This is a genomic window from Thalassospira lucentensis (assembly GCF_001613805.1).
Classification (GTDB): Bacteria; Pseudomonadota; Alphaproteobacteria; order Rhodospirillales; family Thalassospiraceae; genus Thalassospira; species Thalassospira lucentensis_A.
In genome coordinates this window covers 57,672-115,342 of the sequence record NZ_LPVY01000003.1, presented here as the reverse complement: position 1 = coordinate 115,342, position 57,671 = coordinate 57,672, and the positions used below count along the sequence as shown (strand labels likewise).

At 54.9% G+C, this 57,671-nt stretch carries 56 protein-coding genes (2 of these 56 cut by a window edge); 16 read left to right on the top strand and 40 right to left on the bottom strand.

Features of this window, described 5'->3' with window-relative positions; all coding sequences use genetic code 11:
• The 5 genes from AUP42_RS02805 to folK all read right to left on the bottom strand — a co-directional run.
• Positions 1-103, bottom strand: the beginning of a protein-coding gene (locus tag AUP42_RS02805; protein ID WP_062948702.1) for a pyridoxine 5'-phosphate synthase. The gene continues 647 nt to the left of window position 1, outside the view; the window shows 103 of its 750 coding nt (coding positions 1-103); its start codon is at positions 101-103; its stop codon lies off the left edge, out of view.
• On the bottom strand, positions 100-810 hold the full coding sequence (locus tag AUP42_RS02800) for a DUF2062 domain-containing protein (RefSeq protein ID WP_062948700.1): 711 nt from the start codon (positions 808-810) through the stop codon (positions 100-102). The genes AUP42_RS02805 and AUP42_RS02800 overlap by 4 nt, the downstream gene beginning before the upstream one ends.
• A 131-nt stretch (positions 811-941) precedes the next feature.
• The gene (locus AUP42_RS02795; protein ID WP_062948698.1) at positions 942-3,083 is read right to left on the bottom strand and encodes a RelA/SpoT family protein; all 2,142 of its coding nucleotides are present in this window, start codon (positions 3,081-3,083) and stop codon (positions 942-944) included.
• A gap of 142 nt (positions 3,084-3,225) precedes the next feature.
• Positions 3,226-3,564, bottom strand: coding sequence for a DNA-directed RNA polymerase subunit omega (gene rpoZ / locus AUP42_RS02790; protein WP_062948696.1), 339 nt, complete (start codon positions 3,562-3,564; stop codon positions 3,226-3,228).
• A gap of 117 nt (positions 3,565-3,681) precedes the next feature.
• Positions 3,682-4,209, bottom strand: coding sequence for a 2-amino-4-hydroxy-6-hydroxymethyldihydropteridine diphosphokinase (gene folK / locus AUP42_RS02785; protein ID WP_062948694.1), 528 nt, complete (start codon positions 4,207-4,209; stop codon positions 3,682-3,684).
• A 191-nt stretch (positions 4,210-4,400) separates the two neighbouring features.
• Between folK and AUP42_RS02780 the strand changes: the two genes are divergently transcribed.
• From AUP42_RS02780 to recQ, 3 genes are all read left to right on the top strand, one after another.
• On the top strand, positions 4,401-5,009 hold the full coding sequence (locus AUP42_RS02780; protein WP_062948692.1) for an NYN domain-containing protein: 609 nt from the start codon (positions 4,401-4,403) through the stop codon (positions 5,007-5,009).
• 68 nt (positions 5,010-5,077) lie between these two features.
• Positions 5,078-5,719, top strand: coding sequence for a uracil-DNA glycosylase (locus tag AUP42_RS02775; RefSeq protein ID WP_097050202.1), 642 nt, complete (start codon positions 5,078-5,080; stop codon positions 5,717-5,719).
• A gap of 43 nt (positions 5,720-5,762) precedes the next feature.
• The gene (gene recQ, locus AUP42_RS02770; protein ID WP_062948688.1) at positions 5,763-7,571 is read left to right on the top strand and encodes a DNA helicase RecQ; all 1,809 of its coding nucleotides are present in this window, start codon (positions 5,763-5,765) and stop codon (positions 7,569-7,571) included.
• Between the two features lie 12 nt (positions 7,572-7,583).
• On the opposite strand, the gene AUP42_RS02765 is transcribed toward recQ, so the two are convergent.
• The 4 genes from AUP42_RS02765 to dapA all read right to left on the bottom strand — a co-directional run bounded on the left by AUP42_RS02765 (position 7,584) and on the right by dapA (position 10,337).
• Positions 7,584-8,084, bottom strand: coding sequence for a glutathione peroxidase (locus tag AUP42_RS02765; RefSeq protein WP_231858134.1), 501 nt, complete (start codon positions 8,082-8,084; stop codon positions 7,584-7,586).
• An 88-nt stretch (positions 8,085-8,172) separates the two neighbouring features.
• The gene (locus AUP42_RS02760; RefSeq protein ID WP_062948686.1) at positions 8,173-8,832 is read right to left on the bottom strand and encodes a sulfite oxidase-like oxidoreductase; all 660 of its coding nucleotides are present in this window, start codon (positions 8,830-8,832) and stop codon (positions 8,173-8,175) included.
• A 119-nt stretch (positions 8,833-8,951) separates the two neighbouring features.
• Positions 8,952-9,428, bottom strand: a complete 477-nt coding sequence (smpB, locus tag AUP42_RS02755; protein WP_062948684.1) for an SsrA-binding protein SmpB — start codon at positions 9,426-9,428, stop codon at positions 8,952-8,954.
• Positions 9,429-9,458: 30 nt separating this feature from the next.
• Positions 9,459-10,337: a 4-hydroxy-tetrahydrodipicolinate synthase gene (dapA, locus tag AUP42_RS02750; protein ID WP_062948682.1), complete on the bottom strand. Its 879-nt coding sequence runs from the start codon at positions 10,335-10,337 to the stop codon at positions 9,459-9,461.
• A 209-nt stretch (positions 10,338-10,546) separates the two neighbouring features.
• On the opposite strand from dapA, the gene AUP42_RS02745 reads away from it, so the two are divergent.
• Together AUP42_RS02745 and AUP42_RS02740 are read left to right on the top strand one after the other, a co-directional pair.
• On the top strand, positions 10,547-12,589 hold the full coding sequence (locus AUP42_RS02745) for a lytic transglycosylase domain-containing protein (protein WP_062948680.1): 2,043 nt from the start codon (positions 10,547-10,549) through the stop codon (positions 12,587-12,589).
• Between the two features lie 106 nt (positions 12,590-12,695).
• Positions 12,696-13,394, top strand: a complete 699-nt coding sequence (locus tag AUP42_RS02740; RefSeq protein WP_062948678.1) for a haloacid dehalogenase type II — start codon at positions 12,696-12,698, stop codon at positions 13,392-13,394.
• A gap of 108 nt (positions 13,395-13,502) precedes the next feature.
• Here the strand turns inward: AUP42_RS02740 and AUP42_RS02735 are convergent, their stop codons facing one another.
• Positions 13,503-13,961 (bottom strand): bactofilin family protein, encoded by a 459-nt coding sequence (locus AUP42_RS02735; protein ID WP_062948676.1) that lies wholly within the window; start codon positions 13,959-13,961, stop codon positions 13,503-13,505.
• Entirely contained in the window at positions 13,921-15,267 is a 1,347-nt protein-coding gene (locus AUP42_RS02730) for a M23 family metallopeptidase (protein WP_062948674.1), read from the bottom strand. The genes AUP42_RS02735 and AUP42_RS02730 overlap by 41 nt, the downstream gene beginning before the upstream one ends.
• A 226-nt stretch (positions 15,268-15,493) precedes the next feature.
• Between AUP42_RS02730 and AUP42_RS02725 the strand changes: the two genes are divergently transcribed.
• Both AUP42_RS02725 and AUP42_RS02720 read left to right on the top strand, forming a co-directional pair.
• Positions 15,494-15,976: a phosphatidylglycerophosphatase A gene (locus tag AUP42_RS02725; protein ID WP_062948672.1), complete on the top strand. Its 483-nt coding sequence runs from the start codon at positions 15,494-15,496 to the stop codon at positions 15,974-15,976.
• A 5-nt stretch (positions 15,977-15,981) separates the two neighbouring features.
• Positions 15,982-16,485 carry a CinA family protein gene (locus tag AUP42_RS02720; RefSeq protein WP_062948670.1) on the top strand — a complete coding sequence of 168 codons (504 nt, stop codon included), beginning with the start codon at positions 15,982-15,984 and terminating at the stop codon, positions 16,483-16,485.
• A 41-nt stretch (positions 16,486-16,526) separates the two neighbouring features.
• Here the strand turns inward: AUP42_RS02720 and AUP42_RS02715 are convergent, their stop codons facing one another.
• From AUP42_RS02715 to tpiA, 12 genes are all read right to left on the bottom strand, one after another.
• A complete protein-coding gene (locus AUP42_RS02715; protein ID WP_062948668.1) occupies positions 16,527-16,988 on the bottom strand; it encodes a type II toxin-antitoxin system RatA family toxin in 462 nt (153 codons plus the stop codon).
• A 46-nt stretch (positions 16,989-17,034) separates the two neighbouring features.
• Positions 17,035-18,030, bottom strand: a complete 996-nt coding sequence (gene lipA, locus AUP42_RS02710) for a lipoyl synthase (protein WP_062948666.1) — start codon at positions 18,028-18,030, stop codon at positions 17,035-17,037.
• Between the two features lie 118 nt (positions 18,031-18,148).
• Positions 18,149-19,546: a dihydrolipoyl dehydrogenase gene (lpdA, locus tag AUP42_RS02705; protein ID WP_062948664.1), complete on the bottom strand. Its 1,398-nt coding sequence runs from the start codon at positions 19,544-19,546 to the stop codon at positions 18,149-18,151.
• 95 nt (positions 19,547-19,641) lie between these two features.
• Positions 19,642-20,958: a pyruvate dehydrogenase complex dihydrolipoamide acetyltransferase gene (locus tag AUP42_RS02700; RefSeq protein WP_062948662.1), complete on the bottom strand. Its 1,317-nt coding sequence runs from the start codon at positions 20,956-20,958 to the stop codon at positions 19,642-19,644.
• A gap of 63 nt (positions 20,959-21,021) precedes the next feature.
• Positions 21,022-22,455, bottom strand: coding sequence for a pyruvate dehydrogenase complex E1 component subunit beta (locus AUP42_RS02695; protein WP_062948660.1), 1,434 nt, complete (start codon positions 22,453-22,455; stop codon positions 21,022-21,024).
• A gap of 53 nt (positions 22,456-22,508) precedes the next feature.
• Positions 22,509-23,522: a pyruvate dehydrogenase (acetyl-transferring) E1 component subunit alpha gene (gene pdhA / locus AUP42_RS02690; protein ID WP_062948658.1), complete on the bottom strand. Its 1,014-nt coding sequence runs from the start codon at positions 23,520-23,522 to the stop codon at positions 22,509-22,511.
• A 543-nt stretch (positions 23,523-24,065) separates the two neighbouring features.
• Positions 24,066-24,416 (bottom strand): FtsB family cell division protein, encoded by a 351-nt coding sequence (locus AUP42_RS02680; RefSeq protein ID WP_231858133.1) that lies wholly within the window; start codon positions 24,414-24,416, stop codon positions 24,066-24,068.
• 287 nt (positions 24,417-24,703) lie between these two features.
• Positions 24,704-25,975 (bottom strand): phosphopyruvate hydratase, encoded by a 1,272-nt coding sequence (eno, locus tag AUP42_RS02675; protein WP_062948655.1) that lies wholly within the window; start codon positions 25,973-25,975, stop codon positions 24,704-24,706.
• A gap of 104 nt (positions 25,976-26,079) precedes the next feature.
• Complete coding sequence (gene kdsA / locus AUP42_RS02670) at positions 26,080-26,937, bottom strand: 3-deoxy-8-phosphooctulonate synthase (RefSeq protein ID WP_062949341.1); 858 nt, start codon at positions 26,935-26,937, stop codon at positions 26,080-26,082.
• Positions 26,938-26,965: 28 nt separating this feature from the next.
• Positions 26,966-28,594 carry a CTP synthase gene (locus AUP42_RS02665; protein WP_062948653.1) on the bottom strand — a complete coding sequence of 543 codons (1,629 nt, stop codon included), beginning with the start codon at positions 28,592-28,594 and terminating at the stop codon, positions 26,966-26,968.
• Between the two features lie 124 nt (positions 28,595-28,718).
• Entirely contained in the window at positions 28,719-29,051 is a 333-nt protein-coding gene (secG, locus tag AUP42_RS02660; RefSeq protein WP_062948651.1) for a preprotein translocase subunit SecG, read from the bottom strand.
• A 97-nt stretch (positions 29,052-29,148) separates the two neighbouring features.
• Complete coding sequence (gene tpiA, locus AUP42_RS02655; RefSeq protein WP_062948649.1) at positions 29,149-29,904, bottom strand: triose-phosphate isomerase; 756 nt, start codon at positions 29,902-29,904, stop codon at positions 29,149-29,151.
• 325 nt (positions 29,905-30,229) lie between these two features.
• On the opposite strand from tpiA, the gene AUP42_RS02650 reads away from it, so the two are divergent.
• The gene (locus tag AUP42_RS02650) at positions 30,230-32,122 is read left to right on the top strand and encodes a SurA N-terminal domain-containing protein (RefSeq protein WP_062948647.1); all 1,893 of its coding nucleotides are present in this window, start codon (positions 30,230-30,232) and stop codon (positions 32,120-32,122) included.
• Between the two features lie 102 nt (positions 32,123-32,224).
• Positions 32,225-33,721 (top strand): anthranilate synthase component I, encoded by a 1,497-nt coding sequence (trpE, locus tag AUP42_RS02645; protein WP_062948645.1) that lies wholly within the window; start codon positions 32,225-32,227, stop codon positions 33,719-33,721.
• A 73-nt stretch (positions 33,722-33,794) separates the two neighbouring features.
• Here the strand turns inward: trpE and AUP42_RS02640 are convergent, their stop codons facing one another.
• Complete coding sequence (locus AUP42_RS02640) at positions 33,795-34,970, bottom strand: divergent polysaccharide deacetylase family protein (protein ID WP_062948643.1); 1,176 nt, start codon at positions 34,968-34,970, stop codon at positions 33,795-33,797.
• Positions 34,971-35,199: 229 nt separating this feature from the next.
• On the opposite strand from AUP42_RS02640, the gene AUP42_RS02635 reads away from it, so the two are divergent.
• The 5 genes from AUP42_RS02635 to lexA all read left to right on the top strand — a co-directional run bounded on the left by AUP42_RS02635 (position 35,200) and on the right by lexA (position 38,989).
• A complete protein-coding gene (locus tag AUP42_RS02635) occupies positions 35,200-35,772 on the top strand; it encodes an anthranilate synthase component II (protein WP_062948641.1) in 573 nt (190 codons plus the stop codon).
• Between the two features lie 33 nt (positions 35,773-35,805).
• Entirely contained in the window at positions 35,806-36,840 is a 1,035-nt protein-coding gene (gene trpD / locus AUP42_RS02630) for an anthranilate phosphoribosyltransferase (protein WP_062948639.1), read from the top strand.
• Positions 36,837-37,634 (top strand): indole-3-glycerol phosphate synthase TrpC, encoded by a 798-nt coding sequence (gene trpC, locus AUP42_RS02625; RefSeq protein WP_062948637.1) that lies wholly within the window; start codon positions 36,837-36,839, stop codon positions 37,632-37,634. The genes trpD and trpC overlap by 4 nt, the downstream gene beginning before the upstream one ends.
• On the top strand, positions 37,634-38,134 hold the full coding sequence (gene moaC / locus AUP42_RS02620; protein WP_419865692.1) for a cyclic pyranopterin monophosphate synthase MoaC: 501 nt from the start codon (positions 37,634-37,636) through the stop codon (positions 38,132-38,134). Before trpC ends, moaC begins: the two co-directional genes overlap by 1 nt.
• Before the next feature lie 147 nt (positions 38,135-38,281).
• On the top strand, positions 38,282-38,989 hold the full coding sequence (gene lexA, locus AUP42_RS02615) for a transcriptional repressor LexA (protein ID WP_062948630.1): 708 nt from the start codon (positions 38,282-38,284) through the stop codon (positions 38,987-38,989).
• A 56-nt stretch (positions 38,990-39,045) separates the two neighbouring features.
• Here the strand turns inward: lexA and AUP42_RS02610 are convergent, their stop codons facing one another.
• Positions 39,046-41,046, bottom strand: a complete 2,001-nt coding sequence (locus AUP42_RS02610) for a ComEC/Rec2 family competence protein (protein ID WP_231858162.1) — start codon at positions 41,044-41,046, stop codon at positions 39,046-39,048.
• Positions 41,047-41,304: 258 nt separating this feature from the next.
• Between AUP42_RS02610 and gltX the strand changes: the two genes are divergently transcribed.
• Positions 41,305-42,714 carry a glutamate--tRNA ligase gene (gltX, locus tag AUP42_RS02605; RefSeq protein WP_062948626.1) on the top strand — a complete coding sequence of 470 codons (1,410 nt, stop codon included), beginning with the start codon at positions 41,305-41,307 and terminating at the stop codon, positions 42,712-42,714.
• 110 nt (positions 42,715-42,824) lie between these two features.
• A complete protein-coding gene (locus AUP42_RS02600; protein WP_062948625.1) occupies positions 42,825-44,132 on the top strand; it encodes a citrate synthase in 1,308 nt (435 codons plus the stop codon).
• 75 nt (positions 44,133-44,207) lie between these two features.
• Here the strand turns inward: AUP42_RS02600 and AUP42_RS02595 are convergent, their stop codons facing one another.
• From AUP42_RS02595 to tsf, 15 genes are all read right to left on the bottom strand, one after another.
• Positions 44,208-44,648, bottom strand: a complete 441-nt coding sequence (locus tag AUP42_RS02595) for a VOC family protein (protein WP_062948623.1) — start codon at positions 44,646-44,648, stop codon at positions 44,208-44,210.
• A gap of 47 nt (positions 44,649-44,695) precedes the next feature.
• Positions 44,696-45,892 carry a lipid-A-disaccharide synthase gene (gene lpxB, locus AUP42_RS02590; protein ID WP_062948621.1) on the bottom strand — a complete coding sequence of 399 codons (1,197 nt, stop codon included), beginning with the start codon at positions 45,890-45,892 and terminating at the stop codon, positions 44,696-44,698.
• Positions 45,885-46,742 (bottom strand): LpxI family protein, encoded by an 858-nt coding sequence (locus AUP42_RS02585; protein WP_062948619.1) that lies wholly within the window; start codon positions 46,740-46,742, stop codon positions 45,885-45,887. Before AUP42_RS02585 ends, lpxB begins: the two co-directional genes overlap by 8 nt.
• The gene (gene lpxA / locus AUP42_RS02580) at positions 46,723-47,526 is read right to left on the bottom strand and encodes an acyl-ACP--UDP-N-acetylglucosamine O-acyltransferase (protein WP_062948617.1); all 804 of its coding nucleotides are present in this window, start codon (positions 47,524-47,526) and stop codon (positions 46,723-46,725) included. The genes AUP42_RS02585 and lpxA overlap by 20 nt, the downstream gene beginning before the upstream one ends.
• A gap of 2 nt (positions 47,527-47,528) precedes the next feature.
• The gene (gene fabZ / locus AUP42_RS02575; protein WP_007089442.1) at positions 47,529-47,978 is read right to left on the bottom strand and encodes a 3-hydroxyacyl-ACP dehydratase FabZ; all 450 of its coding nucleotides are present in this window, start codon (positions 47,976-47,978) and stop codon (positions 47,529-47,531) included.
• Between the two features lie 11 nt (positions 47,979-47,989).
• On the bottom strand, positions 47,990-49,009 hold the full coding sequence (lpxD, locus tag AUP42_RS02570) for a UDP-3-O-(3-hydroxymyristoyl)glucosamine N-acyltransferase (protein WP_062948615.1): 1,020 nt from the start codon (positions 49,007-49,009) through the stop codon (positions 47,990-47,992).
• On the bottom strand, positions 49,009-49,593 hold the full coding sequence (locus AUP42_RS02565) for an OmpH family outer membrane protein (protein ID WP_062948613.1): 585 nt from the start codon (positions 49,591-49,593) through the stop codon (positions 49,009-49,011). Before AUP42_RS02565 ends, lpxD begins: the two co-directional genes overlap by 1 nt.
• On the bottom strand, positions 49,593-51,887 hold the full coding sequence (bamA, locus tag AUP42_RS02560; protein WP_231858132.1) for an outer membrane protein assembly factor BamA: 2,295 nt from the start codon (positions 51,885-51,887) through the stop codon (positions 49,593-49,595). The genes AUP42_RS02565 and bamA overlap by 1 nt, the downstream gene beginning before the upstream one ends.
• A 26-nt stretch (positions 51,888-51,913) precedes the next feature.
• Positions 51,914-53,017, bottom strand: coding sequence for an RIP metalloprotease RseP (gene rseP, locus AUP42_RS02555; protein WP_062948609.1), 1,104 nt, complete (start codon positions 53,015-53,017; stop codon positions 51,914-51,916).
• 43 nt (positions 53,018-53,060) lie between these two features.
• Positions 53,061-54,224 carry a 1-deoxy-D-xylulose-5-phosphate reductoisomerase gene (locus AUP42_RS02550; RefSeq protein ID WP_062948607.1) on the bottom strand — a complete coding sequence of 388 codons (1,164 nt, stop codon included), beginning with the start codon at positions 54,222-54,224 and terminating at the stop codon, positions 53,061-53,063.
• Positions 54,225-54,266: 42 nt separating this feature from the next.
• Positions 54,267-55,085 (bottom strand): phosphatidate cytidylyltransferase, encoded by an 819-nt coding sequence (locus tag AUP42_RS02545; RefSeq protein ID WP_269451386.1) that lies wholly within the window; start codon positions 55,083-55,085, stop codon positions 54,267-54,269.
• Positions 55,072-55,812, bottom strand: coding sequence for an isoprenyl transferase (locus AUP42_RS02540; RefSeq protein ID WP_062948603.1), 741 nt, complete (start codon positions 55,810-55,812; stop codon positions 55,072-55,074). The genes AUP42_RS02545 and AUP42_RS02540 overlap by 14 nt, the downstream gene beginning before the upstream one ends.
• A 2-nt stretch (positions 55,813-55,814) precedes the next feature.
• On the bottom strand, positions 55,815-56,378 hold the full coding sequence (gene frr / locus AUP42_RS02535) for a ribosome recycling factor (RefSeq protein ID WP_062948601.1): 564 nt from the start codon (positions 56,376-56,378) through the stop codon (positions 55,815-55,817).
• Between the two features lie 2 nt (positions 56,379-56,380).
• Positions 56,381-57,112 (bottom strand): UMP kinase, encoded by a 732-nt coding sequence (gene pyrH / locus AUP42_RS02530; RefSeq protein ID WP_062948600.1) that lies wholly within the window; start codon positions 57,110-57,112, stop codon positions 56,381-56,383.
• Between the two features lie 166 nt (positions 57,113-57,278).
• Positions 57,279-57,671 carry the final stretch of a translation elongation factor Ts gene (gene tsf, locus AUP42_RS02525; RefSeq protein WP_062948598.1) on the bottom strand. The gene runs 531 nt beyond the window's last position, so only the last 393 of its 924 coding nucleotides appear in the window; its start codon lies off the right edge, out of view; its stop codon occupies positions 57,279-57,281.

The following is a 57,671-nucleotide window of genomic DNA, read 5'->3' as shown; positions in this document are numbered from 1 at the left end:
CCAGGATTGCCGCCCTTACCGGGTCGGGATGCACACCGCCGCGCGCATTGCGGATCGTGGCAACATGGTCGATATTCACACCCAGCCTTAATTTCGCGCTCATTGCTTTTCGTCCTGCTTTTTGGTGGCGTGGGCCGCAGCCGTCCCGATTTTCTTTTTCGCACTTTCAAGCATCGGGCCAAGCCCATGACGTTCGGATGTTTTCATCCGGCGCAGGATGCGGTTGTGACGATAGATGACGACGGCCCGGCGTACAGGGAAGTAAAACAGCATCCAGACGACAAGTGAAGTGGGAACGCAACCAACCATCATCGGCCAGATGATGTCGACGATACTTTCCCAAAGCCGCGCCAGGGCAGCCTGATCGGCCGTATCCCAGTGACCGAAAATCAGTCCCCCACCGATATAGTTTAGCCCCATGACCACAAAGTCCCAGAGCACCGCCATATTGAAATGGACAGTATCGGTCGCAAGGTTCGTTCCAAGAATCCAGTTGCCGCACGTATAAAGCCACAACCAGATGAACGGAAATGTCCAGGGATTGCCGACGATGGTTCCGAGTAAAGACGCAACCAGATTGCTTCGTGTCAGTATGCTGAACAGCGCCGACAGAACAAAATGAAAGCCGATGAAAGGGGTAAAGGATACCGCGGCCCCGATGGCAAACCCCGAAGCGATGCTGTAGGGCGTTCCCGGCAGTCGTGCCACACGATGGGCGAAATATCGCGACGATCTGCGCCAGCCTCCGCGCGGCCAAAGCACATTTCTTATGCGTTCAAAGGATGTCGGTTTGATGCGGCGCCGGAACATGCAGGATCAATTCATAGGCCAAACGGGACAGGCGTAAAACAGGTGTGGCATATGCGTAAGTGTTAGGCGCCCGCTTGGCAAGGATTTTGCGCCCGATTTGCCCAAAAGGCGAACTCCTTCACAATCCTGTTTCATCCGCGTGCACGCTCAACGGTGTTGACCACAGGTGTCGCGCGCAATGCCGCGATGATGTTGGTCAGATGTTTGACGTCAACCACATCAATATCGATCAGCATTTCAAAGAAATCCTGCGTGCGGTTGGTGAAGCGAAGGTTGGTAATATTGCCGTGGTTCTTGGCAATCACGCTGGTAATTGAACTCAGCGCCCCCTGCTCATGCCCGACAGTCAGGCCAAGGCGCCCGATGAAATGTTCCGGCTCGCCATCATTGTCCCAGCCAACGTCAAGCCAGCGTTCAGGCTGCTCGGTAAAGGTTTCAAGCGTATCGCAATCAATTGTATGAATCGTGACACCCTTGCCGGTCGTAACGATGCCGACAATCCGGTCCCCCGGAAGCGGATGGCAGCACCCGGCATAGTGAACAGCCATGCCCGGGATCAGCCCCTTAAGCGGTATGGCGTGGTCATGTTTGCGATTGCGCGCACGTTCCAGCGGCACGACCTTGCGCGCGGTTTCGACATCTTTCGTGCCCGGGAAAACCGCATGAACAATCTCGCGGCCGGTATGGTGCCCTGCCCCGACTGACGCCAGAAGCGTATCTACACTTGGCAGTTTGAATATCTTCAGGACACCATCGATTGCCTTGTCGGAATAATCGTAACCTTCCTGCCGGAAGGCCTTTTGCAGAATGGCCTTTCCCAGATCCTTGTACTGGTCTTCCTGCTGCTGGCGGATGAAACGGCGGATACGCGCGCGCGCCTTGCCGGTCGCGACAAACCGTTCCCACGTGGGATTCGGTGTCTGCGCCTTCGAGGTTACGATTTCGACCTGATCACCATTATTCAGGGTCGTGCGCAACGGTACCATCGCGCCGTTCACTTTCGCCCCGACACAGGTGTCGCCGATATGGGTATGGATCATATAGGCAAAGTCGACAGGCGTGGCACCAGCCGGCAATGCAATCACATCGCCTTTCGGGCTGAAACAGAACACCTGATCCTGGAACATCGCAAGCTTGGTATGTTCAAGGAATTCTTCGGGTTCTGAGGCATGTTCAAGGATATCAAGCAGATCGCGCAGCCAGCGATACTGAACGCCTTCCTTGTTTTCATCCCCGCTGCCCTGTTTATAGGCCCAGTGTGCAGCCACACCGTTTTCGTTGACCTCGTGCATCTGCCGGGTGCGTATCTGCACCTCGATGCGATGATTTTCCGGGCCAAGTACGGTGGTATGAATGGATCGGTAGCCGTTCGGCTTGGGGGTCGATATGTAATCCTTGAACCGGCCCGGCACGACCTTGTAGTTGGCATGCAGATAGCCAAGAACCTCGTAGCATTGCGGCATGTCCTCGACCAGAACACGGAACGCCATGATATCGGACAGTTCACCAAAGGTGATGTTCTTGCGCTGCATCTTCTGCCAGATCGAATAAGGACGCTTTTCACGCCCGTAAATATCGACCGACAGCCCCTGACGGCTGATGACTTCTTTCAGCTCGCTGACAATGCGGTTGACGACATTGTCGTCCTTCTCGCGCAGGAACTCCAGTCGGGCACGGATCGAATCACGTGCTTCCTGATTGATATGCTGGAAGGCAAGGTCTTCAAGTTCTTCCTTGATGTCATGCATACCGATGCGTTCGGCAAGCGGCGCATAAATCTCGAGCGTTTCGGCGGCAATCCGCACCCGCTTTTCCGGTTTCGGGATGTAATGCAGCGTGCGCATGTTATGCAAACGGTCGGCAAGCTTCACCAGCAGAACCCGGATGTCCTCGGACATCGCCAGCAACAGTTTGCGGAAATTCTCTGCCTGTTTTGAGTCGGCAGATTTAAGCTCGATCTGGGTCAGCTTGGTCACACCATCGACCAGCTTCATGATGTTGCTGCCAAACAGCTTGGTAATTTCCTGCGGTGTTGCATCGGTGTCTTCGATGGTGTCGTGCAACAGTGCCGTGATGATCGTGTCGCAATCAAGTTTGTAGTTCGTCAGAATACCGGCGACTTCGATCGGATGGGAAAAATACGGGTCCCCATTGGCGCGCTTCTGTGAACCGTGTTTTTGGGTAGCATAGACATATGCCCGGTTCAGCGACGTTTCGCATGCATCCGGATCATAGGCCTTAACCCGTTCCACAAGTTCGTATTGGCGCATCATTCAGTGGCTTCTCCGTATTCGTCTGACGGGGCTAAATCCATACCCCTTCATAAGATAGTACGATTTGGATAAAAAAAAGCCACGGAAGATAATCACCGTGGCTTTTCTTTTGAAAGTTGTCTCAGAACAAGGTTACTTGACCTTATTCGTCTTCGTCAGCGGACGGGATGGTCACGCCAACCGAAGCATCTTCAATTGCTTCTGCCATCAGCTTCGGACCAAAATCGTCTTCGGCTTCTTCAGGCTCATCGGATTCCACATGCCGCTGCAAGCCGGAAACCATGCCATTGCGCAGATCGTCATAATCAACGGTCTGTTCTGCAATTTCGCGCAGGGCAACAACCGGGTTCTTGTCGTTGTCACGATCAATGGTCAGTTCGGCACCGGCCGAGATGTTGCGTGCACGCTGAGCTGCCAGCATCACGAGCTCGAAGCGGTTCGGAATCTTTTCAACGCAATCTTCGACGGTAACGCGCGCCATAAATGTCTCCAGAAATACTTTTGGGGTGTCCAGACCGGACTTTATAGCGTCGCATTTGGATTGTTGCAACAGCGAAGCCGTCCGGATGGGAAGGTTTTTAGCGGTTCTTTACGCATATCAGGATTGTTTGCGGATTTCCTGATCCGCCGGAAGTGCCCCGATCAAATCATCAATCGACTGACAAAGCTGCGGATGCTGCCAGTTCGGAACGATATCGCGAAGCGGCAGCAGAACGAACGCCCGTTGGTGCATGCGCGGATGGGGCACCTGAATACCACCCTGCTCGATCACCAGATCATCGCCATAGGCAATCAGATCAAGATCGATGGCACGCGCCTCGTTTCTTTCGCGCCGAACGCGGCCAAACTCGGCCTCAACCTTGTGTAAACGCGCCAGAAGATCATGCGCGCCCAAAACCGTTTCAAGCCGCGCAACGCCATTGACATACCAGGGCTGGTCCGAAACCGGAACCGGGGCGGTCTCGTAGAACGGGGATACATTTGCCACAGAAATGTCGCCATCCTCCGCCAATCGTTTAAGGGCCGCTTTCAATGTATCGGCAGGCGCCCCATATTCCTCGGTAGGAAGATTGGCGCCAAAGGCGATCAGGATCACCCTGTCATTACGGGCAGTGTCGTTGTTCATGGTCGGCTTGCTCACGAAACGGGCTGTTGCACATCATTTGCGGGGATGCTGGCGCATAACTACGGAAGCGATCCCGTTGTGTCCACGATATTTTCGCCCTTTCTTTGTGTGCAGTTGCACGGTAAAAAAGTCGGCGTTTCCCGAATTTTGGAAACGGCATTATTAAAAAGCTATGTTTGAGGAATTTTCAGATGATTTTTTACCCGCAGGAACGCATCGGGCTGTTCATTGACGGCTCGAACCTCTATGCCGCGGCCAGAGCACTTGGTTTCGACATAGATTACAAACGCTTGCTGGATCTTTTTGCACAAAAGGGTCAACTGATCCGTGCCTTCTACTACACCGCGCTGATCGAAGATCAGGAATACTCCCCCATCCGTCCGCTGGTCGACTGGCTTGACTATAATGGCTACACCATGGTCACCAAACCGACCAAGGAATTCACCGATGCCGCCGGTCGCCGGAAAATCAAGGGCAACATGGATATCGAGCTTGCGATCGATGTCATGGAAATGGCCCAGCATCTTGATCATGTTGTCATTTTCTCGGGCGATGGCGATTTCCGACGTCTTGTCGACGCGGTTCAGCGCAAAGGTGTTCGTGTTACCGTTGTATCGACCGTCAAATCGAATCCCCCGATGGTTGCCGACGAACTGCGTCGTCAGGCCGACAACTTTATCGAACTGACCGAACTGGAAGGCACAATCGCGCGCAAGGTTCAGCAACGTCGCGAAGATGACCATCCGGATTTTGACGATCATCCGCAACATCCTGATCTTGATGAAATTGATTTCGATTAATCTCCTCTTTTGTTGATTAAATGACCGGGCGCAGAACAAATTGCGCCCGGCAAACTGTCGGACACGCCATGACCACCTATCTTCAACCCGACAGGGACTGCCAACTTTGCCCGCGCCTTGTTGATTTTCGCCGTGCCAATCAGGCAAAATTTCCCGATTTCTATAACGGTCCGGTTCGCCCTTTTGGGCCCATTGATGCCCGCCTGCTTGTGGTTGGACTTGCACCGGGCTTAAAGGGGGCGAATGCAACCGGTCGCCCGTTTACCGGCGATTACGCCGGTGATCTTCTTTATGACACGCTCAGGAAATTCGGTTTTGCCAAGGGCACCTATGCAAAACGTCCGGATGACGGACTTGAACTGATTGATTGCCGGATCACCAATGCCGTCAAATGCGTGCCGCCGGAAAACAAGCCGACAGGCCCCGAAGCCAATACCTGCCGTCCCTTCCTGATCAGCGAATTTGGCGCGATGAAAAACCTTTCGGCCATTCTGTGCCTTGGACAGGTTGCCCATCAGGCCATGTTGCGCACCTTTGGCCTGAAGCTTTCATCCCTGAAATTCGGTCATGGTGCATCCCATCAAATGGAAAATGGCATCACACTGTTTGATAGCTATCACTGTTCGCGCTACAACACCCAGACCTATCGCCTGACGCCGGAGATGTTTGAAAACGTCTTTGCCGATATCCGCGCACATCTGGACCGTTAAATTGCCTGATACAGCACCCCTACCCGACCTGCTCGACCGACCCATGCAACGTCTGCCGATTGACGTTCTGCGCGAAGTATTCGGCTATGACAGTTTCCGTGGCCAGCAGGCCGAAATCATCGACCATGTGATTGCCGGCAACGATGCACTGGTTCTGATGCCAACGGGTGGTGGCAAATCCCTGTGTTATCAGATTCCCGCCCTGTGTCGCCCCGGAACCGCCGTTGTTGTGTCACCACTGATTGCGCTAATGAAGGATCAGGTCGACGCACTAAGCCAGCTTGGCGTCAAGGCGGCCTTTATAAATTCAACACTTACGCCCGAAGCTGCACGCGAAATAGAAACCCGTGCGGTTGATGGCGATATCGATCTGCTTTACGTGGCACCTGAACGGTTTGCGACGGATCGTTTTCTGAACCTGCTTGACCGGATCAGCATATCGCTGTTCGCGATTGACGAAGCCCATTGCGTTTCGCAGTGGGGGCATGATTTCCGGCCGGAATATCGCAGGCTTGATCTGCTGCCAACGCGCTTCCCGCATGTGCCGCGTGTTGCCCTGACCGCAACGGCAGATACCCCGACCCGCAAGGACATTGCCGAAAACCTGCATCTGACGAATGCGCAATGTTTTCTGACCGGTTTTGACCGACCCAATATCACCTACCGGATCGAAACAAAGGGCAATTCAAAACAGCGCCTTCTGTCGTTCCTGAACCGGGAACATCCCGAAGATGCCGGCATCGTCTATTGCCTGTCTCGCCGCAAAACCGAAGACGTTGCCCAATGGCTGTCCGATAACGGGCGCCCCGCCTTGCCCTATCACGCCGGACTGACACAGGAAACAAGGCAGCTTCATCAGGACAGGTTCCTGCGCGAAGACGGTCTGATCATTTGCGCAACGGTTGCCTTTGGCATGGGGATCGACAAGCCGAATGTCCGCTTTGTCGCCCATCTGAACCTGCCCAAAAGCATGGAAGCCTATTATCAGGAAACCGGCCGTGCGGGCCGCGACGGCCTTCCGGCCAATGCATGGATGAATTACGATCTGTCCGATATCGTTTCCATCCGCTCCATGCTGGCATCATCTGACGCACCTGACAGTCAGAAGCGCATTGAAAGCCGCAAGCTTGATGCCTTGGTCGGCCTTGCCGAAACCACAAAATGCCGTCGCCAGGTCATTTTGTCCTATTTCGGTGAAGAAGACGCAAAACCCTGCGGCAATTGCGATACCTGTCTTGAGCCGGTTGATACCTGGGACGCAACAGATGCATCCCGCAAGGCACTCTCAGCGGTCTACCGCACCGGACAGCGGTTCGGTCCGGCCCACATCATCGAAGTCCTGATGGGACGTAAAACCGAAAAAATCCGCCAAAACAATCATGACGATCTTTCCGTCTATGGTATCGGCAAGGATGTTTCCCAACCGCAATGGCGATCTGTTTTCCGCCAGTTGCTTGCCATGGGCTATCTTCAGGTTGATGTCGAAGGCCATGGTGGTGTTTACCTGACCGAGGAATCCCGTCCTGTGCTGCGCGGCGAGAAAGTCGTTGAAATGCGCAAGGATCCGGGCGAAAGCAAACGTGCCATGACCAAGCGGCTGCGTGATTTCGATACCGAGTTCGAGAGCGAGGAAGACCGCGATCTGTGGGAACGCCTGCGCAACCTGCGCCGCGAGCTTGCCAGCAGCCAGAATGTCCCGCCCTATGTCATTTTCAGTGACAGAACGCTTTGGGAAATGGTCCGGTTCAAACCGCGGACATTGCAGGATATGGCATCGATCAATGGTGTCGGCGTCAAGAAACTGGACCAGTATGGTCTTGTTTTTCTTGATGTCATGGATGGACGGCGCTGATCCGGACCGGCATCAAGCCCCGGCCAGAGCTTCCTTGATTGCGCTCACAACCGCATCATCTTCCGGCTTGATCCGGGTGGCAAAACTGGCAACCAGATTGCCGTTCGGATCGACCAGATATTTGTGGAAGTTCCATTTCGGGGCCTGATCGCTGCCAAGTTCCGCCTCCGCCCATTTAAAGAACGGATGCGCATCGTCTCCACGAACCGACTGTTTGGTGGTCATCGGGAAATCGACATCAAAATTGACGGTGCAGAAATCCTTGATTTCACTGTCATCGGCATATTCCTGCCCACCAAAATCACCCGATGGAACTCCCAGAACAACCAATCCATCCGCCTGGTATTCCGACCAGAGTGCCTGAAGCCCGGTATATTGCGGTGTATAGCCACACATCGACGCGGTATTGACGACCAGAACCGCCTTGCCGCGATAATCCGCAAGATTGATTTCTCCCCCGTCAATTGATGGGAATGAAAAATCGTGAGCATTCATCGCTTTATCGCCAGCCATGGCAGAATTTCCAATCATCAGGCAAATCAGTCCACATAAACCGGACTTCAACAGATTCCGCATTCCGTTTTCGAAAGTTCTGATTTTCCTAGCCATATCGCTCTTCCGTCCATGGATCGGCATTATTGTGATAGCCACGTACTTCCCAAAATCCGGGTTTGTCGGTTTTGGAAAATGTTATCTGCTTCACCCATTTGGCACTTTTCCAGAAATACAGCTTGGGGATGATCACGCGAACCGGGCCGCCATGTTCCTCGGTCAGTGGCGCATCTTCCCAATGATGGGCAAGTAAAACATCATCATCGAGAAACTGATCAATCCGCACATTGGTCGTATAACCGTCGTGGGCGGTGAAAAGTACATGACGGGCATCTGATGTCGGCTTTACCAGATCGGCAAGCGACAAGGCAGACACACCCTGCCAGTGATTGTCGTAACGCGACCAACTGGTAACACAATGAATATCGTTCTTTGCCATAAAGGGCGGTAGATCAAGCAACTGGCTGAAATCAAGCGTGACCGGGTTTTCAACCTCGCCGTCAATCGTCAGGCGAAACTCATCCGTTCCGACATGTGGCGTGATGCCAAGATCAAGCACCGGCCAGTCTTTGACCTCGCGCTGGCCGGGTGGCAGGCGATTTTCATGGGCATGATCGGCCTTTCCCGTCAAAAGACGGCCGTTTTCCGCCCATTTCTGTTTCGCTTCGATCAGCTTTTGCTTGATCTTGCCACTGAAACCATCAGCCATTCATCATCCTCCCTGACCACATCATACGAAAAATGGCGCAGTCATGTTCACCATGTCTGCGCCATTTATGCATTCTATCGCCATTGGCAAGCAATACACATGCTTGCGAGGCAGGACTATTATCCGAAATCCCGCATGATCCGGGCTTTGTCACGCTGCCAGTCACGTTCCTTGACCGCTTCGCGCTTGTCAGCCTTTTTCTTGCCTTCCGCGATCGCCAGTTCAAGCTTGGCGATGCCGCGGTCATTGAAATAAAGCTTTACCGGAACAAGGGTGAACCCCTTTTTGTTCAGGGCGTCGCTCATTTTCGTGATTTCACGTTTATGCAAAAGCAGTTTGCGCGGACGGCGTTCTTCATGGCCGAACGGCATCTTGCTTTGATATTCCGGGATATAGGCATTGATCAGCCAGATCTCGCCGTTCTTTTCTTCGGCATAGGATTCCTGAATGTTCCCCTTGCCGTCACGAAGCGATTTGACCTCGGTCCCGCGCAGGGCGACCCCGGCTTCAAAAGTTTCCGTCAGGAAAAAATCGAAACGGGCCCGCCTGTTTTGCGCGACGACCTTGGTATTGCTGTCTTCTTTTTTCGGTGCCATTACAACAACTTGTAGGCCGAAATTAATCCCTTAGGACAAAATTCCGGCATTGCGCAGCGCGGTTTCGACACGCTGCTTGGATTCTTCGGTAATCTCGACCATCGGCAAACGCATGTGGCTGCCGCAAAGGCCAAGAAGCTCGGCTGCATATTTGACCGGCCCCGGGCTGGTTTCACAGAACATTGCCTTGTGAACCGGCAGAAGTCGATAATTCAACTCCTGAACCTTGGCGATGTTCCCGGCTGCCCATGCGGTATGCAATTCCGCGCAAAGCTTCGGTGCGATGTTGGACGTGACCGAAATGCAGCCATGACCACCCTGTGCCAGGAACGGAACGATGGTGCCATCTTCGCCCGACAACTGGCAGAAATCCGCCCCTGCCGCCAAACGCGTCAATGCCGGACGTTCCAGATCGCTGGTCGCGTCTTTTACCCCGACGATACGCGGCAGCTTCGAAAGCTGCGCCATCGTATCAACAGACATGTCCACGACCGAGCGGCCCGGAATGTTGTAGATCACGATCGGAATGTCGGTCGCGTCATGGATCGCCTTGTAATGCGCATAAAGACCGCGCTGACCGGGCTTGTTATAATAAGGCGTCACCACAAGTGCCGCATCCGCCCCGGCATTCTGGGCATGGCGGGTCAGCGAAATCGCCTCTGCGGTCGAATTTGAACCGGTTCCGGCAATAACCGGGCCGCGGCCCTTGGCAACTTCAAGTGCCAGTTCGACAACGCGGTGGTGTTCCGCATGGCTCAAAGTCGGCGATTCACCTGTGGTTCCGACCGGCACAACACCGGTCGTGCCCTGTTTAAGCTGCCAATCCACAAACGACTGGAACGCTTTCTCATCGATTGCACCATCCTGTGTGAACGGTGTAATCAAAGCGGTAATCGAACCCTTAAACATCGATATCTCCAAATCTTATCGTGGATTGAAAGCGACGCGAAAATAGCGGCTGTTAAGGCATCCCGCAAGCGTCTGTATACATTAAAGCGCGCCTTGTTTGATCAAGGTTACTCTTTCCTCTCACGACCGATTGGCAATTGACTGTTTCACTGCCATAATAAGGCTGTCTGGAGCGCATTACCTGCCGCAAGGCAAAAGGGGAAATTTAAATGGCGCATGCGTCTTTCCGTGGTGTTTCGATCTGCGCATTGGCACTCGGTGTAATCACTTTTCTGGCGCCGATTGGCGATAAGGCATACGCAGCAGGTCAGGATGAAAACATTCTGACAGAACTGCCGCCGTCACCGGCATTCTCATCTGTCAGCCGTGCGCGGCTTAATGTGTTTCTTGATGCGCTGGAAGACGGCCGCACAAAAACATTCGAAAAACTTCTTCCGAACTTTGATGACCCGCTGCTGCAAAAAGCCAGCGAATGGATGTGGCTGATCAGCCCGAATTCCGGTCGCAGCTTCGAAGAAATCACAAATTTCATTGATGCCAACCCGAAATGGCCCAGTCAGGCTCTGCTGCGTCAGCGCGCCGAAGAAGCCATGACAGATGCCGTACCCAACGATGTGGTGCTGGCATGGTTCAAGCGGTCTGCGCCGGTTACGGCAGACGGTGCCACCCGGCAGATAAAGGCCCTCCTCGCGTCTGGCGAAACCGACGCTGCGACCACTTTGATCCGCAACAGTTGGGTACACGAGAATTTCGGAACCGGTCAGGAAAAACGTTTTCTGGATCGTTACGGCAAATATATCGATCAGGAAACCCATCAGCAGCGTCTTGACCGCCTTCTATGGGAAGGCCGTCTTGGCCCGGCGAGCCGTACCGAAAAATATGTCAGCAAGGATTATCTTTTGCTGGCCAAGGCACGTGCAGCCCTGCGGTCGCTCGACCCCGGTGTTGACGGCGCAATCAACCGTGTCCCAAAGAAATACCAGAACGATCCGGGCCTTATCTATGAACGCGTTCGCTGGCGCCGGATCAAGGACCGCGATCAGGAAGCACGTGATTTGCTGCTCTCGCAGGCCAATGACCTCGCCTATATATCGATCCGCCCGCAATACTGGTGGATCGAAAAGGCCATTCTGGCCCGTCGTGCCCTTCAGAAAGGCCACATTACCGATTCCTATCGTCTGGTTGCCAACCATGGCCAAAGCGATGCCGGTGATATTGCCGAAGCCGAATGGTTTGCCGGCTGGATCGCGCTGGAGTTCCTGGGCGATGCGCGCATTGCCCTGACCCATTTCCAGAACCTGTATGACGTGGTGCAATACCCGATCAGCCAGGCGCGCGGTGCCTATTGGGCGGGGCGCGCCAATGATGCGATTGGTGACAAGGACAAGGCGCGCGAATGGTACAAACTTGCCGCCGACCATGCCCATACTTTCTATGGTCAGCTGGCAATTGACGCATTGGGCGTCAAACCAAGCTACTCTGTCGAGCAACCGATCCCGACAGAACAGCAACGTGCCGATTTCGAATCACAGGAACTGACACAGGTAACCCGCAAGCTCGGCGAGATGGGGCTTGGCAATATCATTCGCCCGTTTGTCATGGCACTTGTCTATGCGCATGACGAACCCGAATATCTTGCAATGGCAACCGATCTTGCGCGCGAATACGGCCGTGCCGACCTTGCGATTATCGCCGCCAAGCGCAGCATCCGTACCGGCAGCGGCTATCTTGATGCAGCCTACCCCGTTCATGAACAGGTGCCGCTTGGTCATAATCCCGACCCGGCACTGGTTCATGCAATCATGCGTCAGGAAAGCCTGTTTAACCCCGAAGCCGTATCGTCTGCCGGGGCACGGGGCCTGATGCAGTTGATGCCGGCAACCGCAGAACGCATGGCCAAGGATCTTAAACTGGATTACGAAACATCACGCCTGACTAGCGACCCGGGATTTAACATCTCGCTCGGGCGGGAATATCTGACACGCCTGCTGGACCGTTGGGATGGCGAGGAAATCCTGACCATCGCCAGCTATAATGCTGGTCCAAGCCGCGTTCGTCAGTGGATTGCCGAATATGGTGATCCGCGGGATGCAGATGTTGATCCCGTCGACTGGATTGAAATGATTCCCTATAGCGAAACACGCAATTACGTTCAGCGGGTTATGGAAGGCACCTATGTCTATCGCCGCCGCTTCGCACGTGATGAAATCGCCATGGGTCAACAGGAAGAAGCACCATCAGATTCCCAATGATCTTGTGGAACCGGCCGCATAGAACGGCGTTAACTTGACGTTTGCGGTTTGGTAAAGATAACACCATATTTGATCGAACCCTGTCCGACAGATGAGGCCAGAGAAAATGTCAGAAAATGCACTTACGTCCTGCCGCGCATTCGTTTTCGATGCCTATGGTACCCTTTTCGACGTTGGATCGGCTGTGAACCGGTTCAAGGGAACGATTGGCGATGAAGGAGACCGGCTATCAAGCATCTGGCGCCAAAAGCAGCTTGAATATACGTGGTTGCGCAGTCTGATGGGTGACTTCACCGATTTCTGGAGCGTCACGGGCGACGCCCTTGATTACGCCATGGCGGCAATCGGTAAAAAAGACCCTGCCCTTCGGGCAAAGCTGATGGAAACCTATCTGTCGCTTGATACATTCCCCGAAGTCGTCGAAACACTGAAGACGCTTAAATCGCAGGGACATAAACTTGCGATCCTGTCAAATGGTGCCAAACATATGCTGATATCGGCGGCCAAATCGTCCGGTATTCTGGCACTGTTTGATCAGATCATCTGTGTCGACGACCTTAAAACCTACAAACCGCACCCGGATGTTTATCAGCTTGCCGTTGATCAGCTGGAACTTTCCCCGGCTGAAATATCGTTCCAGTCATCGAACGGCTGGGATATTGCCGGTGCCGGGCATTTCGGCTTCCGCACGGCATGGATCAACCGCACACAGCAACCGATGGAACGCCTGTCGCATAGCGCAGACGTGGTTCTAAAGGGGTTGGACGAATTGCTGCCCCTGGTCGCACAACCGGAAAAAGCATAAGCCCCCGAGTATAATCAGGTCGGATAAAGAAAACCCGGAAAAGCGGCATATCGCTTTTCCGGGTTTTTCTTTTTGCTGGCATCGGTGAAAGATCACCAGCAGCGATGTTTATTGTTTGTGTTCTTTTTTCACGTTCGCCGCAACGATCTGGCCTGCCTGAATGACGGTAAGACCGCCCTCTTCAACGGCACCTTCGATACGACGGCAATGGCCTTCGATATGGGCGCCCGGCTCAATCGACAGGCTTTCATGAAGAATATCACCCAACATACGGGCTGTTTCTGCCAGTGAAACATCACGGGCGCGAACCTGGCCGGTGACGGAACCGCATATACGGACTTTTTCGGCAACGATCTCGCCGCGCACTTCGCCATGCTGGCCGATAGTAAGATTGCGCGTGCGAATGTCGCCATTCACAAACCCGTCGACCTGAACGTCAGATTCAGAAATCAGGTCGCCAGTAACCCGAAGGTCGGAATTGATAATCGACAGGCCGCCTTTTTTCTCGGAAGCCGAATTATGGGAACTATTCGTTCCCTGCTGTGTCTTGCTCGTTTTTGAAAACATAATGTCCCGCCTCAATGAACTTGATGGGGTCTACCGGCTTGTCGTGAACCAGAACTTCATAGTGCACGTGGCTTCCGGTACTGCGGCCAGTACTTCCCATCAATGCGATTTTGCCCTTTAAATTCACTTCGTCGCCCTTCTTGACGAGGACCTTGTATAGATGTCCGAAACGGGTTCGAAGGCCGTCACCATGGTCAATTTCAACCATCTTCCCGTATTTTCCGCTCCATCCGGCGAACACCACCTTTCCAGGGGCCGTCGCGTGGATTGGTGTCTTCATGGGCCCGGCAAGATCAACACCGGAATGAAAAGCCCATTTGCCGTTGATCGGGTCCTTGCGCTTCCCAAAAGGACTGGAAAGATAATAGGAATCCGCAGGTTCCCCCAACGGGGTTCTTTTAATTCGGTCATGCAGACTTACCAGCTGATCCATACGATCCCCGACGGCAAGTGCGGCATTCACAAACTGTTCGTCCTCGGGATGCTCGGGCTCGAACGCCACGAACGGTCCGCCAACACCACCGGCAACTTCGGCACTTCCCGGCGCCTGCGGCTTCATCGGTGGTGTTATGATCTCGTCAACCGTAAGACCGGTCATCTCAAGAACCGATTCCAGTTCCAGAATGGTGCTGTCTGCGGTTTCCGCCACGCGCTGCATCGCCTGCTTCTGGATGGTGTGCAGATCGGCAATACGCTGACGTGCTTCACCAAGTTCCGATTGCAGTTTTTTCGAACGCTGCATGGCCTGGTCACGTTCACGCATCACACGTGACATAACCGTTTCAACCGTTTCCAGTTCATCGCGCAAGGCAAGATTGCGGTTGGTAATACCGTCAATCTGGGTCTGCAGCGCGTTCATCTGGTTATCCATTGATGTCCGCAACGCGGAAATCCGGACCTTTTCCTTTTCACTGACAGCCAGCTTCGAGGTGTAATCCTGAACCCGCGCCTGCAGCATCAAATTCTTTTCAGCCATCGACAGAAGATTGCGATGGGTATCTTCCATCTGTGACGTGATCTCGCCAAAGCGGCGCTGACTCTCCGTCACCCGGGCGATCAGTTGGTTGTAGGAAAGCTCACTGCGAAACAGCTGTTCTTCACGCGCGGCAAGCCGTTGGTCTAGATACCAGGAATAACCCGATACCCCGACCGACCATGTGATCGCAATCACCCCGATTGATGCCAGCATTAGCTGAGCGTATTTACCGAGACGTAGCTGGGAAACGGAATCATTGGATCGGATAAGTATCTGCCGATCCGGAAACCATTTTTCCAACAGGCGACGCGCGCGTTCCAACGCCGACATATTCAGTGTCTAACCCCTATTTGCCCAAAATTGCCCGTTCGATATGAAATCGACGCACAACCAGTTTTTTTTCAGACCCCGGCTGAATATCTATTTTCTTTACGCTACCTGTTAGCGCGAAGACAGGCAAGCACGTTAACACATCCTTAAAGGCAAAAAATTCATCTGCTTTGCACATCAATATGTTACTCAATGGTCTTCCGATACAATCACCAGCGTTCAAAACATGCGTTTATCCCAATTCATGCTGACCTGTGCCGCGACATGGTTTTACAGCGGACGAACCACCAAGGCTCCCGGCACGATGGGATCACTCGCCGCGGTTCCCGTTGGCTGGGCCATTGCCGTCCTTTTGGGATATCCGGCCCTTTTGGCCGGGATTGTCATCGTCTTTGTCGCCGGGATTCCCATTGCGCATAAATACAGCGAAATGATCGGTGTTCACGATCCGGGCGAAATTGTTATCGACGAGGTTGCGGGGCAATGGCTTTGCATTCTTGTTGTACCCTTGGGTAACGGGTTCGCCGATCTTGCCTGGCTTGCCGCGGCTTTTGTCATGTTCAGGATTTTCGACATTCTGAAACCCTGGCCGATCCGCTGGATTGACCGCCGGATCAGTGGTGGTTTTGGCATCATGCTTGATGACATCCTTGCCGGTGTTTTTGGCATGATCATACTGATCGGCATTCGCTACTTCGTGGGAGTTTGACCCTCATGCAAATCGAACCGGACATACTTGCTGACGCGGCAAAGCTGATTACCCTTTGCAGGGCAAAAGGCGAAATGATCGCAACCGCAGAATCCTGCACTGGTGGTTTGATTGCCGGTGGTTTAACCGCGGTTGATGGAAGTTCGTCAGTGGTTGATTGCGGCTTTGTGACCTATTCGAACGAAGCCAAGAACGGTCTGATTGGCGTTGCGCAGGAACTTCTGGACAAGCATGGCGCAGTATCGGAACCGGTAGCCATCGCAATGGCCGAAGGTGCTCTGGCCCGCGCACCATTGGCGACCATGGCGATTGCTGTGACCGGCATCGCCGGGCCGGGCGGTGGATCGGAAGAAAAACCTGTCGGACTTGTCCATCTTGCCTGTGCGGGGAACGATCGCCCTGCCCTGCATCGTCGCCGGATTTATGATGGCGATCGGCATGTGGTTCGCAAGGCAACGATCCTCGAAGCCTATGACATGCTTTCCGAAATGGCTGGCAAATCGAAATAGGTCCGTACCGGAAAGTCAATTCCCGACACGTGACCATGAAATTACGAACCGGACGGTGTCGAGCTGTTCGGCTCGCCATAAACCTGATGGGCGCGGGTTTCAAATGCACCAACCATCAGTTTGACGGCCTCGTTGAACACAACCCCGATCATCTTCTGCAACAGGGCAGAACGGAATTCGAAATCGACAAAGAAGTCGAGCCAAGTGCCACCATCCTCTGCCGGTTCAAACACCCAGTGATTGTTAAGGTACTTGAACGGTCCTTGGAGATACTCGACGTCGACCCGATCCGGGCGCTGCAGGGTGACTTTTGATGTGTATTTCTCGCGAAACATTTTGAAACCGATCACCAGATCGGCATGCAAAACATCCCCGTTACGCTTGCGTACACGCGATGCCACACACCATGGCAGGAATTCCGAATAGGAATCGATATCCGCGACGAGGTCAAACAGCTGTTCCGGCGTATAGGGCAGTTTCCTGCGCTCCGCATGCGTCGGCACCCTGATCTCCTTTGTCGTCGCGTGTATCGTCTGAAATGTGGCGCACTTATTGTGCCGCAGCGTTTGCCTGCATTCTGGCTTTGGCTTCATCCGCCGCAGCAAGCTTTCTTTCGCGTGCCTTGCGCAACTCTTCAAAGTCGCGGTCCGCGTGATAGCTGGAACGTGTCAACGGGGTTGCCGACACCATCAGGAACCCTTTGCCGCGTGCCATGGATGCATAATCCTTGAACTCGTCCGGGGTCACAAAGCGGTTGACCGGCTCGTGCTTAAGGGTTGGCTGCAAATACTGCCCAATCGTCAGGAAATCGACATCGGCAACACGCAGATCATCCATGACCTGAGCCAGTTCATGGCGTTCCTCACCAAAACCAACCATCAGGCCGGATTTCGTAAAGATCGTCGGATCAATCTGTTTGACGCGATCGAGAATACGCAGCGACTGGTAATAACGCGCGCCCGGACGGATCGAGGTATAAAGCCTGGGAACGGTTTCAAGGTTATGGTTGAAAACGTCCGGCCGTGCACGGGCAACAATTTCGACCGCACCGGGTTTATCACGGAAGTCCGGCGTCAGAATTTCAATGGTGGTTTCCGGCGATTTATGACGGATCGCTTCGATCACGCGGGCAAAATGCGCTGCCCCGCCATCGGCAAGATCGTCACGGTCAACCGAGGTGATCACGACATGCTTAAGCGCCATGTCGGCAACCGCCATCGCAAGGTTTTCCGGCTCGAACGGGTCAAGAGCACCGGGCATCCCGGTCTTGACGTTGCAGAACGAACAGGCACGCGTGCAGGTATCCCCCATAATCATGAAGGATGCATGCTTCTTCTGCCAGCATTCGCCGATATTCGGGCAGGCTGCCTCTTCGCAAACGGTATGCAGATTAAGGCCACGCGCAAGTTCACGCGTTTCCTGATACCCCTTCGAGGTTGGCGCCTTGACGCGAATCCATTCCGGCTTGCGTCCGGATGGACGATCCGGGCGTTTCTGCTTTTCCGGGTGACGAAGTGCTTGGGCTTCGTTGCGCGCCGTCGACATAGAGTTACCTCCGAAGGATTGGACGGGCGGCAATGTGCCGCCACGTCACGCATTTGTCAAACCGACAATCGTCCAAAACGGTCATACCGGGCATGTTCACCCGGTACGACGCAATATTCTAGAAGTGGATCGCACGCCCATAGGCGTCAAGGACCGACTCATGCATCATTTCCGACAGGGTCGGATGCGGGAAGACCGTATGCATCAGGTCTTCTTCCGTCGTTTCAAGACCCATCGCCACGACAAAGCCCTGAATAAGCTCGGTCACTTCCGCACCAACCATGTGCGCACCAAGCAATTCACCGGTCTTGGCATCAAACACGGTTTTGACCAGACCTTCGGCCTCGCCCAGTGCAACCGCCTTGCCATTGCCGATGAACGGGAATTTACCGACCTTGACGTCGTAACCTGCTTCCTTGGCCTTGGCTTCGGTCAGGCCGACACTTGCCACCTGCGGATGGCAATAGGTGCAACCCGGGATCTTGCGCGGATCAAGCGGATGAACGCCTTTGACACCGGCAATCTTTTCAACGCAGATCACACCTTCATGTTCTGCCTTGTGCGCCAGCATCGGCGGGCCAGCAACGTCACCAATGGCATAGATACCCGGCTCTGCGGTTGCTGAATATTCATCCGTGCCGATCACATTACGATCAACCTTCACCTTGGTCGTTTCAAGGCCAAGATTTTCGGTATTGCCGATCACGCCAACCGCGGAAATCACGCGATCAACGGTCAATTCCTGTTTCTTGCCGTCTTTGGTTTCAATCGTGACGACAACATTGTCCGCATTGCGTTTAAGGTTTGCGACCTTGGCTTCGGTCAGGATTTTCATCCCGTCCTTGGTCATCATCTTCTGCGCAAGTGCGGCAACTTCCTTGTCTTCGACCGGCATGATCTGCGACATGATCTCGACCACCGTCACATCCGCACCCATGGTGTGATAGAAGCTGGCAAATTCGATACCAATCGCACCCGAACCGACAACCACAAGGCTTTTGGGCATCTTGTCGGGCGTCATCGCCTTTTTGTAGTCCCAGACCACCTTGCCATCGGCCTCAAGGCCCGGCAGGGACCGCGCCCGCGCACCGGTCGCAATGATATAATTCTTTGCGGTATAGGTACCGGCATCCTTGCCTTCGACATTGATCTTTTTCGGACCGTCGAATTTGGCTTCGCCGTTGATCACGGTGACCTTGTTCTTCTTCAGAAGATGGCCAACACCGCCCGAAAGCTGCTTTGAAACACCACGCGAACGCTGAATGACCGCATCAATATCAAAGGAAGGCTTTTCGCATGACAGACCGAATGACTTGGCATGCTGCATGTTGCGATAGACTTCTGCCGAACGCAGCAGCGCCTTGGTCGGGATGCAACCCCAGTTCAGACAGATACCGCCGAGATGTTCGCGTTCGACAACTGCGGTTTTCAGGCCAAGCTGTGCGGCACGAATGGCCGTGACATAGCCACCGGGACCCGCGCCAATAACGATTACGTCAAAATTGTTATCCGCCATCGTAAGATCTCCTTCGCCTGCCCGTTACCGGTTACAGGTCTTGAAATTCAAATGCTTGCGGGGACTGTTTAAAGTCCCCGCGCAATTTCCGAACCTCAGAGCAACATGCTCAGCGGATCTTCGATCAGCTTTTTGAATTCAGCCATGAATTCAGCACCGACCGCACCATCGACCACACGGTGGTCGACCGAAAGCGTGCAGCTCATGACGGTGGCGATTGCCAGTGCGCCGTCCTTGACGACCGCGCGCTGTTCACCGGCACCAACGGCCAGAATGCAGCCCTGCGGCGGGTTGATGATGGCGGAGAATTCCTTGATACCGAACATGCCAAGGTTGGAGACAGAGAATGTCCCGCCCTGGAATTCTTCCGGTTTCAGCTTGCCTTCGCGTGCCTTGCCAGCCAGCGCCTTCATCTCGGTCGAGATTTCGGCAAGCCCCTTACCACCCGCATTGCGGATAACCGGGGTGATCAGGCCGCCATCGATGGCAACAGCAACCGAAATGTCCTGCTGCTTGCACTGCAGGATGGCTGCGTCGGTCCAGACCGCATTGGCCGCCGGAACACGCTTGAGCGCGATGGATGCGGCACGAATAACGAAATCGTTGACCGATACCTTAACGCCCTCGCCGGCTTTCTCGTTAAGCTGTTTGCGGGTCGCGAGCAGATTGTCGAGTTCGCAATCGACCGTCAGGTAGAAATGCGGAACCTGCTGTTTGGACTGGGTCAGGCGACGGGCAATAACCTTGCGCATCGAGCTGTTCGGGATTTCTTCGTATTCCGGAAGGCCGGTCAGATCCGGGTTCCAGCCAGACGCCGCCGGTGCCTGCGGGGCTGCTGCCGGTTTGTCGGCAGCGGGCGCCGAAGCAGCAGCTTTATCCGCCGGTTTGGACGACATCGCAGCCTCGACATCGCGTTTGACAACGCGACCGCGCGGGCCGGAGCCTTCTACCTTGCCAAGATCAACGCCTTCGTTCGCCGCAATACGACGCGCAAGCGGGCTTGCCTTGACACGATCCCCACCGGAAACCGGTGCGGCAGGTGCCTGACCTTTGGCCGGGGCGGCATCTGATTTCGACTCTTCTTCCTGTTTCGGCGCTTCTGCGGCCGGTGCAGCACCGCCAGTAGACGCCGCAGACGTGTCCGCACCGTCAAGCGCACTTGCATCTTCGCCTTCTTCAAGAAGAAGGGCGATGACCTCGTTCACGGCAACGCCTTCGCTGCCTTCGGAAACAAGGATTTTGCCGATTTTGCCTTCGTCGACGGCTTCAACTTCCATCGTGGCTTTATCGGTTTCGATTTCGGCAATGACGTCACCCGATTCAACGGTGTCGCCTTCCTTGACAAGCCATTTCGCCAAGGTGCCTTCGGTCATGGTCGGCGACAGCGCCGGCATCAATATTTTAACAGGCATGAACGCAATCTCCCGGTAACGGGGCGGCGCGGGTTTGCCGCGCCCTGCCCCTGTCCGTTTTACTTAGCGATAGCAAACGGCCTTGGCCGCATCGACGATGTGTTGCTCCTGCGGAAGTGCAAGCACTTCGAGGTTGGCAGCATATGGCATCGGAACATCTTCACCGGTAACGCGCACAACCGGCGCGTCCAGATAATCAAACGCATGTTCCATGATGACCGATGCGATCTCGGCACCGATACCGGCAAAGTGCCAGCCTTCTTCACAGGTGACGATACGGTTGGTTTTCATGACCGAACGAACGATGGTGTTCACATCCAGCGGACGAATGGTTCGCAGGTTGATCACCTCGGCCGAAATGCCCTGTTCTGCCAGTTGCTCGGCCGCTTTCAGTGCCTTGCCCACCATGATCGAGAAGGCAACGATGGTCACATCGGTACCTTCGCGTTCGATCTTTGCCTGGCCGATCGGCAGAACGAAATCATCATCATCAGGCACTTCGAAGCTCTGCCCGTAAAGAATTTCGTTTTCAAGGAAGACAACCGGGTTCGGGTCGCGGATGGCGGCCTTAAGCAGGCCCTTCGCATCGGCAGCCGACCACGGTGCGATCACTTTAAGACCCGGGCAATGTGCATACCAGGATGCATAGCACTGCGAGTGCTGCGCACCAACGCGTGCTGCCGCACCGTTCGGGCCACGGAAGACGATCGGGCAACCAAGCTGGCCGCCAGACATGTAAAGCGTCTTGGCCGCCGAGTTGATGATGTGGTCAATCGCCTGCATGGCGAAATTGAAAGTCATGAATTCGACAACCGGCTTCAGGCCCATGAATGCCGCACCCGTTGCCATCCCCGTGAAACCGTATTCGGTGATCGGGGTATCGACGACGCGTCTGTCACCGAATTCGTCAAGCAGACCCTGGGTGACTTTATAAGCCCCCTGATACTGCGCGACTTCTTCGCCCATGACATAGACGTTTTCATCCGTGCGCATTTCTTCGGCCATCGCATCACGCAGGGCTTCACGAACGGTCTGCGTCTTGAACGAGGTATAAGTTTTCTCGTCCTGCGTCGCGTTCATAACGCTCATGGCGCGCGGGTCCTGTTCGGCCCGCTCAATAGCACCGCTGGCAGCAACCGGTGCAGCACTTGCGCTGCTGGCCGGTGCCTTTTCTTCTTCCCTGGCTTCGGCCGGTGCGGCTTCGGCTTTCGGCGCAGAAGACGCCGAAACATTATCAAGGGCAGAAGCATCCTCGTCTTCTTCGAGGATATAGGCGATGACAGCATTCACCGCGACGTTCTCGGTTCCTTCGGCGACCACGATCTTGCCAATGGTTCCCTCGTCAACGGCCTCGACTTCCATCGTGGCCTTGTCGGTTTCAATTTCTGCAATCACGTCACCGGACGCGACAGTATCGCCTTCCTTGACGGTCCATTTGGCAAGAGTGCCTTCTGTCATGGTCGGCGACAGGGCCGGCATCAAAACTTCAATCGGCATTGTTCCCTCTCTCCCGGGAAATATCGGTCAAAAGCGGTTCGCGGATTTCGCGATCACGCGTCGATCAGAATATCTGTGAACAGCTCGGAAACATCCGGTTCCGGGCTGTTTTGCGCGAACTCAGCCGCTTTGGCGACTTCCGCTTTCACGTCTTTATCGATGTCCTTAAGACCTGCCTCGTCGATGATATTGCCATCGATCAGCAGCTTTTTGACCATATCGATCGGATCGTGCTCTTTGCGCATTTTGTCGAGCTCGTCCTTGGTACGATATTTCGCCGGGTCAGACATGGAATGACCGCGATAGCGATATGTCTTGAGCTCAAGGATATAAGGCCCCTTGCCTTCGCGGCAATGCGCCACGGCGCGTTCGCCGGCTTCCTTGACCGCAAGAACATCCATACCGTCAACCTGTTCACCCGGAATGCCATAAGCCGCACCGCGCTGGTACAGATCGGGGCTGGCCGAGTGACGCTGTGCCGAGGTGCCCATGGCGTACTGGTTGTTCTCGATGCAATAGACCACCGGAAGCTTCCAGAGTGCTGCCATGTTGAATGACTCATAGACCTGCCCCTGGTTGACGGCACCGTCACCAAGATAGGTCAGGCAAACGCGATCCTGGCCGCGATATTTGTAGTTAAAGGCAATGCCGGTACCAAGCGGCACCTGACCACCAACGATGCCGTGGCCGCCATAGAAATTCTTTTCCTTGGAGAACATGTGCATCGAGCCGCCCTTGCCGCGGGAATAACCGCCTTCACGGCCGGTCAGCTCTGCCATGACACCCGCCGGGTCCATGCCACATGCCAGCATGTGGCCGTGGTCACGGTAACTGGTGATAACACCATCATCACCGGTTACAGCAGCCTGCATGCCGACAACGACAGCTTCCTGCCCGATATAAAGATGGCAGAAGCCACCGATAAGACCCATGCCATAAAGCTGACCGGCTTTTTCTTCAAAGCGACGGATCAGCAGCATTTCACGGTAATATTTGAGGAGATCGTCACTGCTCGCCTGATTGTCGGCGCGCGTCGTGCCGCGTTTGCGTTTTGGTGTGGTCGCCATGTTTCCTCCCGGTGGATGGCTATCGCTTAAGCATCATGTATGAGTGCTTAATTCGGTACTGGACCACCGAAATGACTACCTAAAACCACGTGCAGAGGCAAGCAATCTAACCACCATTAAACTGTTGTTTTGCAACGCACAATCACAAATAAACCTGATATTGGTTAATTCATGATTTTTGGCAGATATACATAATTTCAGCATTTCCAGTGACTTGAGGAACCGGCTTCATCCCCGTTCATTCCAGCAGGTCACAAATGCTATGCTTTCCTGAAAAGAATATCACAGATCCGACACGTTTATTTCGCAACCGCCAGAAGACACAGAGGGTTGCATCTGTTTTATCTCAAGCCACCAAAAGGCAATACTGAACCAAAAGGCAGTTGAAACAACGTCATAACGGGAACAGAAAATTTTGCCAGAAACAATTTCGACGCGAATACGGGCAATGACAAAGCCAAAAGCCGACGCCATGACATTTAGCGCCGACTGCTTTGTCTGCAAAAATGAAACCGGATTCTAAACTGCCTGCCCTGTTACCGCTTACTGGCTGGCAGCGATGGTATCGTCCGCAGGATAACCATTGTGATGGAAGATAATCAGATCATCCGGATGGGCCGCATTCAGCATCGCACGTGCCCGTTCATCCAGAAGATCCGGATCAAGATGCTTGGGCCGCATCGCAATTACGCGCTGCTCCAGATGCTTTCGTTTTTCCGTGATTTCATCGCGGACTTTGGCAATCTCGGCAACGCGGTCCTGCATCGACCAGTAAGCCAGCAATCCACGGTTCCCTTCCACACTGTGGAAGATGAAATAGACCATGATGGTAAATGCAATAACCGGTGCAATTGCCTGACCAAGTCGGCGAATAACCGGCGATGTTGACGACATTTACCCCTGCCCCGTGCGTGCGAGAAAAGAATCAACAGGAAACCCACCATTCCGAACCCGGAATGGAAAAACTGCGTGCGTTATTTCCCTTTGATCACAAAGGCATAAATATCGCCGCAATAAAATCCCCGCAAAATTACGCTTAAAGCTAATCACAACAGGGTAAAAATAAGCTTAAAACAGCGGCGCTATTATGCTGCCACTACGTTCAATTAGCTGATCCTGAACAACAAAAAGCCGCCCTGACATTGCAGGACGGCTTTCAGCATCAACCCGGCTTTCAACCCTTATTTCAGGATGGAGCGGCCCGGATAATAGGCGCCGGTTCCCAGCATCTCTTCGATGCGGATCAACTGGTTGTATTTCGCCAGACGATCAGAACGTGACAGCGAACCGGTTTTGATCTGGCCGCAATTGGTTGCAACCGCCAGATCGGCAATGGTTGAATCTTCGGTCTCGCCCGAACGGTGCGACATGACGGCAGTATAGCCGGCACGGTGCGCCATTTCGACGGCTTCAAGCGTTTCGGTCAGCGAACCGATCTGATTGACCTTCACAAGGATGGAGTTGCCAACGCCCTTCTTGATGCCATCGGCAAGACGTTTCGGATTGGTCACGAACAGATCGTCGCCAACCAGCTGGACCTTGTTGCCGATTTCCGACGTCAAGGCCGCCCAGCCATCCCAGTCATCTTCAGACATGCCGTCTTCGATCGAGAAGATCGGATACTTGCTGACCAGATCGGCCCAGTATTTAACCATGCCGTCGGCATCAAGGGTCTTGTTTTCGCCAGCCAGAACGTATTTGCCACCTTTGTAGAATTCGGTCGATGCCGCATCAAGGGCGAGAACAACGTCTTCTTCCGGGCGATAACCGGCTGCTTCGATCGATTTCATGATGTAGCTGATGGCTTCTTCGCTCGACCCGATATTCGGGGCAAAACCACCTTCATCACCAACAGACGTGCTCAGACCATCGGCCGACAGGGCCTTTTTCAGGTTATGGAAGATTTCCGCACCCATGCGGATCGCATCCGAACCGGTTTCTGCCGAAACCGGCATCACCATGAATTCCTGAACGTCAATCGCGTTGTCGGCATGCTCGCCGCCATTGATGATGTTCATCATCGGCACCGGCAGGGTGCGGGCAAAAGCACCACCAACATAACGATAAAGCGGAAGGCCCGCTTCTTCTGCAGCCGCCTTTGCAACCGCCAGCGACACACCAAGAATGGCATTCGCGCCAAGGCGGCCCTTGTTCGGCGTCCCATCAAGATCGATCATGACACTGTCGACTTCGACCTGGTCTTCGGCGTCCATACCGGCCAGGGCTTCGAAAATCTCGCCATTGACGGCGGCAACCGCTTTGGTCACGCCCTTGCCAAGATAACGATCTTCCTTGTCACGCAGCTCGACGGCTTCATGCGCACCGGTGGATGCACCCGACGGAACGGCTGCACGACCAAAGGCGCCACTTTCCAGGGTTACATCAACTTCGACAGTCGGGTTGCCACGGCTATCGAGGATTTCGCGGCCGCGGATATCAATAATAGCGGTCATGACGGAAACATTCTCCTCACTGAGATTATCTGCACCCCTGCGGGGTACTTTGGTTACAGCATAAAAGAAATGCCGCCATCATCTCTGATGGCGGCATTTGCATATCAATCGTTAAACATGTCCAGACGAACCGGATTGGCTTTTGCCACTTTGTCCAGCTCCATCAAAACCGACAGAACTTCGGGAAGCTTGTTTAACGGAATCTGGTTCGGGCCATCGCTGATGGCCGCATCCGGGTTATCGTGGGTTTCGATAAACAGGGCTGCAACACCGACGGATACAGCCGCACGCGCCAATACCGGCGCAAATTCGCGCTGACCGCCCGACGTTGTCCCCTGCCCACCCGGTTGCTGAACAGAATGGGTCGCATCAAATACGACCGGATAGCCCTGACGGGCCATGGTGGGAAGTCCGCGGAAATCGGTTACCAGCGTGTTATAGCCAAAGCTGGTCCCACGATCACAAAGCATGATGTTTTCATTGCCGGTCGATGCAATGTTGTTGGCAACATTGGCCATGTCCCAGGGTGCCAGGAACTGGCCCTTTTTGACATTGACGGCACGTCCGGTTTTACCCGCTGCCTGCAAAAGATCGGCCTGACGGCACAGGAATGCCGGAATCTGAAGGATGTCGGCAACCTCGGCAACCGCAGCACACTGATCAGGCAGGTGAACGTCGGTAACAATCGGAAGGCCGGTCTTTTCCTTGACCTCTGCCAGAATGTCGAGCCCTTCGACCAGACCAACCCCACGCCTGGATGTGCTGCTGGTGCGGTTCGCCTTGTCAAACGAGCTTTTGTAAACAAGCCCGATCCCCATCCCTTCGGACAATTCCTTCAGGGCTGCGGACATTTCCAGTGCATGCTGACGGCTTTCGATCGCGCACGGCCCTGCCAGCAAGGCAAAAGGCTTGTCATTGGCGAATTCGATTTTGCCGACTTTGACAGTTTTGATTTCCGTCATTTTGCAGTCTTTCATTCAGGCTGTTTGATCAAACCAGACGGCTGCGCTCTTTGGCGGCCTTGATATAGGACACAAACAGCGGATGCGGATCAAGCGGACGCGAACGCAGTTCCGGGTGGAACTGAACCCCGATGAACCACGGGTGATTCGGGTATTCGACGATTTCCGGCAAACGTCCATCCGGCGACAGGCCCGAGAATTTAAGACCTTTTTCCTCAAGCTGCCCCATGAAGTTTACGTTAACTTCATAACGATGGCGATGGCGCTCAAGAACGGTCTCACTGCCATAGATGTCGCGTGCACGCGAACCGTCAACCAGTTTGCACTCGTAGTTGCCAAGGCGCATGGTGCCGCCAAGATCATCCTCATCCGAACGACGCTCGACAGAACCGCCGTCTTTGGCCCATTCGGTCATCAGACCGACAAGCGGGGTTTTCGTCGGACCGAATTCCGATGACGATGCATCCTTGAGACCCGCAAGATTGCGTGCAGCCTCAAGAACCGCCATCTGCATGCCAAAGCAGATGCCGAAATACGGTACCTTGTTTTCCCGTGCATAGCGCGCAGCGGCAATCTTGCCTTCCGTGCCACGCTCGCCAAATCCGCCCGGCACCAGGATCGCATCCAGTTTGGACAGGATTTCGCTAACATCGCCTTCTTTTTCAAGCGCGTCAGACGCAATCCATTCCAGTTTGACACGGACCTTGTTGGCGATACCGCCATGGGTCAGTGCTTCGGTAAGCGACTTATAAGCATCGGGCAGCTGAATGTATTTGCCAACGATCCCGATGGTGACCTCACCTTCCGGGTTACGGATGATGTTGCAGATTTCTTCCCACGGACGCAGATCCGGGTCCTGTGCCTGCAGACCAAAGTGATGAAGCACTTCGTTATCAAGACCATACTGGTGGTAGCTGATCGGCACCTGATAGATGTTGTCAACGTCATAGGCCGGAATAACGGCCGCTTCGCGGACGTTACAGAAACGCGCAATCTTGCGGCGCTCATTGACCGGGATTTCACGGTCACAACGGCACAACAGGATATCAGGCTGAATACCAACGCTTTGCAGTTCCTTGACGGAATGCTGGGTCGGTTTGGTCTTGAGCTCACCCGCCGATGAAATATACGGCACGAGTGTCAGATGCATGAACAGCGTGCGGCCATCGCCAAGCTCGTTGCCCATTTGGCGGATTGCTTCAAGGAAAGGCAGGCTTTCGATATCGCCAACCGTACCGCCGATCTCGACAAGGACAAAATCCTCGGTCGCATCGGACTGGACGAATTCCTTGATGGCATCCGTGATGTGCGGGATCACCTGAACGGTCCCGCCCAGATAATCACCGCGACGTTCACGCGCAATCACGCTGGAATAGATGCGACCGGTGGTCACGTTATCGGAACGACGCGATGAAACGCCGGTAAAACGTTCATAGTGACCAAGATCAAGGTCGGTCTCGGCCCCGTCTTCGGTCACATAGCATTCGCCATGCTGATACGGGCTCATGGTGCCCGGATCGACGTTGATATACGGATCAAGCTTGCGCAGGCGAACAGTGAAACCACGTGCCTGAAGCGAGGCACCCAAAGCAGCAGACGCCAGGCCCTTGCCCAGCGAGGAAACAACGCCACCGGTGATAAAGATATAACGGGTCATGTCTTTGCCTCATCTCAAAGCAAAACGCCGCAGTTCGATGCCGCTCAGTGCATCACGAACCGGGGAATACAACAATCAAAAATTGAGGCGGCAAGTTTGCCGCCTCTGGTCGTCGGTTAATTTTTTAGCGGGTCGGAGCCGCCGGTCCGGTATCCTCGGCGGGCTGTTGTTCAGCTGCCGGGGCCGGTGCCTGGTCCAGTATGGATGTCGGCCGGGTATGAGTGTTGGACAACAATGCCAGGGCGAGGCTTGTGATCATGAATGCCCCGGCAAGAATCGCGGTGGTACGTGTAAGAAGGTTTGCTGCGCTGCGCGAGCTCATGACGCCGAAGTTACCGCCGCCGCCACCGCCGCTTCCGCCGATACCAAGCCCACCGCCCTCGCTGCGCTGTACGAGAATGACGGCAATCATGCCAAGCGCAAGAAGAAGGTGAATTACCAGAATGACAGTTTGCATGGTCTCGAAACTCTTGTCCTAACTTCCGATCCGAACATGATTATGGCCGGATCGGGCAAAAATTTGATGCGTATTTAACGTGTTTTATGACGGTTGGCTAGGCGCAACTTTCAATAATTTGCCAAAAATCGTCAACCTTGAGGCTCGCCCCGCCAACCAGTGCACCATCAACATCAGGTACAGCCAGCAATTCAGCCGCATTGGACGGCTTTACCGACCCACCATACAGAATTCTGAACTTGTCGCCATCGTCAAATCGTGCCGTCAGCTCTGCACGAATTGCAGCATGGACTTCGGCAACTTCATCAACGCTTGCCGTGCGACCGGTGCCAATTGCCCAGACAGGCTCATAGGCAATCACGGTATTTTCCGGCGTCGCATCATCGGGAACCGAAACCGCAATCTGGCCATTGACCACCGCAAGTGTCGCTCCAAGGTCGCGCTCCTGCTCGGTTTCGCCGACACAGACAACCGCAATCAGGCCAGCATCATGGGCCGCCATTGTTTTCTGACGGATCACGGTCGAACTTTCGCCGTGATCCGCACGACGTTCTGAATGCCCGACAAGAACATAACTTGCGCCGATATCGGCCAGCATAGGCGCGGCGATATCGCCGGTATGCGCGCCCGAAACGGCAACATGGCAATCCTGTCCACCAACCTTGACCGCGCTGCCATTTGTCACACCGGCAACATCCGAAATCAGGGTTGCCGGCGGACAGACCAGAATATCACATGCCAGATCACCCTTGGCTTTCGCGCGATCAGACAGTCCCCGCGCAAGTGCAAGCCCGTCGGTACGCAGGCAGTTCATTTTCCAGTTTCCGGCGATCAGGGGACGGCGCTGTGACATATGTTTATCTACCTCTTGCTGCGACGGGTTGTGGATCGGTATGGCTTTACCATGTGGGAACCGATCCGACACGTATTGTTACAAACACGGCTCGACGCGGGTTTTAACACGCGACTTTGGCCCGGCCAAGCCCCGGAAAACACTGTCAACCGAACTTCGGGCATGGTCAATGCAATCGGATGTTGCCGCCCTTACCTCTCGCCATTAAGATGCGCGGCAATTGCGACGGGATTTTATAATATCCTGGCACACAAAAGAAACGCTGCCGATGCAATGTCACCTGCATTGTCATTGGCACCAAACCACGAATTGTTAGGCTTATCATATGCTTGCTGGCATTCGCTCTTTTTCGAAATCAATCTTCGCCAAGATCATTCTTGGTGTGATCGCAATCAGCTTCGTCGGATGGGGCCTGAATGCGTCGATGCTCAACCTTGGTACCTCACGCCAGGTTGCTGAAATCGGCAGCCAAAACATCAGTCCCGCCGAACTGGATCGCGCCTTCCAGCGCAGCATCCAGAATATGCGCAGCGTTTTCGGTCCCAATTTCGACCGTCAGCAAGCCATCCAGATGGGCCTTTTGAACAATACGGTTCAAAATCTGGTCTCCCAGAAAATCCTGCGTGAAAACGCCAAGGAAATGGGAATTGGCATCAGCAACGAAAAAGTCCGCGATACGATTTTTGCGTCTCCCGGCTTCCAGAACGAAACCACCGGCCAGTTTGACCGCGAACGTTTCCTTCAGGCGCTGTATTCCAGCGGATATACCGAACCGGAATTCATCGAAGGCGTGCGTGGTGACATGATGGGCCAGCAGGTTGTCGGAAGCCTTGCCGGTGCCGTCAATGCACCAGACATCATGGCGCAGCAGATTGCCGCCTATCGCAACGAACAGCGCAGCGGCAGCTTCTTTGCCCTGAATGCATCGCAGTTCGACAATATCGAAACGCCCGACGACGCAGCCCTTCGTAAATATCACGAAGAAAATGCTCCGCAATTCACCGCACCCGAAAGCCGCAATGTGACTCTGGTCACCCTTTCGGCGGCCGATCTCGCGGCGAACATGGATGTCACCGACGACGAAATCAACGAGGCATACAACCATCGCCTGCCGGAATTCCAGACACCGGAAAAACGCGTGGTCGAACAGATCCTGTTTGCTCCAAATGAAAAGGAAAGCGCACAGGAGGCCTACAAGGCCCTTCAGAACGGTGCCGATTTCATGACGGTCGCCACCGAGGATGCCGGCATGGACCCGTCGATTGTGAAGCTTGGCGAATTCACCGCCGACAATATCCTGCCCGATCTGCGCGATGCGACCTTTGGTCTTGAAGAAGGCGCGTTTTCCGAACCGGTCGAAACCGCCCTTGGCTGGCACATCATTCGCGTAACCGCCATTACGCCGGAACGGACCGAAACCCTTGATCAGGTTCGCGACGATGTCGAAGAAGGCGTCAAGCAATTCAAGGCAGAAGACGCAATCTATGACCTTGCTGCCAGACTGGACGATGAACTGGGGGCTGGTACCCCGCTTGAAGAAGCCGCAAACGCGGTTGGCGCAAAGACCTATAAGCTGAACGATGTTGTTCGTGGCGAAGGCCTTGATGCCGACATCGCCGACAGCGCTGAAATCAACGCCATGATTTTCGAACTCGACAAGGGCGAGGACAGCTTCCTTGAAGAAACCTCGACCGGCGTTCGTTACGTCGCGCGCGTTGACGAAGTAACCCCTGCCGCGCTGCGTCCGTTCGAAGAAGTTCGTGACGACGTTGTCACCGCATGGAAAACCGATGAACGCAATCGCCTGATGCTTGAAAAAGCTGATCAGCTTGCCGCATCGATCAATGACCAGAATGCCGATATCGCATCACTCGCAACCAGCGAGAATGCCGAAATCACAGAAAGCGGTCTGACCAAACGTACCGGCCAGGGCCTTGAAGACGGTGTCAGCCCGGCTGTTGCAGCTGCCCTCTTCACCCTTGACGAAGGCAAGGCAAAGGCAATTCAGTCCGGTGAAAATGTTCTGGTTCTGAAACTTGACGAGATCAAGGCCGCCACCATTGCCGAAGGCGATGCAGACCCGGTGGTGACCGAACTGAAACAGGCCCTGAACGAAGACATTCTTGCGCAGTATCTCGATTATCTGCAGGACGAGATTTCGGTCAGCGTCAATAACAGCGTGATCAATGGTCTTTATCCGCAAACCGCGGCAAACTGATCCCGATCCGGAATGGGGCGGCCTTTCATCGGGCCGCCCTTTTTCGTTAAACTCCGCCCTATCCGACATCGCCCACCCAAATCGACCCAAATTGGACAGACCATGGAAATCAAACCGGATTTCAACAGTTTCAAGCAGAACTACAATAATGGCATTTCACAGGTTCTTTGGACCTCACTTACGGCGGATCTTGATACACCGGTCTCGGCGTTTCTCAAGATCGCCGAAGGCATGCCCAATACCTATCTGCTTGAATCTGTCGAAGGTGGTGCCGTTCGTGGACGCTATTCATTCCTTGGCCTGCGCCCCGACCTGATCTGGCGGTGCTTTGGCCAGAAGGCCGAACTGAACCGTCGCGCCCTTGCCGATGCCGACGCGTTCGAAGCCGAACCCGATGCTCCGCTTGAAAGCCTGAAAAAGCTGATCGCCGAAAGCCACATCGCCCTGCCCGACAACCTGCCCCCCATGAGTGCCGGTCTTGTCGGCTATATGGGCTATGACACGGTCCGTCTGATGGAAAAGCTGCCCGACAGCAATCCGGATGAACTGGGCGTCCCCGACGGCATCTTTATCCGCCCGACGGTGACGGCAAGCTTCGATACCATCGCTGATACCGTCACCGTGGTAACACCGGTCCGCCCCGAAAACGGGATTGATGCCGATGCGGCCTATGATCTTGCCTGCGCGCGCCTGAACGATGTCGTACAGCAGTTCCAGCGCAACCTGTTTCTGGATCGCCGGTCCAAATCGGTTCCCGCTACCCTGCCTGATCCAAAGGTCAGCGTCGACGAAGCCGGTTTCCATAAAATGGTCGATCAGGCCAAGGAATATATCCGTGCGGGCGATATCTTTCAGGTCGTCCTGTCACAGCGTTACACGCTGCCCTATCATCTGCCGCCTTTCGCGTTTTACCGTGCCCTTCGCCGGATCAATCCGTCGCCCTTCATGTTCTATCTGGATATCGGCGGGTTTCAGGTTGTCGGTGCCAGCCCGGAAATCCTTGTGCGTCTGCGCGACGGCGAAGTCACCATTCGCCCGATTGCTGGAACGCGTCGGCGCGGTCACACGCCCGAAGACGACAAGGTCATGGCCCAGGACCTGCTTGATGATCCCAAGGAACGTTCGGAACATCTGATGCTGCTTGACCTCGGGCGTAACGATGTTGGTCGTGTGTCGAAGCCCGGTACCGTGCGCGTCACCGACCGCGAAACCATCGAATATTATTCCCATGTCATGCATATCGTCTCCAACGTCGTCGGTCAGATCGACGAAAAATATGACGCGATGGACGCGCTCAAGGCCGGTTTCCCTGCCGGGACGGTTTCGGGCGCACCCAAAGTCCGCGCCATGGAAATCATTGATGAACTGGAATCGGTCCGGCGCGGCATTTATGCCGGCTGTATCGGCTATATCTCGGCCGATGGATCGATGGATACCTGCATCGCGCTTCGTACTGCCGTTATCAAGGACGAACAGATCCACATTCAGGCAGGCGCCGGGATCGTCGTCGACAGCAAACCGGAACTTGAACACAAGGAATGCCAGAACAAGGCAGGCGCGCTCATGGCCGCCGCCCGCGAAGCCCATCGCTTCGCCTGATGTCGCGCATGCCCGACCCAACAAAAAAGGCCCGCATTATTGCGGGCCTTTTCGATGATCAGGCAGGCGGTGATCAACCTGTCGCACTCGGGCTTGTTCGCCGCAGGATGTCAGTCACCGGCACCAGAACAAATCCCTTCGCCTGAATGGCGGGAATCCATTTGTGCAGGGCTTCCAGCGTCAGGTCGCGCGGATGGCCAATCGCAATCGCAAATCCCTGATTGGCAGCAACCTTTTCGATCCGTGCCAGCATTTCAGCGATCTTTGTGGCATCATCGGCGTCGTCAATGAACACGTCCCGTTCAAGCGCCGGAACATCATACTGGCGCGCCATCGAAAATCCGACCGACTTCGCACTGGTTTTGGAATCCAGGAACAAAAGCCCGCGTGCTTTCATCACCTCCATCACCACCTGCATGCGTTCCGGGTCGGATGTGAACTTGCTGCCCATATGGTTGTTCACCCCAACATAACCGTCAAACTGGTCAAGCATCCATGTCATCTCGTGAAGGATCTTTTCCCGGTCATAGCTTGCCAGCAAGGCATGTGGCCCCGGATCAACCGACGCAGAAGACGGCTCCATCGGCATATGAAGCATGACTTCATGACCACGTGCCCGCGCATCCCGCACCTGACGCTGAAGGTCACGCGCATACGGCAAATAGGAAATCGTCACCGGCCCTGGCAATTCGGTCGTGCGTGCAGTACGCGGCTGATCAAGACCAGCATCATCGATTACAATCGCAATAACCGGTGCGGTTCCCGTTTCAGGGCTAAGGGCTGCAAATTTCTGCCATGGCGGCGGCCCGTCATTATATTCACCGCCCCCGATGTTACCTGTATTCGGCGGCGCTACAGGATCAGGTGATCGCGTTTCCGGTGTCTTTTCCGGTTCGGTCATCGGTGCGGGGTTTTCGCCCGGTGTCCGTTCACCGACCATATATCCGGTCCGGTCGCGATTACCGTTGCTCTCGCTGAAATCATAATTGCGGCTTTCCGGCACGGGGGCCGGTTCGGGCGTATATTCGGGTTCGGCTTTCGTCACGCGTTCGCCAAGATCACGCGACGCGCGATCAAGCTCAAGCATGCTGCCTGCGGCAATAAACGCAGAAATGGTCCCCGCAACAATCGCACCGCCCAGCATCAGACGGCCAATGCCGCCCGATTTCTTCTTCGGTGCAACCTTGCCACGGCCTCTTTTTCGCGGTGCCGCTTTTTTCTTTTTGACGGGTTGTGCCCGGCGTGCCACGCTTTGGTCTCCAGTCTCGTTTGCTGGGTCGTGTTACCCATATGGTGATTATATACCGATTATGTCGGCTTGTGTTCGGAAGCTTTTATACCCGATCCGGTTAGCACCCTGTTAAAGCCACAACCAAAGGCCCGAACAAAGGCTGGGAAAATGGTTTTTGCAATCGCTTGACGTAGCGGTAATGCCGTTTATTCTCTGCGCGATCTGATATTCACAGCCCGGCGCCACGATGTATCTCCTCATCGATAATTACGACAGCTTCACATTCAATTTGTGGCACTATCTGCGCGAACTCGGCCCCGAGGTCGAAGTACGCCGCAATGACGAAATTTCCGTCGAAGACGCGCTGGCTTTAAAGCCCGAAGGCATCGTGATCTCGCCCGGCCCTTGTGACCCGGATCGTGCGGGTATCTGTCTTGACCTGATCACGGCATCGGCAGGCAAGATCAAAATGCTTGGCGTCTGTCTTGGTCATCAGGCGATCGGTCAGGCATTTGGCGGCAATGTCGTGCGTGCACCCGAGTGCATGCATGGCAAGACCGATGCAATGGTTCATGATGGCAAAAGCGTCTTCAACAGCCTGCCAAGTCCGTTTGAAGCCACACGTTACCATTCATTGGTTGTGGATCGCGATACGTTGCCTGATTGCCTTGAAATCACGGCGGAAAACAGGGATGGTCTGATCATGGGGCTGCGTCACAAACAGCATCAGATCCACGGGGTCCAGTTCCACCCCGAAAGCATCGCATCCGAACACGGCCATGCCCTTTTGAAGAATTTTATAGACTTCCCCGGCGCATGAAACCGCACCGGACCGCTAACCGAGGAAACCCGTATGTCGACTGAATATGACCTGAAGCCGATCCTGGCCAAAGTCGCAAATGGCGAAAAACTGAACGAGGAACAGGCCGAACAGGCCTTCGACGTTCTGATGTCCGGTCAGGCAACGCCGTCTCAGATGGGGGCTTTCCTTATGGCACTGCGGCTGCGCGGGGAAACGGTCGATGAAATCACCGGGGCGGCGCGCGTCATGCGTTCCAAGGCGACCGGTATTATCGCCCCGCCCAATGCGGTGGATACCTGCGGTACTGGCGGCGATGGTAGCGGCACCTTCAATATCTCGACCGGGGCAGCGATTGTTGCGGCGGCCTGCGGTGCCATCGTTGCCAAGCACGGCAACCGCGCGGCATCGTCAAAATCGGGATCGGCCGATGTCCTGCTGGCGCTTGGCGTCAATCTTGATGCCGATATGGCGCTTCTCGAAAAGGCGCTAAAGGAAATCAATCTGTGCTTCATGATGGCAACGCGCCATCACTCGGCGGTGCGTCACGTGATGCCGACCCGCGTTGAAATGGGCACGCGCACGATCTTTAACCTTCTGGGACCGCTGGCCAACCCGGCCAAAACCAAACGCCAGGTTATGGGCGTTTTCGCCCGTGAATGGGTTGAACCGATTGCCAATGTGTTGAACCGCCTGGGTTCGGAACATGCGTGGGTTGTCTATGGTCATAGCGGCCTTGACGAAATTTCGACAACCGGTCCGACTTTTGTCGCCGAAGTCAAAAACGGCAAGGTCACGACCTTCGAAATCAATCCCGAAGATTACGGTCTTGAAATCGTGACCCTTGATGCGCTTAAAGGGGGCGATGCCCAGACAAATGCGCAGGCCATTCTTGATCTTCTTGCCGGTAAAAAAAGTGCCTATCGCGATATCGTTCTGCTGAATGCCGCGGCCGCACTTGTCGTTACCGACATCGCAACTGATCTTGCCGATGGCATCGCAAAGGCACGGGTTGCTATCGATTCCGGCAAAGCCGCAGAAACCCTGCAGGCACTTGTCCGCATTTCCAATCAGGGGACCGCAGCGTGAGCGACGTACTTGAACGCATCTGTAACGACAAACGCGATCATATTGCTGCCTGCAAGGCGCGCAAATCGCTTGCCGACCTCGAAGCAACCGCCAAATCGCAATCCGCCCCACGCGGCTTCATCAAGGCGCTTGAAACATCGGTTGCAGACGGTCGTTACGGCCTGATTGCCGAAATTAAAAAGGCCTCCCCGTCCAAAGGCCTGATCCGCCCGGATTTCAATCCGCCCGTTCTGGCACAGGCCTATAAGGCTGGCGGTGCAAGCTGCCTGTCGGTTCTGACCGACATACCCTATTTCCAGGGCGATGACAGCTATCTGATCGCGGCACGTGCCGCGGTTGACCTGCCGGTATTGCGCAAGGATTTCATGCTTGATCCCTATCAGGTGACCGAAGCCCGTGCCCTTGGTGCCGATTGCATCCTTCTGATCATGGCCGCCCTCGAGGATGCCCAAGCGGCCGAGCTTGAAGACGCCGCACACAGCCTTGGCATGGATGTCCTGATAGAAGTCCACAACGCACCGGAACTCGAACGTGCCCTGAAACTGAAATCAAAGCTGCTTGGCGTTAACAACCGCAACCTGAAAACGCTGGAAGTCTCCCTGACCACGACCGAAGAACTCGCTGGTATGGTCTATGACAGCCGGATGCTGGTCGCCGAAAGCGGCCTGTTCACGCACGATGACCTCGCCCGCATGGCAAAGGTCGGCGCGCAATGCTTCCTGATCGGCGAAAGCCTGATGCGTCAGGACGACGTCACCGCCGCCACCCGTAATATCCTTGGCCTCGCGGCCTGATACCGGAACAAGATACAGGCATGGCAGACAAACTTTCGCATATCGACGCCGCTGGTAATGCCGTCATGGTCGATATTTCGGCCAAGACCGATACCACGCGCATCGCCATCGCAAAGGGCCGTGTCCTGATGTCGGCGGAAACGGCCCGGCTGATTGCCGAACGCGGCCATAAAAAGGGCGACGTTCTTGGCATCGCCCAGCTTGCCGGGATCATGGGGGCCAAGAAAACCCCCGACCTGATACCGCTATGCCATCCCCTGCCCCTGACCTCGGTCGAAGTCACCTTGGAACTGGCAACCGATACCGATGCGGTTGATATCGTCGCGACCTGCAAGACCACAGGCAAAACCGGCGTCGAAATGGAAGCCCTGACCGCCGTTTCCATTACCGCACTGACCATATTTGACATGTGCAAGGCCGTCGACAAGGCCATGCGGATTACCGATATCCGCGTCGTCCATAAGGAAGGCGGAAAATCGGGTCTTTTCACCGCCGACTAACCCCCGAAAGTACCGGAATTTCGTTTCTTGACCGAAAGAATGCCCTTAAACAGCGATTTTTCGGGTTGTGGTGCTTGACGAATGGAAAGAACCAAAGTAGAACATTTATGTATTCGGTTTGTTCTTATTACTGGTTCGGGAAAAATCATGCTGACGCGCAAGCAATACGAATTGCTGGTCTATATCGATAATTACCTTCGCGATCATGGCATCTCGCCCTCCTTTGACGAGATGAAAGAAGCCCTGAACCTGAAATCCAAATCCGGCATTCATCGCCTGATTACCGGGCTTGAGGAACGCGGCTTTATCCGCCGCCTCGCCCATCGGGCCCGTGCGCTCGAAGTCCTGCGTCTTCCCGATAATAACGATGATGACGCGGCTGAAACACCCGCCAATGTGACATCCATCGCAACCGCACGAAAGGCCGCCCACCGGCCGGCAACCGTGCCATCAGCCTTCTCGGACTCTGGTGAATCCGTCTCCCTGCCGCTGTTTGGCCGGATCGCGGCCGGTACCCCAATCGAAGCCCTTCGCGATCAGACCACAATGGTGCAGGTTCCTGCCGCCCTTTTGGGAACCGGCGACCACTATGCGCTTGAGGTTTCCGGTGATTCGATGATTGATGCCGGCATTCTTGATGGCGACACCGTTCTGATCCAGCGGTGTGAGCAGGCCAATGACGGCACCATTGTTGTCGCACTGGTTGACGACGCCGAAGCCACCCTGAAACGTCTGAAACGCGGTCGCGGCGAAGTTCTGCTTGAACCGGCCAATGCGCGTTATGAAACGCGTGCCCTGTCGCCGGACCGTGTCCGCATTCAGGGACGCCTGATAGGTCTGCTGCGCCAATACTGATCAGCAGAAAAATACCGAGATACCGAAAACGCCGTCAGCCCCCTCTGGCGGCGTTTTTATTTGATCACTCTGCCCCCGATAATAATCCACGGCCAAGTGCCGGACGTTGCGCGCACGGTTTCAATCACAGGAGCAGCCCCCGGTCGCACGGAAACCGATACACCGCCCTGCCACCACAGCATGTCATCATCAATGACCGTCACATCACGCGCGCAGATATCACGCGGCATATCGCGTTTCAGGCTGATGATCATATCGGCATGGCGGCACGCATAGAACGGATTGGCAAAATCATTGGCAACAATCACCCGCTGTCCCCCGACACTCGCAGAACAAACCGCGGCATCGCATTTGTCGATAATCTGATCGGCATCATGATCAGCAATGCCAAACCGCGCCATCCAGACCGATTGCTGAAAATCCGATATGCCTTCGGGCAGGATAAGCCTGTTTTGCTCCCGGTCCCGGATGGCCCAGCTTTCCTGATCCCCAGAAACCAGAATATCCGGCGGGCGATACAGGATTTGCGCCATCATCGCCACGCATAGCGGAATGACAGCCAATCGAGCAGTCGCGTTCCCCCGCCAGACCAGCCACCAGGCAATCGCCATCATGATACCGATGGCAAATACGGCACTGAACTGCTCGACATGCCAAAGCCCCCACGCCTGATCGGCAGCAAGAGAGGCCGTTTCAATCAGCAGGGTCAAACCGGGTTTCATCAACCACAAGGGCAATGCCCCGGCCCCGAACGGCATCAGAACAAGCGTCGCCACAATCAAAGGCATCACCCAAAACGCCATAACCGGAATGGCAATCAGGTTGGACACGATCCCGATCATCGAAATCCGCCCGAAATGAAACCCGATGATCGGGGCGGTCACTGCGGTTACCAGCAACCCGGTCACCACCAACCCGGCAAAAAACAGCCAAAGCCGGAAGGCCCACGATCGGTCGCCGGACGCCTCAAACCATCGCCTGCCCGGCCCATCATAAAATGCCACCAGCACCGATACCGCGGCAAAGGAAAGTTGAAAGCTTGGCCCCAGCACCGCATCAGGTCGCAATATCAAAACAACAAGCGCCGCAATCGCCACCAGCCGAAGCGATATCGCACGCCGGTCCAGCAACAACGCCGCCCAGACAATCGTCAGGGTGATAAAGGCCCGCTGTGTTGGCACACTGGCCCCCGACAGGCCAAGATAAATCACGGCGGACACCATCGCCCCGATGGCCGCCCATTTCTTGATCGGAAACCGCAATGCAATGGCGGGAATTGCCGCCAGGCCAAACCGCAGGAAAAAGAACACCGTCCCGCTTAAAAGCCCCATATGCAGACCGGAAATCGCCAACAGATGCGCAAGCCCCGATTTACGCAGATCATCCGCCGTCTCTTCGCCGACATCACCGCGCTCACCAACGATCAGCGCCTTGGCAATGCCAGATTCAGGCCACGCAAGAACGCGATCGATTTCCTCCATGATCGCAAGACGCAAATATTCGATCCGTTCCGATAACGGTTGCAGAAAACCCGCACCCGCCGCCGTCACCACACGGTATTGATGGCCAAAAACAAAACCGGTTGCCCCGATCCCGTCCAGATACAAACCGCGTGAAAAATCCGGATCCCCCGGCACGGACGCCGCACGCAACGGAAACAGCCGCGCTTTGGCAACAATCCGGTCCCCGACTGCAAGCCCGTCCCCACCCGGCAGGCTCAATCGCACCTTCCAGTCAAATGCCCTGTCCTCAAGCCCCGCGATCCGGATCGGCGCCACGGTCATGCGCATCCGCCCGCCGCGCGGCTCCAGCAGCGTGATGTCGCCCTCGATCTCTGTCATGTAAAGCGTCTTGGTCAGAAGCCCGGATGGCGCCATTTCAAGATGGATGGACGCGATCAGCAACCCGCTGCAAAAGCCGGTCATCAGCAAAATGCCGAAGAATGGCAAAATCCAGCGCCGCGAAATCCACAATCCCGACAGCAAAAGAATCACTGCAAGCCCGGTTTGCTCGACCGTCAAACGCGCTGGAAGTGAAAAATACGCCCCGCATCCCAACCCGAAGAATATAACCGCACACAAGATCCAGGAATTTCTGCGCGCGGCCAACAACAATCCAGTTTGCGAAATTAATCCCGCAACATATTGATTTTTATTAATTCCATTGCGACTTATTCGACGAATGTACAATAGCCTGCCCGGCACACAGTTTCTATCTATCATCGGCTGTGGTGCAACACCGCCGCATATGTGTTATAGCGTGCACGCCAAAAGTCATTACGACAAGCAACAACATCCAGCCAACGGATAGAGTGAATGACGGTTGTTACCCGTTTTGCCCCGTCTCCGACCGGGTTTCTGCATATCGGCGGCGCACGCACCGCCCTTTATAACTGGCTTTATGCCAAACACACCGGCGGCAAATTCCTGCTGCGTATCGAAGACACTGACCGGGAACGTTCAACCCCCGAAGCCGTCGAAGCCATTTTTGACGGGCTGAACTGGCTTGGCCTGACCGCAGACGAAGAACCGACCTTCCAGTTCGCCCGTCGCGACCGCCACGCCGAAGTCGCCCATGAACTGATCAAGGCCGGCAAAGCCTATTATTGCTATTGCTCGCAGGAAGAACTTCAGGAAATGCGCGAAAAGGCGCGTGCCGAAGGCCGCCCGATGAAATATGACGGTACATGGCGCGACCGCGATGCCTCCGAAGCCCCGGCTGGCGTCAAGCCCGTCGTGCGCCTCAAGGCACCACAGGAAGGCGATGCCGTAATTTCCGATCAGGTGCAGGGTGATGTTCGCGTTGCCAATGATCAGCTTGACGATTACGTCATTCTGCGGGGCGATGGCACACCGACCTATATGCTGTCGGTCGTGGTGGATGACCACGACATGGGTATTACCCATGTGATCCGTGGTGATGACCACCTGACGAACGCATTCCGCCAGAAAGCACTTTATGACGCCATGGGTTGGGATGTCCCGACATTCGCCCATATTCCGCTGATCCACGGGCCGGATGGCGCCAAGCTGTCCAAACGCCATGGTGCGCTCGGTGTTGACGCCTATCGCGATGAAATGGGCTTCCTGCCCGAAGCCGTAAACAACTACCTGCTGCGTCTTGGCTGGGGTCACGGTGACGAGGAAATCATTTCCCAGGATCAGGCCATCGAATGGTTTGACATCAAAGATGTTGGCAAGGGTGCGGCCCGTTTCGACTTCGCCAAGCTTACCAACCTGAATGGCGTTTATCTGCGTCAGGCAGATGATACCCGCCTTGCAAACGACATTGCACCGCTGATCGCAAAACAGATTGGCGTCGATGCAATTGACGCAGCGCAAAAAGAAATCTTGATCAAAGGCATGTCAGGGCTTAAAGAAAGAGCCAAGACACTCATCGAGCTCGCCGACTCTTCGGCCTTCTATGTTACAGACGGCGTCACGTCGTTTAACGAGAAAGCTCAGTCCCTGATTGATAGCGCCCCCGAAGGCCTGTTTGCCGAACTGGCAAAGGAACTCGACGCGCTTGAAAACTGGACCGAAGAGAACGTTGACGCAAGCGTTCGCAACATTGCCGAAAAACTCGATCAGAAGCTCGGCAAAGTCGCGCAGCCCTTGCGGGCCGTGCTCACCGGTTCCAACTCATCGCCTGGCATCTTCGAAGTAATGATTGTGCTTGGCAAATCCCAAACGCTGAAACGCATCCGCAAATTCGATGCTAAATAACGGCGTAGAATAAAAAACTTAAACACTGAATTTGCGCTTTGTGCGCCGCAGCACTATGCTGCACACAACTTGAAAACCGTGTTCGTTCAAACAGGGAAGGAAAAATAGTCATGGCTCAGAATTCCAAGACTTCCCACACCGTGACACTGACCGACAATGCCACTGGCAAGTCGATCGAATTGCCGGTGATCGAGGGTAGCGTTGGTCCGTCTGTAATCGACATTCGGAAACTCTACGCCGATACCGGATATTTCACCTATGACCCGGGTTTCACCTCGACCGGCTCCTGCCAGTCCGAGCTGACCTATATTGACGGCGACGTCGGCATTCTGCGTCACCGCGGCTATGCCATTGACGAACTTGCCGAACAATCCGATTTCCTCGAAGTTTGCTATTTGCTGATTTACGGCGATCTGCCGAACGCAAAAGACAAGGCGCAATTTGAAAATGACATCACCATGCACACCATGGTGCATGAACAGATGCGCAACTTCTATAACGGTTTCCGCCGCGACGCCCACCCGATGGCCATCATGTGCGGTGTGGTTGGCGCGATGTCTGCTTTCTATCATGACAGCACCGACATCAACGATCCGAACCAGCGTCTGATCTCGGCCTATCGCCTGATCGCGAAAATGCCGACCATCGCTGCGATGGCGTACAAATACTCGATCGGTCAGCCGTTCCGTTACCCGAACAACAAACTCGGCTATGCAGAAAACTTCCTGCAGATGATGTTCGGCAATCCGTGCGAAGAATATGAAGTCAATCCGGTCCTTGCACGCGCAATGGATCGTATCCTGATCCTTCATGCCGACCACGAACAGAACGCATCGACCTCGACCGTTCGTCTGGCCGGTTCTTCGGGTGCAAATCCGTTTGCATGTATCGCTGCCGGTATTGCATCCCTCTGGGGTCCGGCACATGGCGGTGCGAACGAAGCCGTTCTTAAAATGCTGAACGAAATCGGCGATGTGAAAAACATTCCGGAATTCGTCAACAAGGCAAAAGACAAGAACGATCCGTTCCGTCTGATGGGCTTTGGTCACCGCGTTTACAAAAACTACGATCCGCGCGCCAAGGTCATGCAGGAAACCTGCCACGAAGTTCTCAAGGAACTCAACGTACAGGACCCGCTGCTTGACGTTGCACAGGAACTCGAACGCATCGCACGTGAAGACGAGTACTTCATCGAGAAGAAACTCTATCCGAACGTCGATTTCTATTCGGGCATCATCTTCAAGGCGATGGGTATTCCGGTCAGCATGTTCACCGTGCTGTTCGCCGTTGCCCGTACCGTCGGCTGGATTGCCCAGTGGAAAGAAATGATCGAAGATCCGTCGCAGAAAATCGGCCGTCCGCGCCAGCTGTTCACCGGTGTTTCCGAACGTCCGTTCGTTCCGGTCAACAAGCGCTAATCTGCGCCAATACCGACATAGAAAAGGCCCGGAGTTTTCCGGGCCTTTTTGCTTTTTGATCAACCGGTTACGGCATTACCAGGAACCGGTATTTTCCATGCTGGCCCACGGCTCCGCCGGGGCAAGGCTTTCGCCCTTTTGCAGGAATTCGATCGAAATACCGTCCGGAGAACGGACAAACGCCATATGACCATCGCGCGGCGGGCGGTTGATGGTGACACCGGCATCCATCAGCTTCTGGCAAAGCGCATAAATGTCATCGACCTCATAGGCAAGATGGCCGAAATTGCGCCCGCCGGAATAGCTTTCCGGGTCCCAGTTATAGGTCAGTTCAAGTTCCGGGGCCTTGTTGGCCTTCGCACTGGCTTCGTCGGCAGGCGGCGCAAGATAAATCAGGGTGAAACGCCCCTTCTCGCTTTCAATGCGCCGGGTTTCCTTCATGCCAAGCAGATCGCAATAGAAACGCATGGATGCATCAACATCCTCGACACGCACCATGGTGTGCAAATAACGCATTGGAAATGGCTCCGTCATTCATTGGGTCAATGAAGCCAAACTATGCGTTATTGCCCGCCAATGCCAGCCTTGGCCGATGAATTTTTCTCTATGATTTCAATGATGACATCCGCGGCCTTCTCGCTTGGCGGACGATCACCAAAGCCAAGCATGGTTGTAGCCACATCAAACCCGTCCAGTTGCGTGGTCCTGCCTTCGCCGTCTGCCATCAGCGATTTCAGAATCGGGATAATCCGGTCCGGCCTGCAATCCTGTTGCAGGAATTCCGGTACAAGCTTCCTTCCCAGCACCAGATTGACGATGGTCACTGTATCAATCCGCAACAGTCGCCGCGCAATCCATGCCGTAATCGGACTTAACTTATAGCCGATCACATGCGGCACACCGGTGATCGCCAGTTCAAGCGACACCGTCCCTGATGCCGCCAGCGCCGCATGGGACGCGGCAAACGCATCGCGCCTGTCCTGATCCCCGGTAACAAAAATCGGCTGCAACGGCCAGTCAGAAACGGCATCACTCACAACCTGCGCGACCTTGCTCACCGTTGGCACAACGATACGGGCATCAGGGAAATCCAAGGCCAGCCGTTCGCATACTTCACGGAAAACCGGCAACAGGCGGGTGACTTCCGAATTGCGACTGCCCGGAAGAACCGTCAGTATCTTGCGATCAGACGCAATGCCGTGCCGTTCACGAAACCGCCCGGCATCACCGCCATGGCGTTCCTCGACCGCGGAATGGCCGATAAAGGTGGTCGGGAGCCCGACCCGCTCGAAATAGGGTGGTTCAAACGGCAGCAACGCCAACAGGTGATCAAGGAAACCCGCAATTTTCTTCGCCCGTCCCGGTCGCCATGCCCAGACCGATGGCGCAACATAATGCACCAGAGGAATACCTCTGCCTTTCAGCTTCTTGCCAACGCGAAAACTGAAATCCGGGGCATCAATGGTGATGACCACATCAGGCTGCTGCTCAAGGGCATATTCCGCCGTCTGACGGATACGTTTCAGCAAATGCGGGATATGTGGCAGGACCTCGGCAAGGCCCATGACCGACATCTCGTCCATCGGAAACAGGCTATCCAGCCCCTCGCCCGTCATGCGCGGTCCGCCTACACCAATGAAACGGGTTTCGGGAAGGCGCACCCTGATCGCAGCCATCAACCTGCCACCAAGCTGATCCCCGGATGCCTCGCCCGCAACCAGCATGATTTTCGGGCTCTGTAGGATTTCCGACCTAGTCATTCTGTGCCGGTTCCTGCACTGAAAGCCCGATAATGAATAATCCAAGTTCGTCGGCACGTTTCACGGTTTTTTCGCGGTCAATAATCATCGTACCACCGGCAAGCAACGCAATGCCGCGTAATCCGGCATTGTGCGCGTTTTCCACGGTCGAAACACCAATCGCTGGCAGGTCAAGGCGCCTGTCCTGCTGCGGCTTTGCAGACTTCACCAGAACGCCGCCAACACCCTCGCGACGGTAATCGGCAGACCGGCGGATCATTTCATCCGTGCCTTCGATGGCTTCAAGTGCCAGAACAAGCCCCTGTTGCACCACACAGCCCTGCCCGACATCAGCCGCCCCCAGAATCCGGGCGACATTCAAGCCGTGCTGCGCATCCGAAACGGCCTGATCATCGGGCTTCACCTTGCCAAGAATGCCGTCCTCGACGGCCAGATCACCCAAAATCTCGTGCGCGCCGACCAGACGGAACCCGTCCCGTTCAAGTTCCCCGGCAACCAGACGCAGCAACCCGTCATCACCAAGAGACTTCATGCCGACTTTCATCAGCAATTTCGCTGCCCGCCAATCGGGCCGGATCGATGCAAATGACGGGCGCGCCACCTTTCCGGCAAGCACGACATCACGGCATTCTTCGGATTTCAGACGATCTAGGATTTTGGCCGCTGCCCCGATGCGAAGCGACGTATGGGGATAGTCGTCAAGTGCAGGATCATCGGCATGGGCATCAAGCTTCACGATAAAAACATCCCGCCCGGCTGCTGTCGCGGCAGCAGCCAAACGGGCGGGAAGCGCACCACCACCTGCAATGATACCAAGCTTTGCTGCGGGGTTATCCTGCGGAGCTGTCATATTTCGGCGTACATACGGAACGCATGCTTTCCGCTTTCAGGAAGCTGATGATTTCCATGACCGGGCCGACATTCTCGAAATCCTTGGCGACTTCTTCGACCCGCTCGGCAAGCGTGCCTTCCTGTGCGAACAAAAGACGATACGCCTTGCGAAGTGCATGGATGGTTTCGCGATCAAACCCGCGGCGCTTCAACCCGACAAGGTTAAGCCCCGAAAGATAGGCACGGTTGCCGATCACGGAACCATAAGGAATGATGTCGCTTTCAACCCCGGTCATGCCGCCAATCATGGCATGTCTGCCAATACGGACAAACTGGTGCACTGCCGAAAGGCCGCCGACAATCGCAAAATCCTCGACCACAACATGGCCAGCAAGCGTCCCGTTATTGACCAGAATGCAATGATTGCCGATATGGCAATCATGGCCGACATGCGCGCCCGCCATAAACAGGCAATCATCGCCAATCGTCGTTTCCATCCCGCCGCCTTCGGTGCCGGGATTAAGGGTCGCCCCTTCACGGATCTTGTTGCGTTTGCCGATGATCAAACGCGACGGTTCGTTTTTGAATTTCAAATCCTGCGGCGCATGACCAACCGACGCAAACGGAAAGACCATACTGTCTTCGCCGATTGACGTAATTCCGGCGATCACGACATGGCTATGCAGCTTGACGCGATCACCCAGAACCGCCTGCGGACCGACAACACAGTATGGCCCGATTTCTACATCCTGGCCAATCTGGGCGCCGTCTTCGACAATGGCGGTTGGATGCACTTTTGACATTATCAGTTGCCCCGGATCATCGCGGCGATGGTAGCTTCTGCAACGACCTGATCGTTGACGCGAACTTCACTTTCGAATTTCCAGACCGGACCACGGCTCTGTTTTTTCTTCACATGAATATGCATGACGTCACCCGGCACAACCGGCTTGCGGAACCGTGCATTGTCGATGCTCATGAAATAAACCAGTTTGCCTTCGGCATCCTCGCCAAGGGTCTGGACAACAAGGATGGCCGCCGTCTGTGCCATGCTTTCGATGATCAAAACACCGGGCATGATCGGCTGTTCCGGGAAATGGCCGGTAAATTGCGGCTCGTTCATCGTTACATTCTTGATGCCAACGGCTGAATCGTCGACGGCAATATCAACAACCTTGTCAATAAGCAGGAATGGATAACGATGCGGAATCATTTCCAGAATGCGCTGAATATCAACACTTACCAGTTCGGTCATAGGTATTGCCCTTATTTCTTTTTCCGTATTAACCGTGACAGGGCCACGGTTTGTTTATGATATTCCATTACCGGCACAGCGGGGCTTCCGCCAACGGTCTCGCCCGCGCCGATATTTTTCATGACACCAGACTGCGCTGCAATCTTTGCGCCGTCACCAATCTCAAGATGGCCTGTAATCCCGGCCTGACCCGCGGCAACAACAAAGTTGCCAAGCTTGGTCGATCCCGAAATCCCGACCTGGGACACGATGACACATCCCATGCCAAGTTCGACGTTATGGCCGATCTGGACAAGGTTGTCGATACGGCAACCATTGCCAATCACCGTGTCTGGCCCGGCCCCCCGGTCGATTGTCGAATTGGCCCCGATCTCGACATCATTGCCAATCACGACACGGCCCAGTTGCGGCACTTTAAGATGTCCCTGCGGCCCCATGGCAAAGCCGAAACCGTCCTGTCCAATGCGAACACCCGGATAAATCAGGCACAGATTGCCGATCAGACAATGGCTGATCGTCGCCCCCGCACCGATCCTGCTTCCGGCCCCGATCACAACACCTTCACCGATCACCGCATTGCTGGCGATGATACAGCCATCACCGATCTCGCAATTCTCGCCGATCACAGCACCGGCGTCGATCTGGACACCTTTGCCAATCCTAGCGGTATCGGCAACAACAGCATGCGGTGAAACAACGCCATTCGCCTCGTCAAACGGATAATAGGCCGTTGCGGCCTTGGCATATGCCCGGTACGGATCGCTCGTCGTAAACAGAACCATATCAGCTGGCGCACGATCAACGAATTCCGGCCGGACAAAACACCCGCCCGCTGAACTGCTGACAAAGGCATCAAGATATTTGCGATTGTCGAAAAAGCTCAGGATCGACGCATCGGCATTCTGAAGCGGCGATACATCGCCAAAACGGCGCGACGGATCTGGTGCATTCACCAGTTCCGCACCGGTCAGATCGGCAATTTCCTGAACGCTGAAAGGTCCCTTGCGTTTAAAAAACCGGGGATCCGCCATCAGGACGCTTCCTTGAACTCGACGCTAAGGGTCGGCATTGCCTTGTTCACGCGGTCAAACACCTCCTTGGAAGCATCCATGGCATTGGCATGCAGAATGACCTGGCTTTTATGCAAAACTAGTGTTGCCTTGCGCTGCTCGGCAACATCGGCAATCACTTCGATCAGCGTTTTCTGGAACTTCACCCGCGATGAATTAAGCGCCTCGTCAAGGATGCGGTTGCGTCCCTGGGCAAACTTCTGAAAATCAGCCACTTTCTGCTGAAATTCTTTCTGTTTCTGCTGAATGACATCGGCAGACAGAAGGGTTCTCTGTTGGGCGATTTCCTGTTCTTCCTTGCGCAGGGCCTGCTGACGCTTTTCGATTTCCTGCTGATAAGCTTCCTGACGCGTTTTGATCTGCTTGGTCATGTCCTGCATGGCAGATGCTTCACGCATGATGCCTTCAAAATCGACGATCATCACAACAGCAGTCGTGTCCTCCGCCCCGGTATTTTCCTGGGCCGAGGCGACAGTCATGGCACCGACCGCAAATGTCATGGCAATTGCGGCAATGGCAGTCTGGATAGATTTCATCATTTTCATCAGAATCTGGTCCCGAAGTTCAATCGGAACACTTCCTCTTTGTCGTAATCTTCTTTGAGAACAGCCTGCGAAAGGTCAACACCAATCGGGCCAAACGGCGATTCCCAGCCTACCCCAATACCAACAGACGCCCTAAGCGACCCCTCGTCATAAATCTCGCCGGGCCTTGCCCCATCAACCCCTTCAGAAGAACCGAAATCACTGAACACACGACCAGTCAGGGCAAATTCGGATGGCAATCCTAACGGGAAGTCCATCTGCACCGTACCAGTATAGAAGAATTTGCCACCGACCGCATCGGTTGTTGCAATATCGCGCGGGCCAACACCGGCAGATTCAAAACCGCGAAGGTTCGAACCACCAGTAAAGAAGCGCTGCGAAATGCGCGTGTCGTCGCCAATACCAAAGATATAACCGGTAGATCCCTTGGTCGACAGCACCCATTCTTTTTCACGATCCAGCGGATAGTAATACCCGCCATTCACACGCGTACGAAGATAGGTTTCCGATCCACCAAGACCGGCGAAATCGTTGGAAAGCTGCATGAAGTAGCCTTCCTTCGGCGAAATCGTGCTGTCACGCTGATCGTATGTCAGCGTCTGGCCAATCGTTGACTCGGAAAATTCCGGATCTTCTTCACGCAGCAGTCGCGATGCATCGCTATCAATGTCCGAATATTCGTTAACTTCGAACCCGTAACGCACCGACTGGGACAATGCTTCGGAATAGCGGAAACCGGAACGCAGACCGATACCGGTTTGCTTCTCGTCATAAGAACTTTCGTCCTGGTTGTCTTCTTCACGGCGATAGATGTCGAAACCGGCACTCACATCGCGATCAAGGAAGTAAGGCTCGGTAAAGGACAGATCGATCTGCTGGCTCGAGGAGCCAAGCGTAAAGCCAAGACGCAAGTCCTGCCCTTTACCCAGCAGGTTGCGTTCACGGATACCGGCCTGACCAAACGCACCGTCATCCGTACCGTAACCGGCACCGATGGAAAATTCGCCGGTCGACTTTTCTTCAACATCGACCTCAAGAACCGTCTGATCCGGTGCACTGCCCGGAAGCGTTTTCACATCAACCGTCTTGAAGAAGTTCAGGTTTTCAACACGCTGGCGCGAACGTTTCAGTTTCGAACTGCTGAATGCGTCGCCTTCGACAAGGCGGAATTCGCGACGTACAACCTCATCAAGGGTACGGACGTTGCCGACCACATCGATGCGCTCGACATAAACCTTCGGCCCTTCGGCAATCGTAAAGGTGATGTTGATGACACCGGTCTCGCGATCGCGTTCGACATTCGGGCGAATATCGATAAACGCATAACCCTGGTCACCGATGCTGGTGGTTAGCGCATCAATGGCGTCATCGACAAGGTCGGCATTATACCAGTCGCCTTTTTCAATCTCGATCAGCGGCATCAATGTCGCCGGATCGATCTTGTCGATCTGCGATACGACATTGATATCGCCAAACCGGTAACGCTGGCCTTCACTGACGGTATAGGTGATGAAGAAGTCCGAACGATCCGGGGTCAGTTCGGCAACCGACGACAGAACCTGGAAATCGGCATAACCGGCTGAAAGATAGAAACGGCGCAGCAATTCACGGTCAAACGTGACGCGATCCGGATCGTAATTGTCATCCGCCGTCAGGATTTTCCACCAGGCACTCTCGGTTGTCCGGACAACTTCGGACAATTCGCCATCATCAAACGCCTTGTTGCCGACAAAGTTGATCTTGCGAACACCGGTCGCCTCGCCCTCGTCGATTTCAAAGACAAGATCGACACGGTTCTGTTCAAGCTGGATGACTTTGGGCTCGACCGTCGCGGCAAACCGGCCGGAACGGCGATACAGATCAAGAATACGCTGAACATCAGCCTGCACCTTGGTGCGGGTGTAAACAACGCGCGGACGCAGCTGAAGCTCCGCCCCCAACGCATCATCCTTCAGTCGCTCGTTACCTTCAAAGGCGATCCGGTTGATGATCGGGTTTTCAACGACATTGACCTTCAGCACACCCTGCTCGAAACCGATGGAAACATCGGCAAAAAGTCCGGTCGAAAACAACGACTTCAGCGATTCGTTGATTCTTTGCGGATCATAGGGATCGCCTTCTTTTACCGACAGATACGCGTTAACCGTCGCGGCTTCGATACGGTTGTTGCCGTCCACCCGGATTTCGCGGATAACGCTGCTTCCCTGGGCATAGGCCACCATCGGAATTATGGTTGGCGCGGTTCCACCAAGCAAGACTGCCGCCAAAGCAGCCGCTTTCACATTACGCAGCAAATTCAACCCCCTGATGCCGTATATCATCAGCCTGCCAGGCCTTTGAAGAAATTCCAGACGCCCAATTGCGTCAGGTCGTTCCAAGTTGCAAAGATGATTAAGCTGAATACCAAACCTGCCCCGAGACGGAAACCATATTCTTGTGCTTTTGCGCCCAAGGGCTTACCGCGAACCGCCTCGATGGCATAAAACACCAGATGACCACCATCAAGAACCGGAACAGGCATCAGGTTAATCAACCCAAGGCTGATCGAAAGATACGCCATAAAGAACAGAAGCGGGCCAATGCCACCCTCGGCAACCTCGCCCGACATCTGTGCGATACGGATCGGGCCGCCAAGCTCGGAACTGTCACGTTCGCCCGAAATCATTTCACCCAATGCCGACATGGTCTGCGCGATCAGGTTCCATGTCGATGAAAACGCCTTGCCGGTCGCATCGATAATCCCGTCGCGCTGGGTCTCAAAGGCACCGGCGGTCACACCAAGGCGGCCGAAACTCTCAACATCGTCACCTTCGCCCGATGTCACGGCCTCGGGTGTTACCTGAACCTCGATTTCCTGCCCGTCACGCAGAACCGAAAGCGAAACCGGCGTACCGGCATTGGCCCGGATCACATCCGAAAGTTCGCTGAACCAGTCAATAGGCTGCCCGTTGATCGCGCTGATCCGGTCCTGGGATTGCAATTCCGCAATCGCCGCCGGGCTGCCGTCAACAACCTCACCCACCACCGGCAGGGCGCGCTGCTGGCCGACTGCGGCAAAAAGAACGGTAAAAACAATGATGGCGAACAGAAAATTGGCCAGCGGACCGGCAAAAACTATCGCTGCGCGCGCTGCCAGTCCCTTGTGATGAAACGCATGTTTGCGTTCTTCGTCGTCAAGGTCGTCGCGCTGCCCGGCACTTGCCGGGTTCATGTCGCCAAACATTTTGACGTACCCGCCAAGCGGCAGCAGGCTGACTTTCCAGCGCGTACCCTTTTTATCGTACCAGCCAAAAAGCTCTGGCCCGAATCCGATTGAAAACGCTTCAACCTTCACGCCATTCCGGATCGCGACCCAGTAATGCCCGTATTCATGGACAAACACCAAAACCGAAAGAACAAATAGAAAGGCAAGAAGGGTTTCCATAGAAGACGTTCCTTTTTCGGGGCGAACCCCGCATTTTTGGCACTCAAAGACCGGTTTTGATCATGCCCAGCGTTTCACGACGAATCATATCATCAAGATCAAACATCTGGTCGAGATCGCGTAACGGCGATGCGGCAATCCTGTTCATCATGCGCTCGACCGTTTCGGCAATTTGCAGGAAGGTAAGCTTTCCGCCCAGAAATGCACCAACGGCAATCTCGTTTGCAGCATTCAGAACAGTCGGCACCGTGCCCCCCGCCCGTAACGCTTCACGCGCCAGACGCAGGGCCGGAAACCGTTTCAGATCCGGCGAGGTAAAGTTCAACTGCCCGATCGTGGCAAAATCAAGACGCGCTACATCAACCCGTATTCTTTCCGGCCATGAAAGCGCATAGGCAATCGGGGTTCGCATATCGGGCGAGCCAAGCTGGGCAAGCACAGATCCGTCAGAATATTCCACCATGCTGTGCACGACGGATTGCGGATGCACCACCACCTCGATACGTTCTTCGGGCACGGGGAACAGACGGCATGCCTCGATCAATTCAAGGCCCTTATTCATCATGGTTGCCGAATCAATCGAAATCTTCGCCCCCATGTCCCAGTTGGGATGGGCCAGCGCCTGCTTGGGCGAAACCGATTTCATTTCCTCAAGCGACCATTCCCGGAACGGCCCACCCGATGCCGTCAGAAGAATACGGTCAACCTTGTCGACCGACTTTTGCTCCAGCACCTGGAAAATAGCACTGTGTTCGGAATCGACAGGGATCAGCGTCGCATTGTATTTCGCGACTTCCGCCATCATCAGATCACCGGCACAAACCAGCGTTTCCTTGTTGGCAAGTCCAACCCTTGCCCCGCGGCGAATGGCCGCCAGCGTCGCCCTGAGCCCCGCCGCACCGATAATCGCGGCAATAACGATATCGGAGGGGCGCGATGCGGCCTCGACCAGTGCGTCATCACCGGCCGCCACCAGAATATTGGTGCCCGACAACGCTGATTTCAGGTCTTCATAAAGGCTTTCATCGGCAATAACCGCCATGGCTGCCCCAAGCTCGATGGCGGCCTTTGCCAGCGCCGGCACATTTCGATGGGCGGTAATGGCGTCCACGGCATATTTGTCTGCATGTGCTTTCAGGATATCTACCGTGCTGCTGCCAACCGATCCGGTCACGCCAAGCACGCAGACTGATTTCTTAATTGTCATCAAACACCAGCTTCGCGGATTTCTGCCTCCAGGGTCCAGGCCCTAGCGCAACGACAATCCAATGAAATACACAATAACAAACGCGACAGGAAAAACCGACAACATCCCGTCGGCACGGTCAAGCAACCCGCCATGCCCCGGAATAAGGTGGCTGCTGTCCTTGACCTTGAAATGGCGTTTAAGCGCAGATTCTCCAAGGTCGCCCACCTGCGCAACAATCGCCAGAACCGCACTTGCCAGAACAATGGACACCGGGATTTGATTGCTGCTGAAATAGGTGATCAGCCCCCCGATCACCATCGCACACAGCATGCCACCAATCAGGCCAGCCCAGGTTTTCTTGGGGCTGAAACGCGGGGCCAGTTTCGGACCGCCAATCGCCTTGCCAAAGGCATAGGCCCCGGTATCCGTCGCCCACACCAGAAAGAACAGCCACATGATCAGCAACAGGCCATCACCATGCATGCTGCGCAGCCACTGTGCCGCCAGTGCCGCACACGATATATAAACGATGCCAAACGCCGCCAGAAACCGGTCTTTGCCCGGACGCAGTGCCGCTGTTGCCGCACTGACGAATACCGACAGCAGAACAAACGGATATTCCCCGGTTGTCAGCAAAAGCATGGCAACCGCAAGCGCCACCCCCGCAACAATCGAAATCGAATTGACATGACCGGGAACGCACATCCGCGTCCATTCCCACATCATGCCAACTGAAAACAGCAATACGAGAAACTCGAAATACGGGGAACCGAACCACACTGCCGCAACGGCGATCGGGGTCATGACCAATGCGGAAATAACCCGTGGCTTCAATCCTGAATTTGTATCTTCCTGGCGTCGGGCTTCAGATGACTGCACCAAAACGCCGCTCCCGTCCGGCAAAGTTTTCTATCGCTTTTTCAAGATGTTCACGTCCGAAATCGGGCCAAAGAACCTGATCGAACACGAACTCCGTATAGGCCGACTGCCAAAGCAGGAAATTGCTGATGCGCTGTTCGCCGCTGGTCCGGATCAGCAGATCCGGATCGGGCATTCCAACCGTCGCCAGATGCGCCTCGACCATGTTTTCGTCGATGGCATCAGGCCGAATTTCCCCGGCCGCAACCTTCTGCGCAATCAGCCGTACCGCATCGGTGATTTCCGCCCGTGCACCATAACTGAGCGCAATGGTCAGGTTCAAACGGGTATTGCCCTGAGTGCGTTCCTCGGCATTGGCCAGAAGAACACGAATATCGTCATCAAAACGTGTGCGGTCCCCGATGATCCGGATACGGACACCGTTTTTGTGCAGGGTTGCCAGTTCGCGTTTGATGAACAGCCGCAACAAGCCCATCAGGTCGCTGACTTCACTTTCCGGGCGCTTCCAGTTTTCGGTCGAAAACCCGTAAAGGGTCAGATACTTGATGCCGATTTCCGCCGCGGCTTCAACCGTGCGACGCACGGCGTCAACCCCCGAACGATGTCCCATCGTACGGGGCTTGCCACGCAGCTTCGCCCAGCGCCCGTTGCCATCCATGATGATGGCAACATGACGCGGCACAACCTGCAAATCTGAAGGGTTGGGTTGAGATGCCAGCACCGTCATGATCAGACTTGCATGATTTCCTGTTCTTTATGGGCGAGCGCTTCGTCGATCTCGCCAATGACCTTGTCGGTCAGCTTCTGGATCTCTTTTTCCTCGTTATGGAGGTCATCTTTCGAGATCACGCTGTCCTTTTCCCATTTCTTGATCTGGTCGATGCCGTCACGGCGGACGTTACGAACAGAAATACGGGCCTGCTCGGCATATTTGCCGGCAACCTTGGACAGTTCCGCACGGCGTTCCTCGTTCAATGCCGGGATCGGCACGCGAACAAGCGTACCATCAGCCGCCGGGTTCAGGCCAAGACCTGAATCACGGATCGCTTTTTCGACCGATTTAACCATCGATTTGTCCCAGACCTGAACCGAAAGCATACGCGATTCCGGAACACTGACGGACGCAACCTGGTTAAGCGGGGTCGGTACGCCGTAGGCTTCAACCATGACCGGTTCAAGAAGGTTTGCACTGGCCCGCCCGGTCCGGAGCCCGGTGAATTCCTTGTGCAAAACTTCGACAGCCCCTTCCATACGGCGGGCAAGGTCTTTTTTCAGGCCAGCAACGTCAGACACCTTCAGTCTCCATTCGAAATAATCGTAAACGTACCATTTGCACAAACCACGTCGGCAAATGCGCCCGGATTATGCAAAGAAAATACAATAACCGGAATATCATTTTCGCGTGCCAATGAAATAGCCGATGCATCCATAACACGCAAATCTTTGGCAAGAACTTCCATATAGGTCAGCGAATCATAACGTTCCGCCGTCGGGTCAACTTTCGGATCGGCGGTGTAAACACCGTCAACCTGCGTCCCCTTAAGCAACGCGTCGCAGCCCATTTCAACCGCGCGAAGTGCCGCGGCCGTATCGGTGGTAAAGAACGGGTTGCCCGTACCGGCGGCAAAAATCACCACCCGGCCCTTTTCCATATGGCGCACCGCGCGACGGCGGATATAGGGCTCACAAACCGATGACATCGGAATGGCGGACTGCACGCGGGTCTGGACCCCGTGGCGCTCAAGCGCGTTCTGAACCGCAAGGGCATTCATGATGGTGGCCAGCATGCCCATATAATCGGCCGTGGCACGCTCCATGCCCTGGGATGCACCCTTGACCCCGCGGAAGATGTTCCCCCCGCCAATCACCATGCAAACCTCGGCACCCATGTCATGAACGGCTTTGATTTCGCTTGCGATCCGGTCAACCGTCTCGGGATCAATCCCGTATTGCTGTTTTCCCAGAAGCCCCTCGCCCGAAAGTTTCAGGAGGACGCGACGAAATTTCAGTTGGCCGTTTTCTGCCATGTTGGATTGCCTCTTACTGCCGATATTTCAAACTGTCCCGAAACCCGGTTCAGCAAAATTCAGATATAAAAAGACCGGCGAGTAACAGGGCGATTATGCGCTGCCGACCTCGCCGGTCTGGGATCATACACGAAATGACACACGACGCACCATTTCGATCAGATGTTTATTTCTTCAGCTGCTCAGCAACTTCTGCAGCAAAGTCTTTTTCTTCTTTCTCGATGCCTTCACCGAGTTCGAAGCGGACAAAGCCCTTAAGGGTGATCGGTTTGCCAGCGTCTTTTGCGGCATTTGCGATCACGTCTTTGACTTTGCTTTCGCCGTCAATCACGAAGGTCTGCTCGACCAGAACGACCTGCTCGTAATATTTACGGATACGGCCATCAATCATCTTTTCGATGATTTCAGCCGGACGGCCCGATTCTTTGGCCTGTTCGGTCAGAACGGCTTTCTCGCGCTCGACCAGTTCCGGATCCAGATCGTCAACCGTGGCCGAAGCCGGGTTGGTTGCTGCAATGTGCATTGCGATCTGTTTGCCAAGGCCTTCAAGAACGCTCGC

What these genes read in the sequence shown, in the direction of transcription:
- AUP42_RS02760 (WP_062948686.1), bottom strand. Translation starts at nt 8,832, where the DNA reads ATGGCTGATGGTTTCAGTGGCAAGATCAAGCAAAAGCTGATCGAAGCG.
- recQ (WP_062948688.1), top strand. Translation starts at nt 5,763, where the DNA reads ATGCAACGTCTGCCGATTGACGTTCTGCGCGAAGTATTCGGCTATGAC.
- lpxA (WP_062948617.1), bottom strand. Translation starts at nt 47,526, where the DNA reads ATGTCAAAAGTGCATCCAACCGCCATTGTCGAAGACGGCGCCCAGATT.
- AUP42_RS02745 (WP_062948680.1), top strand. Translation starts at nt 10,547, where the DNA reads ATGGCGCATGCGTCTTTCCGTGGTGTTTCGATCTGCGCATTGGCACTC.
- trpE (WP_062948645.1), top strand. Translation starts at nt 32,225, where the DNA reads ATGGAAATCAAACCGGATTTCAACAGTTTCAAGCAGAACTACAATAAT.
- dapA (WP_062948682.1), bottom strand. Translation starts at nt 10,337, where the DNA reads ATGTTTAAGGGTTCGATTACCGCTTTGATTACACCGTTCACACAGGAT.
- lpxB (WP_062948621.1), bottom strand. Translation starts at nt 45,892, where the DNA reads ATGACTAGGTCGGAAATCCTACAGAGCCCGAAAATCATGCTGGTTGCG.
- smpB (WP_062948684.1), bottom strand. Translation starts at nt 9,428, where the DNA reads ATGGCACCGAAAAAAGAAGACAGCAATACCAAGGTCGTCGCGCAAAAC.
- pdhA (WP_062948658.1), bottom strand. Translation starts at nt 23,522, where the DNA reads ATGGCGACCACACCAAAACGCAAACGCGGCACGACGCGCGCCGACAAT.
- rpoZ (WP_062948696.1), bottom strand. Translation starts at nt 3,564, where the DNA reads ATGGCGCGCGTTACCGTCGAAGATTGCGTTGAAAAGATTCCGAACCGC.
- folK (WP_062948694.1), bottom strand. Translation starts at nt 4,209, where the DNA reads ATGAACAACGACACTGCCCGTAATGACAGGGTGATCCTGATCGCCTTT.
- AUP42_RS02635 (WP_062948641.1), top strand. Translation starts at nt 35,200, where the DNA reads ATGTATCTCCTCATCGATAATTACGACAGCTTCACATTCAATTTGTGG.
- AUP42_RS02600 (WP_062948625.1), top strand. Translation starts at nt 42,825, where the DNA reads ATGGCTCAGAATTCCAAGACTTCCCACACCGTGACACTGACCGACAAT.
- AUP42_RS02730 (WP_062948674.1), bottom strand. Translation starts at nt 15,267, where the DNA reads ATGTCGGCGTTGGAACGCGCGCGTCGCCTGTTGGAAAAATGGTTTCCG.
- AUP42_RS02695 (WP_062948660.1), bottom strand. Translation starts at nt 22,455, where the DNA reads ATGCCGATTGAAGTTTTGATGCCGGCCCTGTCGCCGACCATGACAGAA.
- AUP42_RS02800 (WP_062948700.1), bottom strand. Translation starts at nt 810, where the DNA reads ATGTTCCGGCGCCGCATCAAACCGACATCCTTTGAACGCATAAGAAAT.
- AUP42_RS02680 (WP_231858133.1), bottom strand. Translation starts at nt 24,416, where the DNA reads ATGTCGTCAACATCGCCGGTTATTCGCCGACTTGGTCAGGCAATTGCA.
- AUP42_RS02725 (WP_062948672.1), top strand. Translation starts at nt 15,494, where the DNA reads ATGCGTTTATCCCAATTCATGCTGACCTGTGCCGCGACATGGTTTTAC.
- AUP42_RS02540 (WP_062948603.1), bottom strand. Translation starts at nt 55,812, where the DNA reads ATGACGGTGCTGGCATCTCAACCCAACCCTTCAGATTTGCAGGTTGTG.
- secG (WP_062948651.1), bottom strand. Translation starts at nt 29,051, where the DNA reads ATGCAAACTGTCATTCTGGTAATTCACCTTCTTCTTGCGCTTGGCATG.
- trpD (WP_062948639.1), top strand. Translation starts at nt 35,806, where the DNA reads ATGTCGACTGAATATGACCTGAAGCCGATCCTGGCCAAAGTCGCAAAT.
- rseP (WP_062948609.1), bottom strand. Translation starts at nt 53,017, where the DNA reads ATGGAAACCCTTCTTGCCTTTCTATTTGTTCTTTCGGTTTTGGTGTTT.
- AUP42_RS02595 (WP_062948623.1), bottom strand. Translation starts at nt 44,648, where the DNA reads ATGCGTTATTTGCACACCATGGTGCGTGTCGAGGATGTTGATGCATCC.
- eno (WP_062948655.1), bottom strand. Translation starts at nt 25,975, where the DNA reads ATGACCGCTATTATTGATATCCGCGGCCGCGAAATCCTCGATAGCCGT.
- gltX (WP_062948626.1), top strand. Translation starts at nt 41,305, where the DNA reads ATGACGGTTGTTACCCGTTTTGCCCCGTCTCCGACCGGGTTTCTGCAT.
- AUP42_RS02740 (WP_062948678.1), top strand. Translation starts at nt 12,696, where the DNA reads ATGTCAGAAAATGCACTTACGTCCTGCCGCGCATTCGTTTTCGATGCC.
- tpiA (WP_062948649.1), bottom strand. Translation starts at nt 29,904, where the DNA reads ATGTCACAGCGCCGTCCCCTGATCGCCGGAAACTGGAAAATGAACTGC.
- AUP42_RS02665 (WP_062948653.1), bottom strand. Translation starts at nt 28,594, where the DNA reads ATGACCCGTTATATCTTTATCACCGGTGGCGTTGTTTCCTCGCTGGGC.
- lpxD (WP_062948615.1), bottom strand. Translation starts at nt 49,009, where the DNA reads ATGGCGGATCCCCGGTTTTTTAAACGCAAGGGACCTTTCAGCGTTCAG.
- AUP42_RS02765 (WP_231858134.1), bottom strand. Translation starts at nt 8,084, where the DNA reads ATGGCTGGCGATAAAGCGATGAATGCTCACGATTTTTCATTCCCATCA.
- kdsA (WP_062949341.1), bottom strand. Translation starts at nt 26,937, where the DNA reads ATGACGGAAATCAAAACTGTCAAAGTCGGCAAAATCGAATTCGCCAAT.
- AUP42_RS02795 (WP_062948698.1), bottom strand. Translation starts at nt 3,083, where the DNA reads ATGATGCGCCAATACGAACTTGTGGAACGGGTTAAGGCCTATGATCCG.
- pyrH (WP_062948600.1), bottom strand. Translation starts at nt 57,112, where the DNA reads ATGGCAGAAAACGGCCAACTGAAATTTCGTCGCGTCCTCCTGAAACTT.
- lpdA (WP_062948664.1), bottom strand. Translation starts at nt 19,546, where the DNA reads ATGGCGGATAACAATTTTGACGTAATCGTTATTGGCGCGGGTCCCGGT.
- AUP42_RS02550 (WP_062948607.1), bottom strand. Translation starts at nt 54,224, where the DNA reads ATGACAATTAAGAAATCAGTCTGCGTGCTTGGCGTGACCGGATCGGTT.
- AUP42_RS02735 (WP_062948676.1), bottom strand. Translation starts at nt 13,961, where the DNA reads ATGTTTTCAAAAACGAGCAAGACACAGCAGGGAACGAATAGTTCCCAT.
- AUP42_RS02565 (WP_062948613.1), bottom strand. Translation starts at nt 49,593, where the DNA reads ATGAAAATGATGAAATCTATCCAGACTGCCATTGCCGCAATTGCCATG.
- AUP42_RS02700 (WP_062948662.1), bottom strand. Translation starts at nt 20,958, where the DNA reads ATGCCTGTTAAAATATTGATGCCGGCGCTGTCGCCGACCATGACCGAA.
- AUP42_RS02720 (WP_062948670.1), top strand. Translation starts at nt 15,982, where the DNA reads ATGCAAATCGAACCGGACATACTTGCTGACGCGGCAAAGCTGATTACC.
- lexA (WP_062948630.1), top strand. Translation starts at nt 38,282, where the DNA reads ATGCTGACGCGCAAGCAATACGAATTGCTGGTCTATATCGATAATTAC.
- AUP42_RS02650 (WP_062948647.1), top strand. Translation starts at nt 30,230, where the DNA reads ATGCTTGCTGGCATTCGCTCTTTTTCGAAATCAATCTTCGCCAAGATC.
- fabZ (WP_007089442.1), bottom strand. Translation starts at nt 47,978, where the DNA reads ATGACCGAACTGGTAAGTGTTGATATTCAGCGCATTCTGGAAATGATT.
- AUP42_RS02585 (WP_062948619.1), bottom strand. Translation starts at nt 46,742, where the DNA reads ATGACAGCTCCGCAGGATAACCCCGCAGCAAAGCTTGGTATCATTGCA.
- AUP42_RS02775 (WP_097050202.1), top strand. Translation starts at nt 5,078, where the DNA reads ATGACCACCTATCTTCAACCCGACAGGGACTGCCAACTTTGCCCGCGC.
- lipA (WP_062948666.1), bottom strand. Translation starts at nt 18,030, where the DNA reads ATGTCGACGGCGCGCAACGAAGCCCAAGCACTTCGTCACCCGGAAAAG.
- AUP42_RS02780 (WP_062948692.1), top strand. Translation starts at nt 4,401, where the DNA reads ATGATTTTTTACCCGCAGGAACGCATCGGGCTGTTCATTGACGGCTCG.